This window comes from Vulcaniibacterium thermophilum (assembly GCF_007923255.1).
In the GTDB taxonomy this organism is placed as follows: domain Bacteria; phylum Pseudomonadota; class Gammaproteobacteria; order Xanthomonadales; family Xanthomonadaceae; genus Lysobacter_F; species Lysobacter_F thermophilum.
In genome coordinates this window covers 1-54822 of record NZ_VOHJ01000019.1, presented here as the reverse complement: position 1 = coordinate 54822, position 54822 = coordinate 1, and the positions used below count along the sequence as shown (strand labels likewise).

Annotated in this window: 45 protein-coding genes and 1 tRNA gene; 30 read left to right on the top strand and 16 right to left on the bottom strand. The window is 72.0% G+C overall.

Annotated features, from left to right (window positions below):
* Nucleotides 1–118 precede the first annotated feature (118 nt).
* The 12 genes from nth (at nucleotide 119) to rnt (ending at nucleotide 11498) form a co-directional block, all read left to right on the top strand.
* The gene (nth, locus tag FQY64_RS09280) at nucleotides 119–784 is read left to right on the top strand and encodes an endonuclease III (RefSeq protein ID WP_146473986.1); all 666 of its coding nucleotides are present in this window, start codon (nucleotides 119–121) and stop codon (nucleotides 782–784) included.
* Between the two features lie 104 nt (nucleotides 785–888).
* Nucleotides 889–2115, top strand: a complete 1227-nt coding sequence (locus FQY64_RS09275; protein ID WP_146473985.1) for an OprO/OprP family phosphate-selective porin — start codon at nucleotides 889–891, stop codon at nucleotides 2113–2115.
* Between the two features lie 291 nt (nucleotides 2116–2406).
* Nucleotides 2407–3477 carry a phosphate ABC transporter substrate-binding protein PstS gene (gene pstS, locus FQY64_RS09270; protein WP_146473984.1) on the top strand — a complete coding sequence of 357 codons (1071 nt, stop codon included), beginning with the start codon at nucleotides 2407–2409 and terminating at the stop codon, nucleotides 3475–3477.
* Nucleotides 3478–3705: 228 nt separating this feature from the next.
* A complete protein-coding gene (gene pstS, locus FQY64_RS09265; RefSeq protein WP_146473983.1) occupies nucleotides 3706–4791 on the top strand; it encodes a phosphate ABC transporter substrate-binding protein PstS in 1086 nt (361 codons plus the stop codon).
* A 39-nt stretch (nucleotides 4792–4830) separates the two neighbouring features.
* On the top strand, nucleotides 4831–5790 hold the full coding sequence (gene pstC, locus FQY64_RS09260) for a phosphate ABC transporter permease subunit PstC (protein ID WP_146473982.1): 960 nt from the start codon (nucleotides 4831–4833) through the stop codon (nucleotides 5788–5790).
* A complete protein-coding gene (gene pstA / locus FQY64_RS09255) occupies nucleotides 5787–6683 on the top strand; it encodes a phosphate ABC transporter permease PstA (protein ID WP_146473981.1) in 897 nt (298 codons plus the stop codon). Before pstC ends, pstA begins: the two co-directional genes overlap by 4 nt.
* Before the next feature lie 34 nt (nucleotides 6684–6717).
* Nucleotides 6718–7530 carry a phosphate ABC transporter ATP-binding protein PstB gene (gene pstB / locus FQY64_RS09250; RefSeq protein ID WP_146473980.1) on the top strand — a complete coding sequence of 271 codons (813 nt, stop codon included), beginning with the start codon at nucleotides 6718–6720 and terminating at the stop codon, nucleotides 7528–7530.
* A gap of 134 nt (nucleotides 7531–7664) precedes the next feature.
* Nucleotides 7665–8363 carry a phosphate signaling complex protein PhoU gene (gene phoU / locus FQY64_RS09245; RefSeq protein WP_146473979.1) on the top strand — a complete coding sequence of 233 codons (699 nt, stop codon included), beginning with the start codon at nucleotides 7665–7667 and terminating at the stop codon, nucleotides 8361–8363.
* Nucleotides 8364–8586: 223 nt separating this feature from the next.
* On the top strand, nucleotides 8587–9120 hold the full coding sequence (locus tag FQY64_RS09240; RefSeq protein ID WP_146473978.1) for an EF-hand domain-containing protein: 534 nt from the start codon (nucleotides 8587–8589) through the stop codon (nucleotides 9118–9120).
* Complete coding sequence (locus FQY64_RS09235) at nucleotides 9107–9982, top strand: HvfB family MNIO-type RiPP peptide maturase (protein WP_146473977.1); 876 nt, start codon at nucleotides 9107–9109, stop codon at nucleotides 9980–9982. The genes FQY64_RS09240 and FQY64_RS09235 overlap by 14 nt, the downstream gene beginning before the upstream one ends.
* Complete coding sequence (locus tag FQY64_RS09230; RefSeq protein ID WP_146473976.1) at nucleotides 9975–10745, top strand: HvfC family RiPP maturation protein; 771 nt, start codon at nucleotides 9975–9977, stop codon at nucleotides 10743–10745. The genes FQY64_RS09235 and FQY64_RS09230 overlap by 8 nt, the downstream gene beginning before the upstream one ends.
* Before the next feature lie 90 nt (nucleotides 10746–10835).
* On the top strand, nucleotides 10836–11498 hold the full coding sequence (gene rnt / locus FQY64_RS09225; RefSeq protein ID WP_146473975.1) for a ribonuclease T: 663 nt from the start codon (nucleotides 10836–10838) through the stop codon (nucleotides 11496–11498).
* A gap of 102 nt (nucleotides 11499–11600) precedes the next feature.
* Here the strand turns inward: rnt and FQY64_RS09220 are convergent, their stop codons facing one another.
* From FQY64_RS09220 to rnr, 3 genes are all read right to left on the bottom strand, one after another.
* The gene (locus FQY64_RS09220; RefSeq protein ID WP_146473974.1) at nucleotides 11601–11861 is read right to left on the bottom strand and encodes a CBU_0592 family membrane protein; all 261 of its coding nucleotides are present in this window, start codon (nucleotides 11859–11861) and stop codon (nucleotides 11601–11603) included.
* Nucleotides 11858–12616 carry a 23S rRNA (guanosine(2251)-2'-O)-methyltransferase RlmB gene (gene rlmB / locus FQY64_RS09215; protein ID WP_146473973.1) on the bottom strand — a complete coding sequence of 253 codons (759 nt, stop codon included), beginning with the start codon at nucleotides 12614–12616 and terminating at the stop codon, nucleotides 11858–11860. Before rlmB ends, FQY64_RS09220 begins: the two co-directional genes overlap by 4 nt.
* Nucleotides 12617–13013: 397 nt before the next feature.
* Nucleotides 13014–15434: a ribonuclease R gene (gene rnr, locus FQY64_RS09210; RefSeq protein WP_425476672.1), complete on the bottom strand. Its 2421-nt coding sequence runs from the start codon at nucleotides 15432–15434 to the stop codon at nucleotides 13014–13016.
* Nucleotides 15435–15590: 156 nt separating this feature from the next.
* Here rnr and FQY64_RS09205 point away from each other — a divergent pair, with 156 nt between their 5' ends.
* Nucleotides 15591–19511, top strand: coding sequence for a PAS domain S-box protein (locus tag FQY64_RS09205; RefSeq protein WP_146473972.1), 3921 nt, complete (start codon nucleotides 15591–15593; stop codon nucleotides 19509–19511).
* Between the two features lie 172 nt (nucleotides 19512–19683).
* On the opposite strand, the gene FQY64_RS09200 is transcribed toward FQY64_RS09205, so the two are convergent.
* Nucleotides 19684–19768, bottom strand: a tRNA-Leu gene (locus FQY64_RS09200).
* A gap of 199 nt (nucleotides 19769–19967) precedes the next feature.
* Here FQY64_RS09200 and parC point away from each other — a divergent pair.
* From parC to FQY64_RS09185, 3 genes are all read left to right on the top strand, one after another.
* Nucleotides 19968–22211, top strand: a complete 2244-nt coding sequence (gene parC, locus FQY64_RS09195) for a DNA topoisomerase IV subunit A (RefSeq protein ID WP_146473971.1) — start codon at nucleotides 19968–19970, stop codon at nucleotides 22209–22211.
* 181 nt (nucleotides 22212–22392) lie between these two features.
* A complete protein-coding gene (locus FQY64_RS09190) occupies nucleotides 22393–23046 on the top strand; it encodes a thiopurine S-methyltransferase (RefSeq protein WP_146473970.1) in 654 nt (217 codons plus the stop codon).
* A gap of 96 nt (nucleotides 23047–23142) precedes the next feature.
* Nucleotides 23143–23589, top strand: coding sequence for a hypothetical protein (locus tag FQY64_RS09185; protein ID WP_146473969.1), 447 nt, complete (start codon nucleotides 23143–23145; stop codon nucleotides 23587–23589).
* 37 nt (nucleotides 23590–23626) lie between these two features.
* Here the strand turns inward: FQY64_RS09185 and asnB are convergent, their stop codons facing one another.
* Nucleotides 23627–25300 carry an asparagine synthase B gene (gene asnB, locus FQY64_RS09180; RefSeq protein WP_146473968.1) on the bottom strand — a complete coding sequence of 558 codons (1674 nt, stop codon included), beginning with the start codon at nucleotides 25298–25300 and terminating at the stop codon, nucleotides 23627–23629.
* A gap of 288 nt (nucleotides 25301–25588) precedes the next feature.
* Between asnB and FQY64_RS09175 the strand changes: the two genes are divergently transcribed.
* Nucleotides 25589–27952, top strand: coding sequence for a penicillin acylase family protein (locus tag FQY64_RS09175; RefSeq protein WP_146473967.1), 2364 nt, complete (start codon nucleotides 25589–25591; stop codon nucleotides 27950–27952).
* Nucleotides 27953–28023: 71 nt separating this feature from the next.
* Complete coding sequence (locus FQY64_RS09170; protein ID WP_146473966.1) at nucleotides 28024–28296, top strand: oxidative damage protection protein; 273 nt, start codon at nucleotides 28024–28026, stop codon at nucleotides 28294–28296.
* Here the strand turns inward: FQY64_RS09170 and FQY64_RS09165 are convergent.
* Nucleotides 28275–28718 carry a DUF6491 family protein gene (locus FQY64_RS09165; protein ID WP_146473965.1) on the bottom strand — a complete coding sequence of 148 codons (444 nt, stop codon included), beginning with the start codon at nucleotides 28716–28718 and terminating at the stop codon, nucleotides 28275–28277. The two genes, FQY64_RS09170 and FQY64_RS09165, sit on opposite strands and share 22 nt — an antisense overlap.
* Before the next feature lie 257 nt (nucleotides 28719–28975).
* Between FQY64_RS09165 and FQY64_RS09160 the strand changes: the two genes are divergently transcribed.
* The 5 genes from FQY64_RS09160 to FQY64_RS09140 all read left to right on the top strand — a co-directional run bounded on the left by FQY64_RS09160 (nucleotide 28976) and on the right by FQY64_RS09140 (nucleotide 32954).
* Nucleotides 28976–29233 carry a hypothetical protein gene (locus FQY64_RS09160; protein WP_146473964.1) on the top strand — a complete coding sequence of 86 codons (258 nt, stop codon included), beginning with the start codon at nucleotides 28976–28978 and terminating at the stop codon, nucleotides 29231–29233.
* 172 nt (nucleotides 29234–29405) lie between these two features.
* On the top strand, nucleotides 29406–30365 hold the full coding sequence (locus FQY64_RS09155; protein ID WP_146473963.1) for an acetyl-CoA carboxylase carboxyltransferase subunit alpha: 960 nt from the start codon (nucleotides 29406–29408) through the stop codon (nucleotides 30363–30365).
* Between the two features lie 15 nt (nucleotides 30366–30380).
* Nucleotides 30381–31661, top strand: a complete 1281-nt coding sequence (tilS, locus tag FQY64_RS09150; RefSeq protein ID WP_146473962.1) for a tRNA lysidine(34) synthetase TilS — start codon at nucleotides 30381–30383, stop codon at nucleotides 31659–31661.
* A gap of 170 nt (nucleotides 31662–31831) precedes the next feature.
* The gene (locus tag FQY64_RS09145; protein ID WP_146473961.1) at nucleotides 31832–32080 is read left to right on the top strand and encodes an exodeoxyribonuclease VII small subunit; all 249 of its coding nucleotides are present in this window, start codon (nucleotides 31832–31834) and stop codon (nucleotides 32078–32080) included.
* On the top strand, nucleotides 32073–32954 hold the full coding sequence (locus tag FQY64_RS09140; protein WP_146473960.1) for a polyprenyl synthetase family protein: 882 nt from the start codon (nucleotides 32073–32075) through the stop codon (nucleotides 32952–32954). Before FQY64_RS09145 ends, FQY64_RS09140 begins: the two co-directional genes overlap by 8 nt.
* Nucleotides 32955–33012: 58 nt before the next feature.
* Here FQY64_RS09140 and FQY64_RS09135 read toward each other — a convergent pair whose 3' ends face one another.
* Both FQY64_RS09135 and pmbA read right to left on the bottom strand, forming a co-directional pair.
* A complete protein-coding gene (locus tag FQY64_RS09135) occupies nucleotides 33013–33390 on the bottom strand; it encodes a DUF4870 domain-containing protein (protein ID WP_146473959.1) in 378 nt (125 codons plus the stop codon).
* Nucleotides 33391–33477: 87 nt separating this feature from the next.
* Nucleotides 33478–34839, bottom strand: coding sequence for a metalloprotease PmbA (pmbA, locus tag FQY64_RS09130; RefSeq protein ID WP_146473958.1), 1362 nt, complete (start codon nucleotides 34837–34839; stop codon nucleotides 33478–33480).
* A gap of 98 nt (nucleotides 34840–34937) precedes the next feature.
* Here pmbA and yjgA point away from each other — a divergent pair, with 98 nt between their 5' ends.
* Entirely contained in the window at nucleotides 34938–35516 is a 579-nt protein-coding gene (yjgA, locus tag FQY64_RS09125; RefSeq protein WP_146473957.1) for a ribosome biogenesis factor YjgA, read from the top strand.
* A gap of 106 nt (nucleotides 35517–35622) precedes the next feature.
* Here yjgA and tldD read toward each other — a convergent pair whose 3' ends face one another.
* The 4 genes from tldD to FQY64_RS09105 form a co-directional block, all read right to left on the bottom strand.
* Nucleotides 35623–37059: a metalloprotease TldD gene (gene tldD, locus FQY64_RS09120; protein ID WP_146473956.1), complete on the bottom strand. Its 1437-nt coding sequence runs from the start codon at nucleotides 37057–37059 to the stop codon at nucleotides 35623–35625.
* A 91-nt stretch (nucleotides 37060–37150) separates the two neighbouring features.
* Nucleotides 37151–40960: a YhdP family protein gene (locus tag FQY64_RS09115; protein WP_146473955.1), complete on the bottom strand. Its 3810-nt coding sequence runs from the start codon at nucleotides 40958–40960 to the stop codon at nucleotides 37151–37153.
* Nucleotides 40961–41134: 174 nt separating this feature from the next.
* On the bottom strand, nucleotides 41135–42616 hold the full coding sequence (rng, locus tag FQY64_RS09110) for a ribonuclease G (protein ID WP_146473954.1): 1482 nt from the start codon (nucleotides 42614–42616) through the stop codon (nucleotides 41135–41137).
* A 21-nt stretch (nucleotides 42617–42637) separates the two neighbouring features.
* The gene (locus FQY64_RS09105; RefSeq protein ID WP_146473953.1) at nucleotides 42638–43231 is read right to left on the bottom strand and encodes a Maf family protein; all 594 of its coding nucleotides are present in this window, start codon (nucleotides 43229–43231) and stop codon (nucleotides 42638–42640) included.
* 123 nt (nucleotides 43232–43354) lie between these two features.
* Between FQY64_RS09105 and FQY64_RS09100 the strand changes: the two genes are divergently transcribed.
* The 4 genes from FQY64_RS09100 (at nucleotide 43355) to FQY64_RS09085 (ending at nucleotide 48941) form a co-directional block, all read left to right on the top strand.
* Nucleotides 43355–44089, top strand: coding sequence for an SIMPL domain-containing protein (locus FQY64_RS09100; protein WP_146473952.1), 735 nt, complete (start codon nucleotides 43355–43357; stop codon nucleotides 44087–44089).
* A gap of 1 nt (nucleotide 44090) precedes the next feature.
* Nucleotides 44091–44318, top strand: a complete 228-nt coding sequence (locus tag FQY64_RS09095) for a hypothetical protein (RefSeq protein ID WP_146473951.1) — start codon at nucleotides 44091–44093, stop codon at nucleotides 44316–44318.
* Nucleotides 44319–44701: 383 nt separating this feature from the next.
* The gene (locus FQY64_RS09090; protein ID WP_146473950.1) at nucleotides 44702–45364 is read left to right on the top strand and encodes an energy transducer TonB; all 663 of its coding nucleotides are present in this window, start codon (nucleotides 44702–44704) and stop codon (nucleotides 45362–45364) included.
* Between the two features lie 256 nt (nucleotides 45365–45620).
* Nucleotides 45621–48941 carry an autotransporter family protein gene (locus tag FQY64_RS09085; RefSeq protein WP_186760911.1) on the top strand — a complete coding sequence of 1107 codons (3321 nt, stop codon included), beginning with the start codon at nucleotides 45621–45623 and terminating at the stop codon, nucleotides 48939–48941.
* A gap of 192 nt (nucleotides 48942–49133) precedes the next feature.
* On the opposite strand, the gene folP is transcribed toward FQY64_RS09085, so the two are convergent.
* The 3 genes from folP to rlmE form a co-directional block, all read right to left on the bottom strand.
* Nucleotides 49134–50033 carry a dihydropteroate synthase gene (gene folP / locus FQY64_RS09080; RefSeq protein WP_146473948.1) on the bottom strand — a complete coding sequence of 300 codons (900 nt, stop codon included), beginning with the start codon at nucleotides 50031–50033 and terminating at the stop codon, nucleotides 49134–49136.
* 493 nt (nucleotides 50034–50526) lie between these two features.
* The gene (ftsH, locus tag FQY64_RS09075; RefSeq protein WP_386112931.1) at nucleotides 50527–52377 is read right to left on the bottom strand and encodes an ATP-dependent zinc metalloprotease FtsH; all 1851 of its coding nucleotides are present in this window, start codon (nucleotides 52375–52377) and stop codon (nucleotides 50527–50529) included.
* A gap of 140 nt (nucleotides 52378–52517) precedes the next feature.
* Nucleotides 52518–53150, bottom strand: a complete 633-nt coding sequence (gene rlmE, locus FQY64_RS09070) for a 23S rRNA (uridine(2552)-2'-O)-methyltransferase RlmE (RefSeq protein ID WP_146473987.1) — start codon at nucleotides 53148–53150, stop codon at nucleotides 52518–52520.
* Between the two features lie 85 nt (nucleotides 53151–53235).
* Here rlmE and yhbY point away from each other — a divergent pair, with 85 nt between their 5' ends.
* Both yhbY and FQY64_RS09060 read left to right on the top strand, forming a co-directional pair.
* The gene (gene yhbY, locus FQY64_RS09065; RefSeq protein WP_146473946.1) at nucleotides 53236–53544 is read left to right on the top strand and encodes a ribosome assembly RNA-binding protein YhbY; all 309 of its coding nucleotides are present in this window, start codon (nucleotides 53236–53238) and stop codon (nucleotides 53542–53544) included.
* Between the two features lie 9 nt (nucleotides 53545–53553).
* On the top strand, nucleotides 53554–53934 hold the full coding sequence (locus FQY64_RS09060) for an Mth938-like domain-containing protein (protein ID WP_146473945.1): 381 nt from the start codon (nucleotides 53554–53556) through the stop codon (nucleotides 53932–53934).
* A gap of 404 nt (nucleotides 53935–54338) precedes the next feature.
* On the opposite strand, the gene FQY64_RS09055 is transcribed toward FQY64_RS09060, so the two are convergent.
* Nucleotides 54339–54822: murein hydrolase activator EnvC family protein (locus FQY64_RS09055; RefSeq protein WP_146473944.1), on the bottom strand; the 484-nt coding region annotated here is incomplete at its 5' end.

Below are 54822 nucleotides of genomic sequence, written 5' to 3'. Positions count from 1 at the left end.
GAGCGCTGGCCCGGGCCGGCAGCCGCAAGCCATGACGCCCGCGCGCCCCCGTCGCGGCGCCGCGCAGGCGCCGGCCGCACCGTCGCGTCCGCGCGGGCGGGGCCGCCGTCCGGCGCGGATGCCGGCCGCCGACGTCGAGCGGATGTTCGCGCGGCTGCGCGAGCTGAACCCGCATCCGACCACCGAGCTGGAGTACCGCACACCGTTCGAGCTGCTGGTCGCGGTGGTGCTCTCGGCACAGGCAACCGACGTGGGCGTCAACAAAGCCACGCGCCGCCTGTTTCCGGTCGCCAACACGCCGCAGGCGATCGCCGCGCTCGGCGTCGACGGCCTGAAGCCGTACATCGCCACCATCGGCCTATACAACACCAAGGCGGTCAACGTGATCGCCCTGTGCGAGCAGTTGATCGCCAGGCACGGCGGCGAGGTGCCGCGCACGCGCGAGGAACTCGAGGCGCTGCCGGGCGTGGGACGCAAGACGGCGAACGTGGTGCTCAACACCGCCTTCGGCGAGCCGACGATGGCGGTGGACACGCATATCTTCCGCGTCGCCAACCGCACGGGCCTGGCGCCCGGCCGCAACGTGCGCGAGGTCGAGGACGAACTGCTGCGAGTGGTGCCGCGCGAATACCTGCAGGACGCGCACCACTGGTTGATCCTGCACGGCCGCTACACCTGCAAGGCGCGCGTGCCGGATTGCCCGCATTGCCCGATCCGCGATCTGTGCCGGTATCCGGACAAAACGCCGGGCGAGCCGGCGCCGCCGCCGCTGCGGGATGCCTGAGCCGCCGCGTTGCGCGCGCATGACCGCAATGCGACCGCCTGTCACATTAACGCCATTTTCACCCCCTACCCTGCGCCCGTCTTTCCATGCCTTCAGGGCCCTCCATGAAACCGATGCGTAACCCCCTCTCGCTCGCCCTGCTCGCCCTGCTCGCCGCGCCGGTCGCGCACGCCGAGGTCGCCATCGACGTGATCGCCGGCTCGGAGATTTCGTTCGAGGGCCTGGTGCAGGCCGACTACAACGACTTCGACAGCGACTTCACCAACCTCAACGCCGACGGCCACGACGGCGACGAGGCCGACAACGAGCTGCGCCGCGCCGAGCTGGTGCTGAAGGGCAAGGGCCCGGGCAACGTCGAATGGGTGCTCGGCTACGACGCCAAGGCCGACAAGTGGCTCGACGTCAACGCCAAGTACAAGATCGGCGGCGACAGCAACCATTTCGTGCAGATCGGCCAGTTCAAGCAGCCGAACAGCCTCGAGGAACTGTCCTCGACCAAGAACAACGACTTCATCTCCAAGGCCGCGGTGACCAACACCTTCGGCGTGGCCCGCCGGCTCGGCGTCGCGTACGGCTACGGCAGCGGCGACTGGGGCGTGACCGCCAGCTACTTCGGCCGCGAGCTGACGCGCAACCTCGCGCACGGTTCGGGCTACGGCGTGCGCGGCTACTGGGCGCCGATCAACGAGAGCGGCAGCCTGCTGCACCTGGGCCTGTCCTACGTGGATATGGATACCGACAGCGATACCGCGCGCATCCGCACCCGCCCGCAGGCCGACCTCGCCGGCGCGCGCATCGTCGACAGCGGCAACCTCACCAACGTCGACCGGCAGAAGACGATCGGCGCCGAGGCGATGTGGGTGATGAACGCCTTCAAGGTCCAAGCGGAGTACATGCGCGCGTCGTTCGATCGCTACGACAACGGCAACGTGCGCCAGTCGCGCGATTTCGACGGCGATAGCTGGTACGTCAGCGGCGTGTGGAACGTCACCGGCGAGACCTGGGGCTACAAGGGCGGCGTGCCGACCACGCCGCTGCCCGCCGAGCCGGCCACCGGCATGTGGCAGGTGGGCCTGCGCTACGACAGCATCGACCTCGACGACGGCAGCCTGCTGCCGCCGGCCACGCCGACCGGCGCACCGGTGGTGGACGGCGTGCTCGGCGGCAAGTTCGACGCCTGGACGGTCGGCGTGAACTGGTACTGGCGCTCCAACTTCAAGTTCATGCTGAACTACGTGCGCGTGGACGGCGAGCGCTACCAGAGCAGCGTGCGCCGCGTGCAGTCGGACGATCCGGACATCCTGGAAGCGCGCGTGCAGTTCTACTGGTGAGCATCCCTCTCTGCGGATGACGAACGGGGCGCGGCGCAGGCCGCGCCCTTCTTCGTGGGGTGATTGCCGACGTCCTCGGCCGCGACGGCGCGTAGCGCCGCGACGGTCGTTTGCCCGCGCGTCATCCCGGTGAACTTTCCGCCCGCCATCCCGGCGAATGCCGGGATCCGTTTCGACGGATGCCGGCGTCCATGCCGATCGTGATCGCGGCCGAAGCCGCTTCCACGGGGCGTCGGGCTCGCGTGTCACACGGCTGACACGGCAGCGACGCGCCGCTGTCATCGCACCGTTATGGAATGGCGACGGTCGGGCGTTGTCCCGCCTTCTCTCCAGGAGTCCCTCGTGTTCAAGACGCTCTCCACCCGTCTCGCCGCCGTCGTCGTCGCCGGCGCGTTCGCGTTCACCGCGCACGCGGCGGACGTGACCGGCGCCGGCGCATCGTTCATCTATCCCGTGATGTCGAAGTGGTCCGCCGACTACGCCAAGGCGACCGGCAGGAAGGTCAACTACCAGTCGATCGGCTCCGGCGGCGGCATCGCCCAGATCAAGGCGGGCACGGTCGATTTCGGTTCCTCCGACGCCCCGCTCAAGCCCGAGGAGCTGGCGAAGTTCGGACTCGCCCAGTTCCCGTCCGTGATCGGCGGCGTGGTGCCGGTCATCAACGTTCCCGGCGTGGCGTCCGGCGCGCTGAAGCTGGACGGTCCGCTGCTGGCCGACATCTTCATGGGCAAGGTGACGATGTGGAACGACGCCCGCATCGCCGAACTCAACCGCGGCGTCAGCCTGCCGGCGCTGAAGATCACCGTCGTGCATCGTTCGGATGGCTCGGGCACCACTTTCAACTTCGTCAACTACCTCTCCAAGGTCAGCCCCGAGTGGAAGCAGGGCGTCGGCGAAGGCACCGCGGTGAAGTGGCCGACCGGCATCGGCGGCAAGGGCAACGAAGGCGTCGCCGCCTACGTGAAGCAGATCAAGGGCGGCATCGGCTACGTCGAGCTGTCGTATGCGCTGCAGAACAGGATGGCGTACGCGCGCCTGAAGAACGCCGCCGGCAATTTCGTGCTGCCCTCCGACGAGACGTTCCAGGCCGCGGCCGCCAGCGCCGACTGGGCCAATGCGCGCGACTTCCACCTGGTGATGACCAACGCGCCGGGCGAGAACGCGTGGCCGATCACCGCCACCAACTTCATCCTGATGTACAAGCAGCCGAAGAACGCGCAGCGGGCGAAGGCCGCGAAGGAATTCTTCCGCTGGGTCTACGCCAGCGGCGACGCGCAGGCGAAGGCGCTCGACTACGTGCCGCTGCCGGACTCGCTGGTGAAGCAGATCGAGGCCTACTGGCAGGCGAACATGGCCTACTGAGCCATCGCCCGACGGCTGCGAAGATCGACGGCACGAGGCGGGCCCACGGCCCGCCTCGTGCGTTCGCGCCCTCACCCTGCCCGCTGCCGAACGCGGGCGTCGTTCGTCCGGCCGTGGCGCATCCGGCGCCGGTACTTGCGCATTCCGCGCGCGCCGTAATCCGGCTGTAACAAAACCATCATTTCATAGAGGCATCCGGCCACGCCGGCACTTTCTCGTGGAGCCCCCATGAACATCCGCCTCAGGACCGCCGTCCTCGCCCTCGCCCTTGCCGCCGTCGCCTCCGGCTGCGCCCGGGAGGGCAGCGCGCCATCGACCGCCGGCCAGCCGGCTGCGGGCGATGCCGCCGGCGACCGGGTCGCCGCGACCGTGACCGGCGCGGGCGCGAGCTTCATCTACCCGCTGATCTCGAAGTGGTCGGCCGACTACCACAAGGCCACCGGCCACAAGATCAACTACCAGTCGATCGGCTCCGGTGGCGGCATCGCGCAGATCAAGGCCGGCACCGTGGATTTCGGATCGAGCGACAAGCCGCTGTCGAGCGAGGAGCTCGCGCAGGCGGGTCTGGTGCAGTTCCCCTCGGCGATCGGCGGCGTGGTGCCGGTGGTCAACCTCGACGGGATCGGCGCGGGCCAGTTGCGGCTCACCGGCCCGGTGCTCGCCGACATCTTCCTCGGTCGCATCGCGAGCTGGAACGATCCGGCGATCGCCAAGCTCAATCCGGGCGTGGCGCTGCCCGCCGCCAAGATCACCGTGGTGCGCCGCTCGGACGGCTCCGGCACGACCTTCAACTTCGCGAACTACCTCTCGAAGGTGAGCCCGGAGTGGAAGCAGAAGGTCGGCGAAGGCACCACGATCGACTGGCCCACCGGCGTCGGCGGCAAGGGCAACGAGGGCGTGGCGTCCTACGTGAAGCAGATCAAGGGCGCGATCGGCTACGTCGAACTGGCCTACGCGTTGCAGAACAAGATGTCGTTCACCCGATTGCAGAACGCCGCAGGGGAGTTCGTCACGCCGAGCGCGGAGAGCTTCCAGGCCGCCGCCGCGAGCGCGGACTGGTCGTCGGTGAAGAACTTCGAGCTGGTGATCACCGACGCGCCCGGCGCCAACGCCTGGCCGATCACCGCCACCAATTTCATCCTGATGCATCGCGAGCCGAAGAACCCGGCAGGCCACAAGGCGGCGCTGGACTTCTTCCAGTGGGCGCTGGAGCAGGGGCAGCCGCAGGCGCAGTCGCTCGACTACGTGCCGTTGCCGGCCGGGCTGGTGACGCAGGTGAAGGCCTACTGGGCCGCCGAGCTCGGCCGGAAGTAAGCGCCCGTCCCGCCGATCACGCCTGCCGATCACGACCCGATGAGCGCCGTCGCCCTTCCGGCCAGCCGCCGCGACACCCTCGACGCGCGGCACGATCGCGTCTTCCGCCTGCTGATCGCGGCCACCGCGATCTTCGTGATGTTCGCGCTCGCCGGCGCCGCGCTGTCGATGCTGTGGGGCGGGCGCAGCGTGCTGGCGGCCGAGGGCGTCGGCTTCTTCGTCTCCACCGACTGGAACCCGGTCGAGAACCGTTACGGCGCGCTGGTGCCGATCTACGGCACGATCGTCACCGCGCTGATCGCCATGCTGATCGCGGTGCCGGTGAGTTTCGGCATCGCCTTCTTCCTGACCGAAGTCGCGCCGCGCTGGCTGCGCGGGCCGGTGAGCACCGCGATCGAGCTGCTGGCCGGCATTCCTTCGATCATCTACGGCATGTGGGGCTTCTTCGTGCTCATGCCGGTGATGCGCGAATCGGTCATCCCGTGGCTCAACGAACACGCCGCCGGCTGGCCGCTGGTCGGGCCGCTGTTCCAGGGCCCGCCGATCGGCGCCGGCATGCTCACCTCCGGCATCGTGCTGTCGATCATGGTGATCCCGTTCATCTCGTCGGTGATGCGCGAGGTGTTCCTGACCGTGCCGTCGCGGCTGAAGGAGTCGGCCTACGCGCTCGGCTCGACGCGGTGGGAAGTCACCTGGGACATCGTGCTGCCGTACACCCGCTCGGCGGTGATCGGCGGCATCTTCCTCGGCCTGGGGCGCGCGCTCGGCGAGACCATGGCGGTGGCGTTCGTGATCGGCAACAGCGTGCAGTTCACCCGCTCGCTGCTTGAGCCGAGCACCACCATCGCCGCGCTGATCGCCAACGACTTCGGCGAGGCGACCGAGGAGTACCGCGCGGCGCTGCTCCTGCTGGGCTTCGTGCTGTTCATCGTCACCTTCGTGGTGCTGGCCGCCGCGCGCCTGATGCTGATGAAGCTTTCGAAGAAGGAGGGGCTGTGACGGCCGCCACCGACGCCGCCCACTGGCGCACCGCCGACGCGCTGCATCGCCGGCGCCGGCTGAAGAACGCCGTCGCGGTCGGGCTGGCGTGCCTGGCCGCGCTGTTCGGCCTGGCCTTTCTCGGCTGGATCCTGTGGACGCTGGTGTCCAAGGGCATCGCCGGCATCGACGCCGATCTGTTCGTGCGCGACCAGCCGCCGCCGCTCGAGGAAGGCGGCCTGCGCAACGCCTTCTTCGGCAGCATCGTGATGTGCGCGCTCGGCGTGCTGATCGGCACGCCGCTGGGCATCGCCGCGGGCACCTGGCTCGCCGAGTTCGGCAGTGCGCGCAGGCTCGGCACGGCGATCCGGTTCGTCAACGACATCCTGCTGTCCGCGCCTTCGATCGTGCTCGGGCTGTTCGTGTATGCGATGGTGTCGGCGGTGATCGCCTCGCCGCAGAAGCAGTTCTCGGCGCTGGCCGGCGCGGTGGCGCTTGCCTTCATCGTGCTGCCGGTGGTCGTGCGCACGACCGACGAGATGCTGCGGCTGGTGCCCACGCAGATGCGCGAGGCGGCGCTCTCGCTGGGCGTGCCGCAATGGAAGGTGGTGATGCAGGTGCTGTACCGCTCGGCGCTGCCGGGCATCGTCACCGGCGTGCTGCTCGCGCTGGCGCGCATCTCCGGCGAGACCGCGCCGCTGCTGTTCACCGCGTTCGGCAACGAGTTCTGGACCACCGACGTCACCGGCGCGATGTCGGCGGTGCCGCTGGTCATGTACAAATTCGCCGGCAGCGCGTACGAGAACTGGGAGCGGATCGCCTGGGCCGGGGCGCTCGTGCTGACCCTGTTCGTGCTCGCGGTCAGCCTGCTGGCCCGCGCGATCCTGCTGCGCAACAAGATCACCCATGACTGACCTCGCCCACCCCGCTGCCGTCCGGAATCCGGCCATGAACGACGCCCGCCTCCCTCTCGCCACGCCCGAGCGCGCGCCCGCCGCCGGCGCGGCGCCGGTCAAGATCGCGGCGCGCGGTCTGGACTTCTACTACGACCGGTTCCACGCCCTGAAGTCGATCGACCTCGACATCCCCGAGAAGCGCGTCACCGCGCTGATCGGCCCGTCCGGGTGCGGCAAGTCGACGCTGTTGCGCGTGTTCAACCGCATCTACGCGCTCTATCCGAAGCTGGAAGCGCGCGGTCGGGTGCTGCTGGACGGCGAGAACATCCTCGATCCGAAGTACCCGATGAACCGCCTGCGCAGCAAGGTCGGCATGGTGTTCCAGAAGCCGGTGCCGTTCCCGATGACGATCTACGAGAACATCGCCTACGGCATCCGTCACCACGAGCGCCTGCCGAAGGCGCGCATGGACGAGCGGGTGGAACAGGCGCTGCGCCAGGCCGCGCTGTGGGACGAGGTGAAGGACAAGCTCAGGCAGAGCGCGCTCGGCCTGTCCGGCGGCCAGCAGCAGCGGCTGTGCATCGCCCGCGCGGTGGCGCTGCGGCCCGACGTGCTGCTGCTCGACGAGCCGACCTCGGCGCTCGATCCGATCTCCACCAGCCGCATCGAGCAACTGATCGAGGAGCTGAAGCTCGACTACACGATCGTGATCGTCACCCACAACATGCAGCAGGCCGCGCGCGTGTCCGACTACACCGCGTTCATGTATCTCGGTGATCTGATCGAGCACGGCCCGACCGAGATGATCTTCTCCAGGCCGACCAGGCAGCAGACCGAGGACTACATCACCGGGCGGTTCGGGTGATGAAAGCCGGGAATCGGGAATGGAGAATCGGGAATCGGCACGACGAGCTACAGCGACGTGCCGATCCCGCTCTCACCCCCGCTTCCTACTCGCTGTGAACGACTCCCCATTCCCCATTCCCGATTCCCGCTGCCATGCACGACCACATCGTCAAAAGCTTCGACGAAGAGCAGCGCCGCCTGCTCAACGAAACCCTTCGCATGGGCGAGATGGCGATCGCGCAGCTCGAGGCCGCGCTCGACGTGCTGCAGCGGCGCGACGACAAGGCCGCCGAGCGCATCATCGCCAACGACGAGGCGATCGACGCGCTCGAGCACGAGGTCAGCCACGACGTCATGAAGCTCGCGCTGCGCGGCCCGCTCGCGCGCGACCTGCGCGAGATCCTCGCCGCGATCCGCATCGCATCGGACATCGAGCGCGTCGGCGACTACGCGGCGAACGTCGCCAAGCGCTCGATCGCGCTCAACCTGGCGCCTCCGCTGCCGCAGATCGCCGGGCTGCATGCGCTGGGCATGCTGGCGGCGCAGCAGATGCGCGACGTCATGGCGGCCTACCGCGACAGCGACGTCGAACTGGCGAAACGGGTGCGCGCGCGCGATGCGGAGGTCGATGCGGCCTACACCGGACTGTTCCGCGAGCTGCTGACGTACATGATGGAAGATCCGCGCTCGATCACCGGCTGCACGCACGTCATGTTCATGGCCAAGAACATCGAGCGCATCGGCGACCATGCCACCAACATCGCCGAGAACGTCTGGTTCCTGGTGAAGGGCGACGAGGCGCTGCCGCCGCGCGAGAAGCGCGACGCCACCAGCAGCACCGTCGCGCCCTGAGGCCGCCGGCCGGGTCCGGGCGTCGTTCCGCGACGCACACCGGCAATGTCCGCCGTCCCCGCCCGAAACAGGGACGAACGGCCCATGCGCGCGTGGCCCGCGGGGCGGAAGCTGGACGGGAACCGTCCGGCCGCCGCGGCGTCGAGCGGCCGGCACGCCCACCGGCGCTACACTCGCCGCGTTCACCGTGCCGGGTGCCCCGGCGTCCACCAGGAGAGATCGCATGTCCAAGCAGCATCCCACCCTCGCCCTCGCCGTCGGCGCCGTGCTGGCCGGCGGTCTGAGCCTGTCCGGTTCCGCGTTCGCCATCCACGACCTGGCGCAGGGCTACATGGTCGGCGCCCATGCCGTGGCCGAAGGCAAGTGCGGCGAAGGCAAGTGCGGCGGCAAGGGCGGCCACCACACGCTGGCGCAGGTCGACACCGACAAGGATGGGCGCATCTCGCCGGCCGAGTTCGCGGCGGCGCACGGCGGCGACGGCAGCCGCTTCGCGAAGTACGACACCGACAAGGACGGCTTCATCAGCGCCGCCGAGATGAAGGCCGCGCACGAAGGCAAATGCGGCGAGGGCAAGTGCGGCGAGGGCAAGTGCGGCGAGGGCAAATGCGGCGCCGCCAAGGCCGGCCAGGAGGGCAAGTGCGGTGAAGGCAAGTGCGGCGAAGGCAAATGCGGCGCCGGCAAGGCCGACGGCCAGGCGAAGGACAAGGCCGCGCACGAGGGCAAGTGCGGCGAAGGCAAGTGCGGTGGCGCCGTCTGACAGCGGCACCGTCGAGCCGCGTCCGCTGCGTGCGGACGCGGTCGGGCTCGGGCTGCGGCGCGCCCTGCTGGGCGCGCTGCGGTCGGCGCCGCCGGGCGACTTCGACTTCCTCGAATGCGCGCCCGAGAACTGGATCGGCGTGGGCGGCCGCTACGGCGAGGCGCTCGCCGAACTGAGCGCACGCCATCCGCTGGTCTGCCACGGCCTGTCGCTTTCGCTCGGCGGCACCGCGCCGCTCGACGAGACCTTCCTGATCCGCGTGCGCCGCTTCCTCGATGCGCACCGCGCGCTGCTCTACAGCGAACACCTGAGCTACTGCAGCGACGACGGCCAGCTCTACGACCTGCTGCCGATCCCGTTCACCGAAGAGGCGGTCCATCACGTCGCCGCCCGCATCCGCCGCACGCAGGACATCCTCGGCCGTCGCATCGCGGTGGAGAACGCCTCGTACTACGCCGCGCCGCACCAGCAGATGACCGAGATCGAGTTCATCAACGCGGTCCTTGCGGAAGCCGACTGCGACCTGCTGCTGGACGTCAACAACGTGTACGTCAACGCGATCAACCATCGCTACGACGCGCGCGGGTTCCTTGCCGCCCTGCCCGCCGAGCGCATCGCCTACCTGCACGTCGCCGGCCATTACGACGAGGCCGACGACCTCAAGATCGACACCCACGGCGCGCCGGTGAAGGACGCGGTGTGGGACCTGCTCGGCGAGGTCTACCGCCGCTTCGGCCCGCGCCCGACCCTGCTGGAGCGCGACTTCAACATCCCGCCCTACGCCGCGCTGGCGGACGAGCTGTCCACCGTGCGCCGGGTGATGGGCGCGGCGGTGCCGGAGCTGCGCCGTGCCCATGGCTGACGCGCCCGCGCGCCTGCGGGCGCAGCAGTTCGAGCTGACCCGCCATCTGCGCGATCCCGACGGCGTGCCCGCGCCAGCCGCGCTCGAAGAGCGCCGCGTCGCGGTCTATCGCGATCTGGTGTTCCGCAACGTCGAGGGCCTGCTCGCCGGCAACTTCCCGGTGATCCGTGCGCTGCACGACGACGCGGCCTGGCACGCGCTGGTGCGCGCCTTCCTGCGCGATCACCGCGCGCAGACGCCGTTGTTCACCGAGATCGCGCGCGAGTTCCAGCGGTTCCTCGCACAGCGCGACGACGTCGCCCCGTTCCTCGTCGAGCTTGCGCATTACGAGTGGGTGGAATTGGCGCTGCAGATCGCCGAGGTGGACGAGGCCGACCTGCGCTGCGCGATGCACGACGAGGCGGCGCTGCTGGAGCACGCGCCGGTGCTGTCGCCGCTGGCCTGGCCGCTGGCCTACCGTTGGCCGGTTCACCGCATCGGTCCCGGCTGGCAGCCTGCGACGCCGCCCGCGCAACCGACGCTGCTGATGGCGCGGCGCGAGGCCGACGGCGAGGTGCGCTTCTCCGAACTCACGCCGCTCACCTTCCGGCTGCTGCAGCGCCTTGCGGAAGCGCCCGCACTCGGCGGCCGCGAACACCTGCTGGCGCTGGCCGCGGAAGCCGGCGCGGCGGACGCGGACGCCTTCCTGGCCGAAGGCGCCGCGCTGCTGGGCCAGCTCCTGCGCGCGGGCGTGCTGCTCGGCGCCAATCCGGTCGCCCGCTGAGGACGTGCGCCGCCTCCCGCATCGGGAACAACGGCGCGTGCGTGCGGCGCCGGGCCGGACACCCGCTCTGCTAGGCTTGCGGCGATGGAAATGCCCGCACCGAGCACGCACGCCGCCGCTTCCGTTCCCGCTCCCTCGCCGCTGGCCACGCGCTTCCGCGGCTACCTGCCGGTGGTGGTGGACGTGGAAACCGGCGGCTTCGACTGGAACCGGCATGCGCTGCTGGAGATCGCGGCGGTGCCGATCGACGTCGACGCCGACGGCCGGCTGGTGCCCGGCCCGACCACCAGCACCCATGTGGTGCCCGCGCCGGGCACCGAGATCGATCCGAAGTCGCTGGAAGTCACCGGCATCATCCTCGACCATCCGTTCCGCGACGCCGTGCCCGAGCGCGCCGCGCTGGACCGTGTGTTCGGGCCGGTGCGCGAGGCGATGAAGCGGCATGGATGCCAGCGCGCGATCCTGGTCGGACACAACGCGCACTTCGACCTCAACTTCCTCAACGCCGCGGTCGCGCGCTGCGGCCACAAGCGCAATCCGTTCCATCCGTTCAGCGTGTTCGACACGGTGACGCTGGCGGGCGTGGCCTACGGGCAGACGGTGCTGGGCCGCGCGATGCACGCCGCCGGCCTCGAATGGCGCGGCGAAGAGGCGCATTCGGCGGTCTACGACGCCGAGAAGACGGCGGCGCTGTTCTGCAAGATCGTCAATGCGTGGCCGCGACCGCATGCGGCGGACGGCGGTTCGACGTGAGCCCTCATCCCGCGGAAACGCCTTCGTCATACCGGCGAAGCCGGTATCCATGTCCGGCGACCGAGAAGCAGAATGGGCCCCCGCTTTCGCCGGGGCGACGAGTCACGAGCGCGGCGTGCGGCGCTCGCGGCGCGCCTTGACGATGCCGTAGAGGCTGATCAGCACCCAGGCGCTCTCGATCACGAACGCCGACAGGTTGAACTCGAACATCAGCGACAGCAGCACCAGCGCCGCGCCGATCAGGTTGGCGAGCTGGTAGCCGAGGCCGTGGGCCTGCGCGCGACCGGCCTGCAGGGCGAAGTAGGCCGCAAGGATCAGGCCGACACCGAACAGCCCCAGTGCGTCGTACCAGGTGACGTTCATGCGCCGCGCTGTCGCACCGCTTCGAACAGGGTCACGCCCGCGGCCACCGAGACGTTGAGGCTCTCCACCCCATGCGCGGCGTCCGCGCCGGGCATCGGGATGCGCACCAGCGCGTCGCAGGTCTCCCGCGTGAGCCGGCGCAGCCCTTCGGCCTCGCCGCCCAGCACCAGGGCGACGTTGCCGCGCAGGTCGAGGCCGTAGAACGATTCGGCGGCTTCGCCCGCCAGCCCGTACAGCCAGACGCCGAGCTGCTTGAGGTCGCGCAGCGCGCGCGCGAGGTTGGTGACGGCGATCACCGGCACGCGGTCGGCGGCGCCGGCCGAGGTCTTGCGCACCGTGGCGTTGATCTGCACCGCCTTGTCCTTGGGAATGACGACCGCGGTCGCCCCCGCCGCCGCGGCGCTGCGCAGGCAGGCGCCGAGGTTGTGCGGGTCCTGCACGCCGTCGAGCACCAGGATCAGCGCGCGGCCCTCGGCCGCTTCCACCAGCGCGGGCAGTTCGTGCTCGCCCCAGGTGCGCGCGGCCGCGTAACGCGCGGCAGCGCCCTGGTGACGCAGACCGCCGGCCACGCCGTCGAGCGCCTGCTGCGGCACGCGGCGCACTTCGATGCCGGCACGCCGCGCGGCGCTTTCGATTTCGGCCAGCCGCGGATTCTTCGCGCCCGCCTCGAGCAGCACCTCGCGCACGTGCTCGGCGTCGTTGGCGATCGCGGCGGCGACGGCGTTGATGCCGGCGATCCATTGTTTCTGGGTCATGGGAGAGAGCGTATCGAGGGGGAAGCGATTATCGCCGGGTTGTGGGGTGGAGCTGGGGACGGGGCGGCGGGAACGGGGAACGCCGTACCGAGCGTTGTGGAGTGTGCTGCGCGAGATCCCTGCGCAGCTTCAGCGTCGCCACTTCGCCGGCCCTCACCCCAACCCCTCTCCCGGAGGGAGAGGGGCTTTCAGCTCCTGCCCCTGGTCGCCTGCGCGAGCAAGCGGGCGTGACGGGGTGCGACGCGGAGCGCCGCGGGCGCCAAGGCGCCGCTGCCCCACGCTCGTCGTCCCGGCGAAAGCCGGGACCCAGGTTGAAGGGCGAGAAGCGGACCATGGGCCCCGGCTTTCGCCGGGGCGACGGAGGAGCGCCCTCTCCGCTGGAGGAGGGCTGCCGCGCTCAGCGATACGGCTGCTTGGTCTTGCGCTTGGGCTGCCCGCGCGCGGGCGGTGGCGGCGCGGCGCGCTCTTCGACCAGCCGGAAATCGATCCGGCGGTCCTCCACGCTGGCCTTCAGCACCAGCACGCGCACGCGGTCGCCGAGGCGGAACTCGCGGCCGCGGCGTTCGCCGGTCAGCGTCTTGCGGATCGGATCGAAGTGATAGTAGTCGTTCGGCAACTGGGTGACGTGCACCAGGCCGTTGACCTTCGACTCGGCGAGCTCGACGAACAGCCCGAAGCTGGTGACGCCCGAGATCACGCCTTCGAACTCGCCGCCGACGTGCTGTTCCATCCACGCGGCGCGGTAGCGCTCGTCGACCTCGCGCTCGGCCTCGTCGGCGCGGCGTTCGCGGTCGGAGCACTGCAGCGCGAGCGCGGCCATGTCGTGCGGCGAATAGCGGAAGCGCTCGGGCCGCTCACCGCCAAGCGCATGCTTGATGGCGCGATGCACCAGCAGGTCGGGATAGCGGCGGATCGGCGAAGTGAAGTGCGCGTAGGCTTCCAGCGCCAGGCCGAAGTGGCCGACGTTCTCGGTCGAATACACCGCCAGCGACTGGCTGCGCAGCAGCACCGATTCCAGCAGGGCCGAGTCGGCGCGCTCGCGCACCTTCTGCAGCAACTGGGTGAAATCGCGCGGCTCGACCTGCGGCCACGGCGGCATGCGCAGTTTGAACTCCTTGAGGAACTCGAGCAGATCGGCGTACTTGTCCTCCGGCGGACGTTCGTGGATGCGGTAAGGCGCCGGCACTTCGTGCGCGAGCAGGAACTTCGCCGCCTCCACGTTGGCGGCGATCATGCATTCCTCGATCAGCTTGTGCGCGTCGTTGCGCACCAGCATGCCGGCCTGCACCACCTCGCCCTTCGGGCCGAGCACGAAGCGCACCTCGCTGGTCTCGAACTCGATCGCGCCGCGGCGCTGGCGCGCCTTCGCCAGCACCTCGTAGAGCCGGTGCAGGTTGCGGATCTGCGGCAGCAGCGGGCCGATCGCCGCGCGCGCCTGCGCCCGCGCCTCGTCGGTGACGTCCTCGCCGATCGCGTTCCAGACCTGGGTGTAGGTCAGACGCGCGTGCGAGTGCATCACCGCCTCGTAGAACTTCGAGCCGCGCACGTTGCCGCTGCGGTCGATCTGCATGTCGCAGACGAAGCACAGGCGGTCGACCTTGGGCTTGAGCGAGCAGATGCCGTTGGAGAGCGTCTCCGGCAGCATCGGCACGACGAAGCCGGGGAAGTACACCGAGGTCGCGCGCCGCTGCGCCTCGTCGTCGAGCGCGCTGCCCGGCCGCACGTAATGCGAGACGTCGGCGATCGCCACCACCAGACGGAACCCGTTGCGGTTCGGCTCGCAATAGACGGCGTCGTCGAAATCCTTGGCGTCCTCGCCGTCGATCGTGACCAGCGGCAGCTCGCGCAGGTCCACGCGGCTGGCGGCGACGTCGGGCTCGACCTCGACCGGGATCGCCGCCGCCTCGCGCAGCACCGCGTCGGGGAATTCGTGCGGCAGCTCGTGGCCGTGGATCGCCGCCTGCACCACCAGCGAGGGCGTGAGGCGGTCGCCCAGCACCGTCAGCACGCGCCCGATCGGCGGACGGCGGGTGTCCGGCGCCTGGGTGATCTCGCACACCACGAGCTGGCCGTGCTCGGCCTCGCCGCGCGCGTTCGGCGGAATCAGCACGTTGCGCTGGATGCGGCGGTCGTCGGGGCAAACGTAGCCGATGCCGGCCTCGATGACGTAGCGGCCGATCAGCCGGTTGAGGCGGCGCTCCAGCACCTCGACGATCGCGCCCTCGCGGCGGCCGCGCCGGTCCAGGCCGGTGACGCTGGCCAGCACGCGGTCGCCGTGCATCGCCTTGCGCATCTCGTACGGCGGCAGGAACAGGTCCTCGCCGCCCCCGTCCGGCTTGAGAAAACCGAACCCTTCCGGATTGGCGACCACGACGCCCGGAATCAGATCCAGCCGCCGCGCCGGCGCGAACGCGCCCTTGCGGTTCTGCAGCAACTGGCCGTCGCGCAGCATCGCCGCCAGCCGCTTGCCGAGCGCCTCGAAGCGGTCGGGCGCGCCGAGATCGAGCGCGCTGGCGATCGCCTCGGCCGGCATCGGGCCGTCGGCGTCCTCGAGCAGTTGCAGGATCGCTTCGCGGCTGGGGATCGGGTTCTCGTACCGCAGCGCCTCGCGCTCGGCGAACGGATCCTGGACGCCGGCACGTGCGCGCGCGCCGGACGCGCTGCGGCGCGGTTCGCGCGCCGGCGGCTCGGGCATCCACGGGGGACGACGGGCGGCGCCGGAAGCGCGGCCGCGCCGGGCGCCGCTTTCGGCGCCGGTGTTCTTCGGGGTGCGGGGGGAGCGGCCGTCGCCGCGCTTGTCTGTGGTCTTCTTCCTCATGGCCGCCATCCTCGCACAGCGGCATCGACCCGGCGTCGTGGCCGGCTTGATGGCCTCTTCACGGGGCTACCATGAAAGCTTCAACGTCTCGCCACCGCGCCGCGCGCAAGCGGGCAGGGCGACGGAAGGTTTCCGTATCGGCAAGGGGGCATCGCGGTGGGCGACTACGAGGCGCAGCGGGCGGCGGGCGGCGGGGCCGACCTCCACGTCCTGCTGGACAGCGTCTCCGACGGCTTCTACGCGCTCGACGCCGACTGGCGCTTCACCGTCTTCAACGCCAGCGCCGAGCGCTTCTTCGGTCGCCGCCGCGAGGACGTGATCGGCCAGCGATTGCTGGACGCGTTCCCGGAAGCGCGCGGCAGCATGTTCGAATGCGCCTACCGCCGCGTCCTCCGCGACCGCGTGCCGATCTCCTTCGAGACCCGCTCGATGGCGCGGCCCGAACGCTTCGTGGAGATGCGCGCCGCGCCGCTGCCCGACGGCGGCATCGCGGTCGCGTTCTCCGACATCACCGAGCGCCGCAGCGCGGCGGAGCGGCTGCGCGCCAGCGAGGAGCAGCTTCGCCTGATGGCGGACAACACGCTCGCGCTGATGTGGATCTCCGATGCCGAGGGCCGGGTGGAATTCGCCAACTGGCGCTATCAGCGGCTGTTCGGCGGCGTCGGCACGCTGTTCGAGGCGCGCTGGCGCGAGGTGGGGCGCCCGGAGGATCTGCAGTGCCTCACCCAGTGCAGCGAGCGCGCGCGGCGCGACCGGCAGCCGTTGCGGATCGAGTTCCGCGTACGCACCGACGGGGGCGAGCGCTGGCTCCGCTGCGAGGCGCTTCCCCGCCACGACGCGCAGGGGATGTTCGCCGGCTTCGTCGGCATCGGGCTGGACCTCACCGAATCGAAGCGGCACGAACAGGCGCTCGCGGACGCCACGCGCCGGCTGGACGCCATCCTCAACAACACGACGATGGCGATCTTCCAGATGGACGAACGCCAGCAGTGCGTCTACATGAACCAGGCCGCGGAGACGCTCACCGGCTACAGCCTGGAGGAGACGCGCGGACGCCCGCTGCACGACGTCGTGCACCACACCCGCCCCGACGGCCGCCCCTACCCGCTGGCGGAATGCCCGATCGACCGCGCCTTCCCCGAGCGCGCGCAGATGCAGGGCGAGGAAGTGTTCGTGCATCGCGACGGCAGCTTCTACCCGGTCGCGTTCACCGCATCGCCGATCCTGGTGGATGGCCAGCCGCAAGGCACCATCATCGAGGTCCGCAACATCGCCGGAGAGAAGGCGCGCGAGCGCCAACTGCACGAAACCCTCGAGCGCCTGAGCCTGGTGCTGCGCGCCACCCAGGACACGGTGTGGGACTGGGACCTCGTGCACGACCACATCCTCTGGAACGAATCGCTGCTGACCGCGTTCGGGCACGATCCGGCGCACGTGCCGCCGGGCGTGGAATGGTGGTCCGAGCAGTTGCATCCGGAGGACCGCGACGCCGTGAACCAGTCGCTGTTCGCGGTGATCGAGGGCGGCGGTTCGCACTGGTCGGCCGAGTACCGCTTCCGCCGCGGCGACGGCACCTGGGCGGACGTGCTCGACCGCGGCTACGTGCTGCGCGACGAGAGCGGCCGCGGCGTGCGCATGATCGGCGCCATGCTCGACCTGAGCCAGCGCAAGGCCGCCGAGCAGGCGCTGGCCGAAAGCCGCGCCTGGCTGCGCAAGCTGATCGACGCCGCCGACGAAGGCTTCTACGCGATCGACGAGGACGGTCGCACCACGCTGTGCAACGCCGCCTTCCTGCGCATGCTCGGTTTCGACGACGAACAGCAGGTGATCGGCCGCCACCTGCATTACCTCATCCACCACACGCACGCCGACGGCACGCCATACCACCATCGCGACTGTCCGATCTCGCGCTGCGCGGTGGATGGCACGCCGGCGCACGTGATCGGGGAACTCTTCCACACCCGCGACGGCCGCGCCTTTCCGGTCGAATATCGCGCCAGCCCGATCGTGATCGACGGCCATGTGCGCGGCGCCATCTGCACCTTCGTCGACATCACCGACCGCCTGCGCGCCGAAAGCGCGCTGCGCGAGAGCGAGGCGCGCTTCCGCAACATGGCCGACCACGCGCCGGTGATGATGTGGCTCACCGATGCGGACGGACGCTGCACCTACCTCAACCGGCAGTGGTACCGCTTCACCGGCCAGTCCGGCGGCGAGGGCCACGGGCTCGGCTGGCTGGATGCGGTGCATCCGGACGACCGCGGCGAGGCCGAACGCCACTTCCTCGACGCCAACCGGCAGCAGCGCGGCTTCCGCGTCGAGTACCGCCTGCGCCGCGCCGACGGCCGCTACCGCTGGGTGATCGACAGCGCCGCGCCGCGCTTCGGCGACGACGGCCGCTTCCTCGGCTTCATCGGCTCGGTGATCGACATCGACGAGCGGCGCGAGATCGAAATGCGGCTGCGCGATTCGGAAGCGCGGCTGCGCCTGGCCACCGAAGCGGCCGCGATCGGCACCTGGGACTACAACCCGCTGACCGGCGAACTGGTCTGGGACGCCCGCGCCAAGACGCTGTACGGCCTGCCGCCCGAGGCCGCGGTCGATTACGACCTGTTCCTGCGCAGCCTGCATCCGGACGACCGCGAGCGCGTCGACGCATTGGTGAAGCGCACGCTCGGCGCGGGCGACGACGAGGGTTTCGACGTCGAGTATCGCGTCGTCGGTTTGCAGGACGGCCGGCAGCGGTGGGTCGCGGCCAAGGGCCGGGCGATCGCCGAGGGCGATGGCGAGCGGCGGCGCGCGGTGCGCTTCGTCGGCGTGGTCGCCGACATCACCGAGCGCAAACGCTACGAGCAGGAGCTGCGCGAGCTCAACGAGACGCTGGAGCAGCGGGTGCAGCAGGAAGTGGCGGTGCGCGCGCGGACCGAGGAGGCGCTGCGCCAGAGCCAGAAACTGGAGGCGATCGGCCAGCTCACCGGCGGCGTCGCGCACGACTTCAACAACCTGCTGACCGTGATCCGCTCATCGCTGTACCTGCTGCGCCAGCACGATCTGGCGCCGGAGCGGCGCGCGCGCTACCTCGACGCGATCCGCGAGACCGTCGACCGCGCGGCCAAGCTCACCAGCCAACTGCTCGCCTTCGCCCGCCGCCAGCCGCTGCAGCCGGAGGTGTTCGACGCCGGCGAGCGGGTACGCAGCTCGCTCGATCTGCTCCAGGCGACGGTCGGCTCGCGCGTGGTGCTCGACGTCCAGGTGGCCGAGGACACCTGCTGCGTCGAAGCCGATCCCAACCAGTTCGACACCGCGCTGCTGAACCTTGCGGTCAACGCGCGCGATGCGATGGACGGCAAGGGCACCCTGCGCATCCAGGTGGAGCCGGTCGACCTGCTGCCGGGTGCGGATGGGCCGCGCCGCGGGCCGTTCGTCGCCGTGCGCGTCGCCGACACCGGCTGCGGCATCCCCGAGGCCGTGCTGCCGCGCATCTTCGAACCGTTCTACACCACCAAGGAGGTCGGCCGCGGCACCGGGCTGGGCCTCAGCCAGGTCTACGGCTTCGTCAAACAGTCCGGCGGCGAGGTCGTGGTGGAAAGCCGCCTCGGCGATGGGAGCGCGTTCACCCTGTACCTGCCGAAGTCGGAACGCGACGCGCGCGAGCCGACGCCCGAGGCCGGCACCGCGCGCATCGCCGGAAGCGCGCAGCCGGGCCGCGTCCTGCTGGTGGAGGACAACCGCCAGGTCGGCGAGTCGATCAGCCACGTGCTGGAAGACCTCGGCTGCGAGGTCGAATGGCTCGAGTGCCCGCTGGCCGCGCTCGAGCGCCTGGCCGCCGACGCGGCGTTCGACGTGGTGCTGTCCGACATCGTCATGCCCGGCCGCATGGACGGACTGGAGTTCGCGCGCGAGGTCGAGCGGCGCCACCCCGAGCTGGCGGTGGTGCTGGCCACGGGCTACAGCCACACCCTCGCCGCCGGCGGCGAGCTGCGCTGGCCGCTGCTGCGCAAGCCGTTCACCGTCGAGGAGCTGTCGCAGGTGCTGGGCCGCGTGATGCGGCAGCGGCGCGCCGGGCATGCGCCCTGAGGCCCGATCCCGCCCGATCAGACGGTAGCCCGGGCCGCCAGGACGGCGCCCGCCTTTACCGACCTGAAGAACCCTGCCGCGGGTTGAAAGGACGCAGGGGGCTCCGGAAACAAGAAACCCGCGCCATGCGCGGGTTTCCGGGAGCGCTCCGTCACGGAGCGCGTCTGAATCGTGGTGCCCAGGAGAGGACTCGAACCTCCACGGTTTTACCCGCTAGTACCTGAAACTAGTGCGTCTACCAATTCCGCCACCTGGGCCTGGTTGCGGCCGCACCGCGAGCGGTGCGAGGGCGCGCATGATGCGGTGCGGCGGCGGCGTTGTCAACGCCGTCGCGGCGGTGCCGGTCAGGTTCCCGTGCGGGCGGCCCGGCCGTGCGCAGGGCCGCCGATCCGGCACGGCACCTGGCGCGAAGCGGCCGATAGAATCGCCGGCTCCGCCGTCTTCCGGGCCTTTGGCATGACCGAATCCGTTCGCCCCGCCTTCCACGGCTTCGAGCAGATCCCGCTGCGCGAGTACGCCGAGCGCGCGTATCTGGACTACTCGATGTACGTGGTGCTCGACCGCGCGCTGCCGTTCCTCGGCGACGGCCTCAAGCCGGTGCAGCGGCGGATCATCTACTCGATGAGCGAGCTGGGGCTGAATGCGGCGGCCAAGCCGAAGAAGGCCGCGCGCACGGTCGGCGACGTGATCGGCAAATACCACCCGCACGGCGACTCGGCCTGCTACGAGGCGCTGGTGCTGATGGCGCAGCCGTTCTCCTACCGCTATCCGCTGATCGAGGGCCAGGGCAATTTCGGCTCGCCGGACGATCCGAAGTCGTTCGCGGCGATGCGCTACACCGAGGCCAAGCTGACGCCGATCGCCGAGGTGCTGCTCGGCGAGCTCGGCCAGGGCACGGTCGACTGGACGCCCAACTTCGACGGCACACTCGAGGAGCCGAGCTGGCTGCCCGCGCGCCTGCCGCACCTGCTGCTCAACGGCACCACCGGCATCGCGGTCGGCATGGCGACCGACATCCCGCCGCACAACCTCAACGAGGTCGTGAGCGCCTGCGTGCGCCTGCTCGACGACCCCGACGCCACCGTGCGCGACCTGTGCGAGCACATCCGCGGCCCGGACTTCCCGACCACCGCCGAGATCATCACCCCCGCGCACGAGCTGGTGGAGATGTACGAGACCGGCACCGGCAGCGTGCGCTGCCGCGCCACCTGGACGAAGGAGCACGGCAACCTGGTGGTGACCGCGCTGCCCTACCAGGTCTCGCCGAGCAAGGTGATCGAGCAGATCGCGCAGCAGATGCGCGCCAAGAAGCTGCCGTGGCTGGAGGACATCCGCGACGAATCCGACCACGCCAATCCGATCCGCATCGTGCTGGTGCCGCGCAGCAGCCGCGTCGATGCCGAGCAACTGATGGGCCACCTGTTCGCCACCACCGATCTGGAACGCAGCTACCGCATCAACTTCAACGTGATCGGCCTGGACGGCCGGCCGCAGGTGAAGCCGCTCAAGGCGCTGCTGTCGGAGTGGCTGACGTTCCGGCTGGACACCGTCACGCGCCGGCTCAAGCACCGGCAGGAAAAGGTCGAGCGCCGTCTGCATCTGCTGGAAGGCCTGCTGATCGCGTATCTGAACCTCGATGAGGTGATTCGCATCATCCGCGCCGAGGACGAGCCCAGGCCGGTGCTGATGGCGCGCTTCGCCCTCAGCGAGGACCAGGCCGACTACATCCTCGAGACCAAGCTGCGCCAGCTCGCGCGCCTGGAGGAGATGAAGATCCGCGGCGAGGAGGCCGAGCTCAAGGCCGAGCACGAGAAGATCACCGCCATCCTCGCCAGCCGCGCCAAGCTGAAGAAGCTGGTGAAGGACGAACTGCTGGCGGATGCGAAGAAGTTCGGCGATGCGCGCCGCTCGCCGCTGGTGGCGCGCGAGGCGGCGCAGGCGCTGTCGGAGACCGAACTGGTCGCCAGCGAACCGATGACCGTCGTGCTGAGCGAGAAGGGCTGGGTACGCGCGGCCAAGGGCCACGACGTCGATGCCGCCGCGCTCAACTATCGCGAGGGCGATGCGCTGCTGGCGGCGGTGCGCACGCGCAGCACGCACCAGGTGGCCTTCCTCGATTCCACCGGGCGCGCGTACTCGACGTTCGTGCACACCCTGCCGTCCGCGCGCGGCAACGGCGAACCGCTCACCGGCCGCTTCACCCCGGCCGCGGGCGCGTCGTTCCAGGCCCTGGCCAGCGGCGAGGGCGAGCAGCGTTTCGTGCTGGCGAGCTCGCACGGCTACGGCTTCGTCACCCGCTTCGAGAACCTGCTCGGCCGCCAGAAGGCCGGCAAGGCGATGCTCTCGCTCACGCCCGGCGCGCGCGTGCTGCAGCCGGCGCCGGTGGGCGACCTCGAACAGGACCGCCTCGCGGTGGTGACGAACGTCGGCCACCTGCTGGTGTTCCCGGTGAGCGAACTGCCGGAGCTCGACAAGGGCAAGGGCAACAAGCTGATCGAGATCCCGAAGGCCAAGCTCGGCACCGAGCGCGTGGTCGCGGTCGCCGCGGTCGCGCCCGGCGGCGCGCTGGTGGTGAAGTCCGGCAGCCGCACGATGACGCTGGCGTGGAAGGACCTGGACGCCTACCTCGGCACCCGCGCCACCCGCGGCGGGCTGCTGCCGCGCGGGTGGCAGAAGGTCGAGGGGCTCGGCACCGAATGATGGCGGCCGCACCGGCAGCGCGAAGCGAGGGCCGGTCGTAGCCCGGATAAGGCCACAGGCCGCGTCCGGGGTGCGCAGTCCCCCGGGTGCGCTTCGCTTACCCGGGCTACGTGTTGGGTGTCGGACCTCGTCGCCATCGTCCCTCCGTCCACCGCCTCATCCGCCACGAGGAAAGCGCCGCATGCAACCCGACTACTGGCTGCAACGCTGGCAGCAGAAGCAGATCGGCTTCCACCAGGACAGGCCGACGCCGCTGATGCTCAAGCACTGGCCCGCGCTCGGCCTCGCCCCGGGCGCGCGCGTGTTCGTGCCGCTGGCGGGCAAGTCGCTGGACATGCTGTGGCTGGCGAGCCAGGGCTACCGGGTGCTCGGCGTGGAGCTGTCGCGGGCCGCGGTCGAGGAGTTCTTCGACGAGAACGGGCTGCGCTGCAGCGTCGCCGCCTCGCGCTATGGCCACCACTACCGGAGCGATCGCGTCGAGCTGATCTGCGGCGACGCGTTCGCGCTCGACGAGGCCGCCCTGCACGATTGCGCCGCCGTGTTCGACCGCGCCGCGCTGATCGCGCTGCCGCCGGACATGCGCCGGCGCTACGTGCACGAGCTGTACGCGCGCCTGCCCGCCGGCTGCGCCGGCCTGCTGATCACGCTCGAATACCCGCCGCACGAGAAGCAGGGTCCGCCGTTCACCGTGCCGGAAGCGGAAGTGCGCGCCCTGTACGGCCGCGACTGGGCGGTCGAGGTGCTCGAGCGTCGCGCGATCCTCGACCAGCAGCCGAAGTTCGTCGAGGAAGGGGTGACCGCGCTCGACACCGTGGTGTATCGCCTGCGCCGCTGACCGCGCGCGGCGCGGCGGCCCGCACCCGCAGCGCTGCCCCCGCCGTCACGCGCCAGCCGGCACGATGGCGTGCCGACGTGCGGACCCCGAACGATCGTGCGCATCCTCGTGCTGACCGCGCTGCTGTTGCCCGCTGCCGTCTGGGCGCAAGACGCGCCGATTCCGGGCGGCGAGCTGTCCCTCGCCGGCGTCGCCGTCGGCGACCCGCCCGGGCGGGTGCGCGCGCTGCTGGGCGAGCCTCATCGCGTCATCGACGATCCCGCCCGCCTCGCGCTGCGTTACGAGTACCCGGAGCTCACGGTGAGCTTCAGCGAAAACGAGGTCTCCGCCCTGCACGCGACCGGCCCGCGCGCCTGCACGCCGCGACGGCTCTGCCCCGGCGACCCGCTCGACCGCATGCGAACGCTCTACGGCGAGCCGCGGATCGCCGATCGCGCCGGCGGCCGCGTTTATGAGTACTACGGTTCCGAGGTGTACTGCTGGCTGCGGATCGCGGCAGCCGGCGACACCGTCGCCTCGATCGCGGTGGACTGCCAGCCGTAGCGCGGCGCGTGCGTGCCTGCATACGCACGGCGACCGCTCACGCCGCGGCGTGGTGCACATCCTTCACCGCGCGTCCGGACGGATCCGCCTGCTGCGCGAACGCGGCATCCCACGCGATCGCGGCCGGCGACGAGCAGGCGATCGATTTGCCGCCCGGCACCGTGCGCGCGCAGGCGTCGCCGGGATAGAAGCGCTCGAAGATCGCGCGATACAGATACGCCTCCTTGGTCTGCGGCGGGTTGATCGGGAAGCGCTCGGCGGCCTGCGCGAACTCCGCATCGCTGACGACGCGCTCGGCGTGCGCCTTCAGGCCGTCGATCCAGCCGTAGCCGACGCCATCGCTGAACTGCTCCTTCTGGCGCCACAGGATGGCGTCGGGCAGCGCGCCGGCGAACGCCTCGCGCAGCACCGCCTTCTCGATGCGGCCCGGGCGCACCATCTTGTGGGCCGCGTCCATGCGCATGGCGACATCGAGGAATTCGAGATCGAGGAACGGCACGCGCGCTTCCACGCCCCAGGCCATCATCGCCTTGTTGGCGCGCAGGCAGTCGTACTGATGCAGGGCGTCGAGCTTGCGCACGGTCTCGGCGTGGAACTCTTCCGCGCTCGGTGCCTTGTGGAAGTAGAGGTAGCCGCCGAAGATCTCGTCGCTGCCCTCGCCCGACAGCACCATCTTCACGCCCATCGCGCGGATTCGCCGCGCCAGCAGGAACATCGGCGTGGATGCGCGCACGGTGGTGACGTCGTAGCTCTCGATGTGGCGGATGACCTCCGGCAGCGCGTCGATGCCCTCCTCCAGCGTGAAGCGGAAGCCGTGGTGCACGGTGCCGAGCGCGTCGGCGACGGTCTGCGCGGCGGCGAGGTCAGGCGAGCCTTCCAGACCGATGGCGAAGGAATGCAAGCGCGGCCACCAGGCCTCGCTGCGGTCGTCGTCCTCGATCCGCTGGCGGGCGAAGCGCGCGGCGCAGGCGGCGACCAGCGAGGAATCGAGCCCGCCGGAGAGCAGCACGCCGTACGGAACGTCGCTCATGAGCTGCCGATGCACCGCGGCCTCGAACGCCGCGCGCAGCTCGTCCGCGGGAACCTCCACGCCGCGCGTGGCCGCATAGTCGCGCCACGCCCGGTGGTAGTAGCGCACCGGCTCGCCGCGTTCGCTGTCGTACACATGGCCGGGCGGGAACGGCGCCACGTCGTCGCAGACGCGCGCGATCGCCTTCATCTCCGAAGCCACCCACAGCCGGCCGTCGGCGTCGTGACCCCAGTACAGCGGGCACACGCCGAGCGGATCGCGCGCGATCAGCACGTGCCCGCGCCCGGCATCCCACAGCGCGAACGCGAAGATGCCGTTGAGGCGGGGCAGCCAATCGACCGGATCGCCACCGCCGCGGTACGCGGCGTTGATCACTTCGCAATCGGACCCGGACTGGAAGGCGTAGTCGTGCCATTCCGTGCGCAGTGCGCGGTGGTTGTAGATCTCGCCGTTGACCGCCAGCACCAGGGCGCCGTCGGCCGACTTCAGCGGTTGCGCGCCGCCTTCCGGATCGACGATGGCCAGCCGCTCGTGCACCAGCAGCGCGCGCGGTTCGGCATGCACGCCGGACCAGTCGGGACCGCGATGGCGCTGACGCGCGGACAGCGCCAGCGCGAGCGGGCGCAAACCGCGCAGGTCGGCGCCGGAACGAAGGTCGAACACTCCGAGGATCGAACACATGGGCTTTTCTCCGGGCGGAAACGAAGAAGCCCGCGCTTGCGGCGCGGGCTTCGGGGTCGATGAGCGTGTGCGGTGGAACTACGCGCGCTGATCGCCGGCCCGCGGGAGGCTGGCGTTCGCGTTTCGATTGTTCAGCGCAACGGCGCGCGCGCCGCGGGAGGCGGGGTGGTTCGAGCGGGCGCGGGCCGGAAGGAGACGCATGCGCCGAGACTGCACGACCCGGCGCCGGCGCGCAAGCCGCAGGCACGCTCGGCTAAGCTCGCTGCGGGCGACGGGGAGACGGACGCGATGAGGACATGGCTTCGGCGCGGCGCGCTGGCGCTGCTGGCCGCGGTGGCGCTGGCCACGCTCGCGGCGTGGTGGGCGATGCGCGGCAGCCTTCCGCGTCTGGACGGCGAGGCGGCGCTCGCCGGTCTGTCCGCGCCGGTGCGGATCGAACGCGATGCGCTCGGCGTGGTGACGATCGACGCCGCCAACGCGGCCGATGCCCTGCGCGCGCTCGGTTACGTGCACGCGCAGGAACGCTTCTTCGAGATGGACCTGCTGCGGCGCGCGCCGGCCGGCGAGCTGGCCGCGCTGTTCGGCGCGCGCGCGCTCGACCACGACCGCGCCCAGCGCGTTCACCGCATGCGCGCACGCGTGCAGCGCCATCTGCGCGCGATCGGCGCGGAGAACGCCGCGCTGCTGCGCGCCTACGGCGAAGGCGTCAACGCGGGCCTCGCCGGCCTCGACCGCACGCCGTGGCCGTACCTGGTGCTGCGGCAGACGCCGGCACGTTGGCAGGACGCCGACAGCGCCCTGGTCGCCTACGCCATGTACTTCGACCTGCAGGACGCGCGCAACCGGCGCGAGCATGCGCTGTGGCGGATCGAGCCGCATCTTCCGCCGCCGCTGTTCGCGCTGCTGACGCACGGCGCATCGAGCTGGGACGCGCCGCTGCAGGGCGCGCCGCACGGCGATGCGGTGCTGCCGCCGCCGCAGCGCCTCGACCTGCGCACCCTGCCCGCCCCGGAGCAGGCGCGGCCGGCGCGCCTGAAGGAGCCTCGCGCGCCGGGCAGCAACAGCTTCGCGGTATCCGGCGCGCTCACCGGCGACGGCCGCGCGATCCTCGCCGACGACATGCACCTGGGGCTGCGCGCCCCCAACCTGTGGTTCCGCGCGCGCCTGCGCTACGCCGATCCGGCCGCGCCCGGCGGCCGCGTCGATGTCGCCGGCTTCACCTTACCGGGCGTGATCGTCGGCAGCAACGGCCACGTCGCCTGGGGCTTCACCAACAGCTATGTCGACACCGCGGATTTCGCGCTGCTGCGTCCGTGCGGCCATCGTGTCGAAGCCGGTTGCGCGCCGGTCGCCGTCCATCGCGAACGCATCGAGGTGGCCGGCGCGGCGCCGGTCGCGTTCGACGTGCGCGAGACCGCATGGGGCCCCGTGCTGCACGATGCGCCCGACGGCCGCGTGCTGGCGCTGCGCTGGACCGCGCATCTGCCGGATTCGCTGAACTTCGGCCTGCTCGGGATGGCGCGCGCGGCCGACGTCGACGACGCCCTCGCCGTGGCCGCGCGCACGCGCATTCCCACCCAGAACCTGCTGGTGGCCGACCGCTACGGCCGCACCGCCTGGCGCTGGATCGGCGGCGTGCCGCAGCGCGATGCCGCGTGCATGCGTCTGTCCACCCACACGGCGGCCGCATGCGCGCCATGGGGCTATGCGCCGGAGGCGACGTTGCCGGTGATCGCCGCGGACCGGCTGTGGACCGCGAACCACCGCCTGGTGGACGGCGAGGCGCTCGCCCGCGCCGGCGACGGCGGTTACGCGCTCGGCGCGCGCGCGCGGCAGATCCGCGATGCGCTGCAGGCGCGGGCGCGCTTCGACGAGCGCGCGCTGCTCGCGATCCAGCTCGACGACCGCGCGGTCTTCCTCGAGCGCTGGTGGCGCCTGCTGCACGACAGCGCCGCGCGCCCCGACGCGCCCGCGCTGCGCGCGCTGGCCGCGGCCGCGGCGCGCTGGGACGGCCGCGCCGCGCCGTCGTCGGTGAGCTACCGCATCGTGCGCGCGTGGCGCCTGGCGGTGCACGAGCGCATCGCCGACGGCCTCACCGCGCCGGCGCAGGCCGCGCTGGGCGAGGCGTTCGAGATGCCGGAGCTGCCGCAGTTCGAGGGCGTGGTGTGGCCGCTGCTGACGCAGCGTCCCGGGCACCTGCTGCCACGCCGGTTCGCCTGTACCTCGCCCGCGCGCCCCTGCGGCTGGGATGCGCTGCTGGAGGACGCCGCGCGGCAGGTGCGCGACGAGCTGGCCGCGCAGGGCCCGCTGGGCGAGCGCGACTGGGGAGAACGCAACACCGCGCGCATCTGCCATCCGCTGGCGGGCGCGATCCCGCTGCTCGGCGAGCGCCTGCTGTGCATGCCGCGCGAACCGCTGCCGGGCGATTCGGCGATGCCGCGCGTGCAGGGACCGGCGTTCGGCGCGTCCGAGCGGATGGTGGTCGCGCCGGGCCGCGAGGCCGAAGGCATCGTGCACATGCCCGGCGGCCAGAGCGGCCATCCGCTTTCGCCGTTCTGGGGCGCCGGCCACGACGACTGGGTGCGCGGACGGCCAACCCCGTTCCTGCCGGGGCCCGCACGCCATCGCCTGCTGCTGCGGCCCGCGCGCTGAGGCGCCGGCGCACGTTGCGGGTTAACCTGCGCGCCCCCAGTTTCGGGCCTCGGCCCGACCGCGAGACGACCATGCCACGCACCGTCTTCTGCCAGTACGAACAGCGCGAAACCGAGGGTCTGGACTTCGTGCCCTGGCCGGGCGAGCTCGGCCGGCGCGTGTTCGCCCACATCGGCAAGGGCGCGTGGCAGGCGTGGCTCGCGCACCAGACGATGCTGATCAACGAGAACCGGCTCTCGCCGATGAACCCCCAGCACCGGGCGTTCCTCGAAGGCGAGATGGCGAAGTTCCTGTTCGGCGGCGGCGCCGAGAAACCGGCCGGTTACGTTCCGCCCGAGGCCTGAGCGCGTTCGGCCGCCTCGGCCTTGCGCCGCTCGCGCTCGGCCGCGCGCAGCGCCTTCACGTCCAGCGGGCGGATCTCGCGGATGAAGCACGGGATGCGCATCGTCGGCGAAGGCGCGACGACGTGGATCCGGTCGAAGCGCGCGTGGATGCGGCTGAGCTGCTGGCTGACGGTGATGCCGTAGGCGTACGGCAGATCCGGGCAGCCGCCCTGCAGCTCCACCAGCCAGGCCTCGTTCGGCCGGGTCCACAGCGCCAGCGCGTCGTCGCCGAGCGGCGTCCAGCCGTCCAGGCGGCCGAAGTAGCGGATGCTGTCCACCGGCGCGCCGGCATGCGCGCGGTACAGCGCCAGGCGTTCGGCGTCGCGCTGCGCGGCGCCGGTCGCGGCGAGCGCGAGCAGCAGGAGCGGGAGCAGGCGCTTCATGGGGGCGTCTCCAGGCATTCGGTCCGTGTCGATGTTGCACCGCGCAGGCCGGGGCCGACTGAACCGCGGCGAACGGCGCTCGGACTTTTCCGAGGCGACGCCGCGGCATCGGCCGATGGCGGCCCCGCCGCCGCGTTTGCAAGCTGTGCGGGCCCCGGACGCACGGCCCTGCACGGCACGGACGCCGCCGCAAGGGACATGGCCGCCGCAGGACGCGGATGCGGGTCCGGGGCATTCCCCCTGCACCGGAGCGTCGCGTGTACACCGTCCAGCTCCTCGAACGCGATTTCGTCGGCCGCCCGATCGACTCGGCCATCAGCGCCGAAGTCTTCCCCTCGCTCGCCCAGGCGTCGGCGGCAGCCAGGAGCGAGGCGTTCTACCTGTCCCACCGGCTGGGCATTCCGGTGGCGGTCGCCATCGCCGATGCCGAGCGCACCCTGATCCGGCACATCGTGCCCGCGCTGCACGACGAGCACGCCCGCCCGCTGTACGGCGGCGCGGTACGCGCGGGCTGACGCGTCGCAGCGGGCATCCGGCCGGCGGGCGCGGCTCGCGGCGCCCCGCCACGGGCCCGAGCATGCGGGCATCTGCCCGCGATCGGCGCGATACCGGCGTCCATCCGCACGCCTCGGTACGGCCCCCGGCTGTGGGCTAGACTGTCGCCCTTTCCGCCCGACGAACCTGCGGATGAATCCGAATTACCTCGACTTCGAGCAGCCCATCGCCGACCTGGAGGCCAAGATCCAGGAGCTGCGGCATGCCAGCAGCGGCCCGGCGGTCGACATCGACGCCGAGATCCACGCCCTGCAGGACAAGCTGCGCCAGCGCACGGCGCAGATCTTCCGCGACCTCAGCCCGTGGCAGGTCTCGCAACTGGCCCGCCACCCGGCGCGGCCGTACACGCTGGACTACCTGCGGGTGATGTGCGACGAGTTCCAGGAACTGGCCGGCGACCGCATGTTCGCCGACGACCCGGCGATCGTCGGCGGCCTCGCCCGCATCGACGGCCGCAGCGTGATGGTGATCGGCCACCAGAAGGGCCGCGACACCCGCGAGAAGGTCCGCCGCAACTTCGGCATGCCGCGCCCGGAGGGCTACCGCAAGGCGCTGCGGCTGATGAAACTGGCCGAGCGCTTCGGCCTGCCGGTGCTGACCTTCATCGACACCCCCGGCGCCTACCCCGGCATCGACAGCGAGGAGCGCAACCAGAGCGAGGCGATCGCCCGCAACCTGCTGGAGATGGCCGAGCTGCGCACGCCGGTGGTGTGCACCGTGATCGGCGAAGGCGGCTCCGGCGGCGCGCTGGCGATCGGCGTCGGCGACCGCACGCTGATGCTCGAATACAGCACCTATTCGGTGATCTCGCCGGAAGGCTGCGCCTCGATCCTGTGGAAGACCGCCGACCGCAAGCAGGACGCCGCCGAGGCGATGGCGATCACCGCCAAGCGCCTGCACGAGCTGGGGCTGATCGACAAGATCGTGCGCGAGCCGATCGGCGGCGCCCACCGCAACCCGCGGCAGATGGCGATCCGGCTGAAGGCGGTGCTGCTGAAGGAACTCGACGCGCTGCAGCAGGCGCCGCTGGACGAGCTGGTGGACCGCCGCTACCGGCGCTTCCGCGGCTACGGCGCCTACGAGGCCGCGTAAGCCGCGCCGGGCGCGATGCCCCCGACCCTGCCGCTGCCGCCCCCGCCGCAGCCCGTGGAGCGGGTGGTGGTCGGCTTCAGCGGCGGGCTGGATTCCACCGTCCTGCTGCACGCGCTGAAGGCGGCCGGCCACGCCGTGCGCGCGCTGCACGTGCACCACGGCCTGCACCCGGACGCCGCGCGCTGGGAGGCGCACTGCGAGGCGCTGTGCGCGGAATGGCAGGTGCCGTTCGCCAGCGTGCGCGTGCAGGTGCGGCGCGACGGCGGCGAAGGCCCCGAGGCCGCCGCCCGGCGCGCGCGTTACGCGGCGTTCGCCGAGCACCTGGGCGAAGGCGAGGTGCTGGCGCTCGCCCACCACCGCGACGACCAGGCCGAAACCTTCCTGCTGCGCGCGTTGCGCGGCTCCGGCGTGGACGGGCTGGCGGCGATGCGGCCGTGGCGCCCGCTGGCGCGCGGCGCGGTGTGGCGGCCGCTGCTGGAGCTCTCGCGCGCCGAGCTGCTGACCTACGCGCAGGCGCACGGGCTGCGCTGGATCGACGACCCGTCCAACGCCGACGTCACCCTCGACCGCAACTTCCTGCGCCAGCGCGTGCTGCCGCTGTTGCGCGAACGCTGGCCGCAGGCGGACGTCCCGCTGGCGCGCGCCGCCGCGCTGGCGGCCGAGGCCGCCGACCTGCTCGACGAGGAAGACGCGCGCGCGCTGGCCGCGGTGCGCACCGCCGATCCGCAGGCGCTCTCGCGCGACGCCCTGCGCCGGCTGCCGGCGCCGCGCCGCGCGCGCGTGCTGCGGCGCTGGCTCGCGGCGTTGCACCTGCCGCCGCTGCCGGCCGAGGGGCTGGCGCGGATCGAGGCCGAGCTGCTGCCGGCGCGCCAGGATGCCGAAGCCGCGTTCGCCTGGTCCGGCGCGGTGGTGCGCGCCTGGCGCGACCTGCTGCACGCCGAAGCGGAGCACGCGCCGTTGCCCGCACGCTGGGAAGCGCCGTGGGACGGCCGCCTGCCGCTGGTGCTGCCCGACGGCGGCGCGCTGACGCTCGAAGGCGCGCCTGCGCTTCCGGTACCGCTCACGGCCCGCGCCCGCCGCGGCGGCGAACGCATCGCGCTGCCGGGGCGCACGCATTCGCACGCGCTCAAGCACGTGTTGCAGTCCCTCGGCGTGCCGCCGTGGGAGCGCGCGCGCCTGCCGCTGCTGTGCGACGGCGAGGACCGCGTGCTGGCGGTGGCGGACCTGCTCTACGCCGCGCCGTTCGACGCCTGGCTGCGCGACCACGGCGCGCGCCTGCGCTGGACGCCGCCGTAGGCGCCGCCGGAGGCGGGCTCGCCGCTGTTCCGGTCCCGGCTCAAGCGCTCTTACAGTCGCCAAGCCGCAGGAGCGGTTTCAGCCGCGACGGGCTCGGCTGCAGAGGCAACGCCCGCTGCCACGCGCGAGGCGATTGACCCCCGGCCCCGCGCACCCGCACACTTCGCGCCATGCCCGCCGAAACCTCCTCCACCTCCGCCGTCGCCGATTTCGAGCGCTCGCTGGACGAGCTGGAACGGCTGGTGGAGAAGATGGAGCACGGCGACCTCACGCTCGAGGAGTCGCTGGCGGCCTACGAGCGCGGCGTCGGGCTCTACCGCAAGTGCCAGACCGCGCTGGAGCAGGCCGAACTGCGCGTGCGCCTGCTGACCGATCCGCAGGACCCCGGCAGCGCCGAGCCCTTCGCCGCCGATGCGTGACCCCCGCTTCGCGGCCTGGCGCGCGCGCGCCGATGCCGCGCTCGCGCGTGCCCTGCCCGACCCCGCCGACTCCCCGCACGGCCTGCACGGCGCGATGCGGCACGCCGTGCTGCTGGGCGGCAAGCGCATGCGCCCGTTGCTGGTCTACGCCGCCGGCGCCGCGTTCGGCGCCGAGGAGCCGTTGCTCGACGCGCCCGCCGCGGCGGTCGAACTGGTCCACGCCTACTCGCTGGTGCACGACGACCTGCCGGCGATGGACGACGACGCGCTGCGCCGCGGCCAGCCGACCGTGCATGTGGCCTTCGACGAGGCCACCGCGATCCTCGCCGGCGACGCGCTGCAGGCGCTGGCGTTCGCGACGCTGGCGCGCGCGCCCGGCGATGCCGCGCTGCGCGTGGCGCTGATCGACACGCTGGCCGGCGCCGCGGGCGTGGCCGGGATGTGCGGCGGGCAGGCGCTCGATCTCGACGCCACCGGCGCGGCCGCGTCGGTCACGCTCGCCGAGCTCGAGCGGCTGCACGCGATGAAGACCGGCGCGCTGATCCGCGCCGCGGTGCGGATGGGCGCGCTGTGCGGCGGTGCCGATGCGGACGCGCTGGCCCGGCTCGACCGTTTCGCCGCGGCGCTCGGCCTCGCGTTCCAGGTGCGCGACGACATCCTCGACGTCGAAGGCGACAGCGCCACGCTCGGCAAGACCGCCGGCAAGGACGAGGCGCAGGCGAAGGCGACCTTCCCCGCGCTGCTCGGCATGCAGGCCTCGCGCGCGCGGCTGGACGAGCTGCGCGCCGCGATGGACGCCGAACTGGGCGCGCTCGGCGCGCGCGCCGACGCCCTGCGCGCGCTGGCGGAATTCACCCTCACGCGCAGCCATTGAGCGCCCAGAACAACGAAGGCCCGGACGACCGGGCCTTCGGGTGTCGCATCGCGCGCGCTTACTTGATCAGGCGGAACGCGAACGGATAGCGGTAGCGCTCGCCGTTGTTCGCCTTGATGCCGGCGATGATGTAGAAGACCACCGACACGATCCACAGCAGGAACATCAGCGGCACCGTGAGCAGGCCGAGCAGGCCGAGCGTGATGGCGGTCAGCACCTGCAGCACGATGTAGATCGCGAGCAGCGTCAGGTTGAAGTTGAGCGCTTCCTTCGCCTGATCGTTGAGGAACGCCTTCTCCGCCTTGTCCTTGTTGATCAGCCAGACGATCAACGGGACCACGAAGTTGAAGAGGATGCCCGACAGATGGGTCAGCAGCGCGACGGTGCGGTCGTCGGAGCTGGCGTCGGTCGAGGCGCCAGGGTTGATGTCGTTCATGGGTGTCCCCGTAGTGGCTGATCGGTGCGGCCGGCCCCCTGCCGGCCTGACGGCCACTCTCGACCCGGTGCCCCGAAGTGTCAAGCATCACGCTTCGCCGGCCACGGTCATCCTGCCGACGAGGATTGACCCGGTGCGCACGTGCGAGCGCGTGTCCACATCCGAACCGACCGCTTCGATGCTCTCGAACATGCGCCTGAGATTGCCGGCGATGGTGATGCCGTCGACCGCATGGCGGATCTCGCCGCCCTCGACCCAGAACCCCGCCGCGCCGCGCGAGTAGTCGCCGGTCACCGCATTGACGCCCTGCCCCATCAGCTCGGTGACCAGCAGGCCGCGGCCCATGCCCTGCAGCAGCGCGCGCAGGTCGCCGGCATTGGGCGCGACGTCGAGGTTGTGCACGCCGCCCGCGTTGCCGGTGGTGCGCAGGCCGAGCTTGCGGGCCGAGTAGCTGCTGAGCACGTAGCGCTGCAGCACGCCCGCCTCGACGATCGCCGATTCGCGCGTGGCCACGCCCTCGGCATCGAACGCGCTCGAACGCAGCCCGCGACGCAGGTGCGGGCGCTCGTGGATCGCGAACCAGTCGGGGAACAGGCGCTGCCCCTGGCTGTCGAGCAGGAAGCTGGCGCGGCGGTACAGCGCGCTGCCGGAGATCGCGCCGAGCAAATGGCCGATCAGCGAGCGCGCGACTTCGGCGGCGAACAGCACCGGGTATTCGCCGGTGGGAATGCGACGCGGATCCAGCCGCGCGACCGTGCGCTCGGCGGCGCGCCGGCCGATCGCCTCCGGCCGCTCCAGATCGTCCGCGGCCAGCCCGAGGCTGTACCAGCCGTCGCGCTGCATCGCATCGCCTTCGCCGGCGATCAGTGCGCAGCCGAGGCTGTGCTGCGTGCTGCGCTCGCGGCCGACGAAGCCGTGCGTGTTGGCGTACACGCCGAGGCTGCTGCCGGTGCCGAGCGAGGCGCCGTCGGAATTGGCGATGCGCCGGTCGAGCTCGCGCCCGGCGGCCTCGCAGGCGAGCGCGAGGTCGATCGCGCGGTCGGCATCCAGGGTCCACGGATGCCAGGTGTCGAACTCCGGCGTCTCGCGCGCCATCAGTTCGGGCTCGGCGAGACCGGCGGCGGGGTCGTCCTCGGTGTGGCGCGCGATCGCGCATGCCTGCTCGACCGTCGCCCGCAGGCTCTCCTCGCGCAGGTCCGCGGTGCTCGCGCTGCCCTTGCGCCGACCGAAGTACACGGTGACGGCGACGCCGCGATCGCGCGTGGATTCGACCGTCTCGACCTCGCCCATGCGCACGCTGACGTTGAGGCCGGTGTCCTCGGTGCAGGTCACCTCGGCCTGATCGGCGCCGCGGCCGCGGCATTCGGACAGCACGCGGTCGGCCAGCACGGCCAGCGCGTCGAGCCGCTCGCGGCTGTGATCGGCGAAAGCAAGGTCGGTCGCGTTCAATGGCTTATCCTTTGGCGTTCCGGCAACGCACGCGCGGATGCGGATTGTTGCAGAAACCTCCGCCGCGCTCCGTGCAGGCCTTATCCAGTCCACACACCATGCGCGGCAAAGACCCCGACACCGGCGAGTATTTCGGCCCCAGCCGCAGCCAGCAGCGGCGCGAGGCGCTGGAGGTGCTGGAGCTGGGCGAGCGCCTGGCTTCGCTCAGCGATGCCCAGCTCGCACGGCTGCCGATCCCGGACACCCTGCTGCCGCATATCGTCGAGACCCGCCGCATCACCTCGCACATCGCGCGCAAACGCCAGCTCGCGTACCTCGCCAAGCAGATGCGGCGCGAGGACGAGGAGACCCTGCACGCCATCCGCGATGCGCTCGACGCGCAGGGCGAGACCGCCAGGCGCGAGGTGGCGGCGATCCATCGCGTCGAGCAATGGCGCGAGCGCCTGCTCGACGGCGGCGACGAGGCGCTGGCGCAACTGCTCGACCAGCACCCGCGCGCCGACCGCCAGCATCTGCGCCAGCTCGTGCGCAACGCGCTGCAGGAACGCCGGCTCAACAAGCCGCCGCACGCCTACCGCGAGCTGTTCCGCGAGCTGAGGGCGCTGCTGGTGGTCGGGACGGAGAGCGCGACGGACGCGGACACGGACACGGACACGGACGACGATAGCGGTGGCTGACCGCGGGAGCGGCTTCGGCCGCGATGGATGCTCCAGGCGTCCCGGTCGCAGCTAAGGCCACTCCTGCGACTTGGCGCAGGCGCGCCTGCGCCGTGCTGCCGGCGAACTACGCCTGCGTCCCGCCCACGGTCAGCCCGTCGATCAGCAGCGAGGGCTGGCCGACGCCCACCGGCACGCTCTGGCCGTCCTTGCCGCACACGCCCACGCCCTCGTCGAGCGTCAGGTCGTGCCCGATCATGCGCACCCGCTGCATCGTCTCCGGGCCGTTGCCGATCAGCGTCGCGCCCTTGACCGGCGCGGTGATCCGGCCGTCCTCGATCAGGTAGGCCTCGGTCGCCGAGAACACGTATTTGCCGCTGGTGATGTCGACCTGGCCGCCGCCGAAGTTGACCGCGTACAGGCCGCGCTTGACCGAGCGGATCATCTCCTGCGGATCGTGGGTGCCGGCCAGCATGTAGGTGTTGGTCATGCGCGGCATGGTCAGGTGCGCGAACGATTCGCGCCGGCCGTTGCCGGTGGGCGCCATCCCCATCAGCCGCGCGTTGAGCGTGTCCTGCATGTAGCCGACCAGCACGCCGTCCTCGATCAGCGTGGTGCATTGCGTCGGCGTGCCCTCGTCGTCGACGTTGAGCGAACCGCGGCGGCCGGCGAGCGTGCCGTCGTCGACGATGGTCACGCCCGGCGCGGCGACGCGCTGGCCGATGCGGCCGGCGTAGGTGCTGGTGCCCTTGCGGTTGAAGTCGCCCTCCAGGCCGTGGCCCACCGCCTCGTGCAGCAGCACGCCCGGCCAGCCGCTGCCGAGCACCACCGGCATCACGCCGGCCGGCGCGTCGACCGCCTCCAGATTCACCAGCGCCTGCCGCAGCGCCTCGCGCGCCCATTGTTCGGGCTTGTCGCCGCGCAGCAGCACGTCGTAGCCGTAACGTCCGCCGCCGCCGGTGTAGCCGCTCTCGCGACGGCCGTTCTGCTCGACGATCACCTGCACGTTGAGCCGCACCAGCGGGCGCACGTCGGTGGCGAGCACGCCGTCGCTGCGCGCGATCAGCACGGTGTCCACGCCGCCGGCCAGGCTCACCACCACCTGCTTCACGCGCGGATCGGCGGCGCGCAGCAGGCGGTCGATGCGACGGAGGGTCTCGACCTTTTCCTCGTTGGGGATGCGGTCGACCGGATCGAGCGCCGGATACAGCGTGCGCTCGCCCACGCGCACGAGCTGCCGCGGCGATTCGCTGCGGCCGTCGCGGGCGATCGCGCGCGCGGTGCGCGCGGCGGTCAGCAGCGCCTCGCCGTTGATCTCGTCGGAGTAGGCGAAGCCGGTCTTCTCGCCGCTGATGGCGCGCACGCCCACACCCTGCTCGATCGAGTGCGCGCCTTCCTTGACGATGCCGTCCTCCATCGTCCAGCTCTCGCGGCGCGAATGCTGGAAGTAGAGGTCGCCGAAGTCGACGCCGGGGCCGAGCAGCGTGCCGAACGCACGCTCGAGCCCTCCGCTGTCCAGTCCGGCGGGGGCGAGCAGGCGGCGTTCGACGAGATCGGGCGTCATGGGCGATGGCGAATGGCGGGAGAGGGGGGATTGTCGCCCCGGAGGGGGGCGGGCGCGAGCGCGATCGAGATGGCGACGTGAAGACGGACTCTCAACCGGCCGTGTCGCGCTCGCGCGCGGCGGCGCGGCCCTGCTCGCGGCCGAGCACCTCGACCTTGGGCTCCTTCCAGGGTCCGGTCACCCGGTAGGTCTTGGCGCCGATGCCGCCGAGCGGCTTCTGCAGCACCGCGTTGGCGGCGGCGCCGATGGCCGCGCCCATCGGGCCGCCGGCCAGCGCGCCGGCGACGGTGAGCAGGTTGCCGGTCTTCGGACGCACTTCGATGGTCTGGTCGAAGGTCTGCGAGCGCAGGTCGGCCGCGCCGCGGATGCCGATCGCCGCGGCCGGCCCGTCGATCGCCAGATCCTCGCTGCGCGCCAGTCCGTCGCCGAAGCGCACGGTGCCGCCCATGCGGTTGAAGGCGAAGCCCTTGGAGAAGAAGTCGCGGAAGTCGAGCATCAGCCGGCGCGGCAGTTGCGCCAGGCTCAGCAGCCCCAGCACGCGGCCGGCGCCGGGCTCCACTTCCAGCAGGCGGCCGTCGCGCACCTCGAGCGTCAGCCGGCCTTCCAGCCCCGCCAGCGCGAACGCCGCCGGGCTGCCCGGCCACTGCGCGTCGAATTCGAGCCGGCCGCGGCCGCCGTCGATCCGTCCGCCGTAGCCGAACGCCGCCAGCAGCCGGCCGAAATCGTCGCTTTCGACCTCCGCATCGAGACGGGTGCGCGCGCCGGCGCCGCGCCCGGTCCATTCGCCGGTCAGCAGCAGGCTCTGCCGACCGCGGCCGGCATGCAGGCGTTCGAGCCGCAACCCCGCGGGCATCGGCCGCGTGCGCAACTGGGCGACGCCGAGCGGCTGCTCGTTCAGGCGCAGCTCGTCGATGTCGAACGCCAGCGGCGGGATGCGCGCCGGATCGACCGCGCCGGCGTCGCCCGCCGCGCTGCGCGTGCCGGACGCGACGGCGCCGCCGGCGGCCTTCCAGTGCACGCGCTCGAAGCGGCCCGAGATCGCGCCGTCGCCAGCGGGCACCAGCACGTTGCCGGCGAGCGCCGGGCCGCTGGCGCGCACCGCCGTCGCGCCGCCCGCCGCCGGCGTGGCCAGCAGGCGGGTGTCGGGGAACACGCCGCCGAGCAGATGCAGCCGGTCGGCCACCACGTCGATCCGCTGCAGCGCGAGCCCTTCGCCTGTGCCCTCGCCGCCGCGCGTGAGCGTCAGCCATTCGACCGCGTCCAATCGCGGCGTGCGCCCGGCGACCGCCAGCCCCGCCGCCGGCGGGGCTTCGTCGACGCGCGCGGCGCCGAGCTGCACGCGCACGCCGGTGCGTCCTGCCGCATTGCGCGCGCGCAGCGCGAGCAGGTTGCCGAAGGCGACGCGCACTTCGCCGTTGCCGAGCGGCCACGGCGTCTCCACCGTGGTCGGCAGCGCGGCGGCGGCCGGCTTGCGCAGCGGCGCCGGCAGATCGAGCGCGGTACCCACCAGGTTCGAACGCAGGTGCAGCAGCGTGGGCGCGGCGCGGCCGGACGCGGTGCGCGGCACGGCGATGCCGACCGTCCACGGCGAGCGCCCGTCCACGTGCGGTTTCAGCCACGCCAGCTCGGGCGCGCGGTCGAGCAGGTCGCGCGCCGACAGCGTGGCGTCGAGCTCGACTTCCACGGCGTTGCGCGGCTCGCGCACGTAATCGCCGATCCGCAGCGCCAGCCGCCCGGGCTGGCCCTCGCGCCGCACCTGCAGGGCGTCCGCGAGCACGCCGTCGGCGCGGTAGACGATGCGGCCGCGCACCTGGTCGAAGGCGAGCTTCCAGCGCGTGTCCGCCAGCCGAGCGCCGTCGAGCCGGACCTCGCCGCCGATGCGGGCGCGCGCCTGTGGCCGCATCGGCAGCCGCAGGTCGAAGGTGGCGCGCGCCGGGCCGCTCGCGGCCAGCGAGCGCAAGGTCTCGCCGTAGGTCTTCTGCAGCGGACTGCGGCGCAGCAGCGCCAGCAGCCGGGCGGCGTCGTCGCCGCCTTCGGCGCTGACGGCGAGCGTGCCGCCGCCGTAGCGGTCGATGCCGGCATGGACGGTGGGAATGGCGATGCCGGCGAGCCGGGCGCTGCCGTGGAAGTCGAAACCGCGCCCGAAGAAGCGCACGCGCCCGTCAAGCGAGTCGGTCGCCGGCCAGTCGGCCTGGAAGCGCACGCGGCCGCCGTCGATCCGCCCGGTCGCCTCGAACAGCCCGTCGCGGTCGGCGAACGGCCAGTCGTCGAGGTCGCCTGAGATCACCGCGCGACCGTCGCGCACGTGGCCGCCGAGGAAGGCGGCGTCCAGCCAGTGCAGCGCGCCCGGCGACATCCGGTGGCGCACCCAGAACCCCTTGGCGACCGGCAACGCGGCATCGTCGACGCGCACGGCCAGGTCGATCCGCGGGCGGCTGCCGTCGCCCTGCCAGCGCAGGCCGCCGCGCGCGTGCGCGCCGAACCCGCGGCCACGCACGCGCAGGCCGTGGGTCGCGACCTGCCAGCCGGCGCTCTCGCGCCAGGCGGCCAGCGCGCCGTCGAGCGTCACCTCGTGCGCCACGCCGAAACCGCTCGGCCAGTCGAACCGCACCCGCGCGCGCGGATCGGGCTCGAACACCAGGCCCTCGCGGTCGCCCTGCACGCGCCCGGCGATGCCGTCGAGGCCCGGCGCATCGTTCACGGCGCGGAAGCCGAGCCGCTCCACCGTCGCCTGCGCGCGCAGCGGCCCGCCGCGCCGTCCGACGACGGCGACGTCCGCCAGCGTGGCCTGCGGCCGGGTGCTGCGGATCCACTCGCGGACAGCGGGCGGCAGGCGGTCGCTGAGCGCGGCGACGGCGAGCAGCGGGCCGGCGTCGATGCGCCGGGCGCGGATGCCGAAGCGCTCCCCGCCCGCCAGCAGCAGCCCGTCCAGGCGCTGGGCCTGGTCCTCGCGGCCGACGCGCAGTCGCGGCGCGTCGAGCCGCCAGCCGTCGCGCACCGCGCGCCAGCGCACCCGCGCCTCGACCGTGCCGAACGGCGTCGGCGCCGCCGGGCCCTGCACTCCGCGCAGCGCCACGTCCTCCAGCCGCGCGTCGACCGTCACCTCGACCACCCGGTGCGCGGCCAGCGTCGCCCAGGCTTCGGCGCGGCCCCGCCCCTGCGTGGCGGCGACGCCGCCCAGCCGCAGCAGCGACGACCAGGCCGCCAGATCGGCCTGGCGCGCGCCGGCGTAGAGACGGCCGTCGCCGGCGCGGCGGTCGAAATCGAGCACCGCATCCAGCGGCCGCGCCCCGGCCGCCTGCGGCCAGGCGCGCAGCCCGGCGCGCACGCGGTCGCCGTTGACCCGCAGCCGCAGATGGATGCGCGGCACCCGCGCCTCGATGCCGAGCGCGGGCGCCAGCACCGCCAGCTTGCCGTCGATCACCTGCAGCTCGCCCAGCGGCTCCAGCGCCGCGAGCGGGTCGCCCGCGGCGGCGTCCTCGGTCTGCCCCGGCAGACCGCGCACGCGCCAGCGGCCGTCGGCGGCGCGTTCGAGCGTCAGGTCGAGTTCGCGCAGGCGCAGCTCGGAAAACGGACGCCCGGGCAGCACGCCGGCGTACAGCGAGACCAGCATCTCGGTATCGCCGATCACGAACGCCGAACGTCCCTCCCCCACGCGCAGGTTGTCCAGCCGCAGCAGCGGGCCGCGCCGCGTCCACTCGGTGCGCACGCGGTCGAACGCCACCGGCCGGCCGGCGCGGTCGCTCAGCCACGCGGCGATGCGGTCGGGGTGGCGCTCGGCCAGCGGCAACGCCTGGCTCGCCACCCCCAGCGCCATCGCCACCAGCACCAAGAGGCCGGCCACGGCGTAGCCGGCGCCGCGGCGCAGCAGGCGCAGACGGCGACGCAGGGGGGTGGTCATGCGCGCGCTCCGCGCTGCGCCGGGAATCGCGAATCGGGAATGGGGAATCGGAAACGCAGCGCCGCGCGGCGCGGGCCCGCCCTCCCCGGGGCGGCCGCCGCCGTGTCGGGTGTCGAGGCCAGGAAGTACGACGCGGCCCGGCGATTCCCGGTTCCCGATTCCCGATTCCCCACCCTACAGGAGCACCACATCGAACTGCTCCTGCGCGTACTGGTCGTCGGCCTGGAACCGGATGGTCTTGCCGAGGAATTCCTCCAGCTCCGCGACCGCGGCGGATTCCTCGTCGGTGATGCGCGCGACCACCTTCGGCGAGGCGATCACCAGCAGCCGCTGCGCATCGAACTGGCGCACCTGCCGCACGATGTCGCGGAAGATCTCGTAGGTGACCGTTTCGGGCGTCTTCACCGAACCGCGGCCGCCGCACTGGCTGCACGGCTCGCACAACTGGCGCTCCAGGCTCTCGGTGGTGCGCTTGCGCGTCATCTCCACCAGGCCCAGCGGCGAGAACTCGTACACGGTGGTCTTGGCGTGATCGCGCGCGAGCGACTTCTCGAGCTGGCGCAGCACCTGGCGGCGGTGCTCGGGATCGACCATGTCGATGAAGTCGATGATGATGATCCCGCCGAGATTGCGCAGCCGCAGTTGGCGCGCCACCGCCTGCGCGGCTTCGAGATTGGTGCGGAACACCGTCTCCTCGAGGTTGCGCTGGCCGAGGAACGAGCCGGTGTTGACGTCGATGGTGGTCATCGCCTCGGTCTGGTCGATGACCAGGTAGCCGCCGGACTTCAGCGGCACCTCCTTGTCGAGCGCGCGCTGGATCTCGTCCTCGACGCCGTACAGATCGAAGATCGGCCGCGCGCCGGGGTAATGCTCGATCTTCTCCGCCAGGCCGGGCATGTACTGCGCGGCGAACGTGCGCAGCTTCTCGGAGGTCTCGCGCGAATCCACGCGCACCTTCTCGACGCCGCGGCGCATCAGGTCGCGCACCGCACGCATCGGCAGGCTGAGGTCCTCGTACACGCGCTCGCCGACCCGCGCCTGCTGCGCGCGCGATTCGATCAGCGCCCAGGCGCGGCTGAGGTAGGCGATGTCCTCGGCGAGCGCCTCGGCCGGCTGGCCTTCGGCATTGGTGCGCACGATGTAGCCGTGCTCGCCGCCGGGCGTGAGTTCGTGGACGATGGCCTTCAGCCGCGTGCGCTCGGCTTCGTCCTCGATCCGCGCCGACACGCCGATCACCCGCGTGCGCGGCAGCAGCACCAGGTAGCGCGAGGGCACGCTGAGCTGGGTGGTCAGGCGCGCGCCCTTGCTGCCGATCGGATCCTTCACCACCTGCACGACGATCTCCTGGCCCTCGCGCAGCAGCTCGGTGATCGGCCGCGTCGGCGCCGGCGGCAGGCTCTCGCCGTCGCCGGGCTCGGCCATCGCCATCGGCTTGACGATGTCGCTGGCGTGCAGGAACGCCGCGCGCTCCAGGCCGATCTCGACGAACGCGGCCTGCATGCCGGGCATCACCCGCTGCACCTTGCCCTTGTAGATGTTGCCGACCACGCCGCGCCGCCAGCCGCGCTCGATGTGCAGCTCCTGCAGCATGCCGTTCTCGACCACGGCCACGCGCGTCTCGCGCGGGGTGACGTTGATCAGGATCTCCTCGGTCACGCGTCCACCCCGGCTGCGGCCTCAGCCGCCATCGCGCGCCGCCGCCAGCGGCCCCAGTCCGAATTCGGCCAGCAACGCCGCGGTCTCGTGCAGCGGCAGCCCCATCACGCCGGAAAAGCTGCCGTCCAGGCGGGTGACGAACACCTCCGCGCGGCCCTGGATGCCGTAGGCGCCGGCCTTGCCGTCGGCCTCGCCGGTGGCGACGTAGGCGGCGATCTGCGCCTCGCTCAGCGCGGCGAAGCTCACCTCCGACACGCTCACCGCCTGCACTTCGCGCTGGTTGGACATCAGCGTGACCGCCGACACCACGCGATGCGTGCGGCCGGACAGCCGGCGCAGCATGCGCGCCGCGTCCTCCGCGTCGGCCGGCTTGCCGAACACCTCGTCGTCGAGGATCACCTCCGTGTCCGCGCCCAGCACCAGCGCGCCCGGCGTCGCCACCACCTTCAGCAGGCCGGCGCCGGCCTTCTCGCGGGCGACGCGGCGCACGTAGTCCTCGGCGGGCTCGCCGGGCGCGCGCTGCTCGGGAATGTCCAGATCGAGCACCCCGAACGGCAGGCCCAGACGGCCCAGCAGCTCGCGGCGGCGGGGGGATTTCGAGGCGAGATAGAGCATCGCCGGAAGCATAACCCGCAGCGAGCGGCGCCCGCGTCCGGCGCGGCGCGGCGACCCCATTCCGGCTCACCGCTCGTTCACCGGAGCGGCAACACCCTTGCCGCATTCACACAGGAGTGAGAAATGACCCCGACTCTGCGCTCGCTGGCCCTCGCCGCCGCGCTCGTCCTTGGAGTGCCCGCCATGTCCGCCCAGGCCCAGACCGTCCCCGCCGTCGCCTTCGACGGCACCCTGCTCTCGGTGTCGGCCCAGGGCGAGGTGCGCCGCGTGCCCGACATCGCCATCGTTTCCGCCGGCGTGACCACCGAAGCCGCCGACGCCAACGCGGCGATGCGCGCCAACGCCGAGCGGATGGACAAGGTCGTCGCCTCGATCCGCGCCGCCGGCATCGCCGAGCGCGACATCCAGACCAGCGGCATCAACCTGTCCCCGCAGTACCAGTACGGCGAGAACGTGCCGCCGCGCATCAGCGGCTACCAGGCCACCAACACGGTCTCGATCAAGGTCCGCGACATCGCCAGGACCGGGCGGATCCTCGATGCGCTGGTCGCGGTGGGGGCCAACCAGATCAGCGGCCCCAGCTTCGACATCGACAAGAAGGACGAAGCGCTGGACGAGGCCCGCAAGGACGCGATCGCCAAGGCGCGCGCGCGCGCGGAGCTGTACGCCGGCACGCTCGGCATGCGCGTGCGGCGCATCGTCAGCATCAGCGAAGGCGGCGGCATGCTGCCGCCCCCGCGTCCGGTGCCGATGATGGCGATGGCGCGCGCGGAGAAGATGGCCGCGGACACGGTGGTCGCTCCCGGCGAGAACGAGCTTGCGCTCACGCTCGAAGTCGTCTTCGAACTGGGGAAATGACATGAGCACGCACGATCCGCACGAGCGCGACCGCCAGGCCGGCGGTCCGCTGCCCTCGCCCGACCCGCGTCCCGGCCGCAATCCCGGCTACGACGAAAGCCAGCCGCGCCATCCGGGCGAACGCGACATCCCCGGACGCGGCGAGTACGCCGGCAAGCAGCCCAACCCCGAGGCCGGCGGCCTCGAACGCCCGCCCGGCGCCGACCCGGACCTCACCGGCAGCGCCTGAACCGCCCCCGGCCCGCGACGCGGGCCGGAGGGTTCGCATCCTGCCGCTGCCGGCGCTTGCGCGGCGTCCGCACATCCGCGTTGCCCGCGATCGACGCGCCTGGCGCCTGTGCGCGCAGCGCCATCCGGATCGCCCGCCTGCACTCGGCGTTCCCGCGCTCTGCCGACAGACTCGGTCGAGCGACGCGATGTCGTTGCCGCTTGCAGCGGGCGAAGGCGCTGCCGCGTCGCCCGTGCGCGCAGGCGCGAACCCGCGGACGCCGGTCCCGCCTGCATCACGTCGCGCGCGATTCGTCGCCCGCCCGTCGATCGCGCACAACCCCACCCCGCGTTCTCGCCCGTTCGCCACCTGCGAGCGCATCGCGCGCGCAACCGGAGGTGGCCATGTCGCACGCTGCATTCCCCCCGCATACCGAACTCGACCGCGGCCGGATCGCCGCGATCAGCGGCGCGGTGCTGGTCAACGCACTGCTGTTCCTGCTGCTGCTCGCGCCGATGACGCCGCCGGCGCCGTCGCCGCACGCGGACGACACGCTCGTCATTCCCATCGTCGAGCGGGCGCGCCCCGTGCCACCGCCGCCGCGTCCGGTGCCGGTCGAACGCCCGCAACCCGTCCGGCCGATGCCCGAGCGCGTGCATCGCCCGCAGCCGGTCCCGCCGCCGGCCGCCGAGCCCGCGACCGATCCGCAGCCCGGCGATCTGCCGGCCCAGCCGACGGACGCCGCGAGCGGAGCCGTCGCGACCACGCTGGAACCCGAGCCGCCCGGCTCCGGCACCCATCTGGCCTACCGCCACGCGCCGCCGCCGCCGTATCCGCCGCAGGCCGTACGCCAGGGACTCACTGGATCGGTGCTGCTGCGGGTGACGGTCGACATCGACGGCACGCCGATCGAAGCGGCGATCGAACGCAGCAGCGGCCATCGCCTGCTCGATCAGGCCGCGCGCCGCCATGTGCTCGCGCGCTGGCGCTTCGAACCGGCGATGCGCGACGGCATGCCGATCCGCGCGGTGGGCCTGGTGCCGGTCGACTTCGTGCTCGAACGCTGAGCGAAGACGGCACGCACCGCGAAGGATGGATCGAGGCGAGCCGCGAAGCGCGCTTCGCGGCTTCACCTCGTCACGACGCGCGACTAGAATGCCGCCCGCGCCCACGGAAGGGCTGCGTCAGGCGATGCGCGACACGCACGGAACCGCGTGTCCCGCTCGCGTTCCGCGTTCCTTCCTGGACGCCCGCGCCGCACCGGCGCGCGATCGACCTGCGGCCACGCCGCAGCACATGGATCCCAGGAAGGAACGAAAAGGAATGCAACGCTCGATTCTGCGCCACCCTCTGGCGCTCGCCATCGCGGGCGCACTGGTCTCACTTGCCTCCCCTCCCGCCCCCGCGCAGTCGCTGATCGTCGAGGACGGCAGCACGCAGACGGCTTCCGGCCGCTACGACACCCGCAGCGCTCCGGCGCTGCGCGCCGCCAACCCCGGCAGCACCATCGTCGGCGACGGCGTCACCGTCGACAGTTTCGGCGCGGTGCTGCCCGCTCCGCACGGCGCGGTGCAGGCCGAGAAGGAAGGTCGCATCGCGCTGACCCGCGCGACCATCAGCACCCGCGGCCACAAGGTGCGCGCCGCGTCGGCGACCGACCGCGGCCGCGTCGAACTTGCGGACGCCACCATCAACGTCGACGCCCGCGACGGCTACGGCGTGTACGCCGGCAGCGGCGGCACCGCGCGCGTGGAGCGCGGCACGATGACGGTGACCGAAGCGGCCTACGCGTTCGGCGCGACCGGCGCCGGCAGTCGCGTGGAGGTGTCCGGTACGCAGGTGAACATGCTCAACGGGACGGCCTCGTTCGGCGCGCGCGCGCTCGACGGCGGCACGGTCACGCTCGACGACGTGCAGTACGACATCGCCGTCGGCGTGGCCCTGCAGGCGCTGGGCGCGGGCAGCCGCATCGAGACGCGCAACGTCCGCGTACGCATGGACTCCACCGGAACGCACTTGCAGGAGTTCGACTTCCCCTACCACGCCGTGGGCGCGCGCGGCGGTGCGACCATCCGGCTCGGCGAAGGCACCGACATCGAACTGGCGGGGGAGGGAGCGTCCGGCGGCAGCGCCCTGGTGATTTCGGACGGCGCGGGCACCAAAGTCGAGCTCGAAGGCGCGCGCGTCGCGGTGGCCGGCAAGATCGACTGGCAGACCCAACGGATATCCGGCCTGTACGCCCGCGATGGCGGCACGATCGCCGTCCACCGCAGCCGGGTCGAGCTGCCATCGGACCACATCGCCTCGCACTCGGTGCTGCACGCGGAAGGCCGGGGCAGCACCATCTCCGTCACCGACTCGGTGCTGACGGGCCACACCGCCGCGACCGCCGCCAACGGCGGCCACCTGGAGCTGGGCAACGGCACGCGCATCGAAACCACCTACGACGGCATCAACCTGCTCAACGGCGGCCGGCTGACCGCCACCGGCGTCACGCTCGACGTGCGGGCCGGAATCGCGGCGGGCGGCATCGTCCTCACCCATGGCTCGGAGGCCGTGCTCACGGACACGACCATTCGCACCACCGGCACCGGCCTGTCCGCAGGGAACAACGATCCGGACGGCGTCACGACCGCCAGCAACCGGGTCAGCGCGCGCAATTCGCGCATCGAGGCCGGCGCCCAGGGGCTGTGGCTGCGGGGGCCCAGCGAGGTCGAACTGACCAACACGGTCGTCAGCGGGCGCGAGGTCGGCGCCTTGATCGAGGCACGCGGATTCGGCCCGTTCACCAACTCGCTCACCATGACCGGCGGGCGCCTCGAATCGGTCGAAGGTCCGGCGATCTGGGCCGTCGGCGGCGAAACCCGCCTCGTGCTGCGCGACGGCGCCCAGTTGGCAGGCAAGGATGGCGTGCTGGTCCGGGCCAACGGCGCCACCGACCTCACGCTCGACAACGTCGCCCTGCAGGGCCACCTGCGCGGCAACGGCGAAGGCCTGCGCGTGCTGTTCCGCAACGGCGCCTCGCTGACCGGCGAGATCGGCGAGGGCATGCCGGAATGGAAGGGCTGGGCGACGACGCTGGAGGCCGGTACGCAATGGACGATCACCGGCACCTCGATGGTGGGGCCGCTGACTTCGGCCGGCACGCTCGCGTTCGCCGCGCCCGCGGGCGACAGCTTCCGCACGCTGACGGTGAACGGCGACTACACCGGCAACGGCGGCACGCTGGCGTTCAATACCCGCCTCGGCGGCGACGACTCGCCGACCGACCGCATGATCGTGATGGGCAACACCGCCGGTCACACCCGGCTGCGCGTGGTCAACGCCGGCGGCGCGGGGGCGGCCACGAGCGCCGACGGCATCCTGCTGGTGCGCGTGGACGGGCGCTCGGACGGCACCTTCGCGCTCGACGGCCGTGCGGTGGCGGGCGCCTACGAATACTTCCTGCACAAGGGCGGCCTGCGCGATCCGGGCGACGGCGACTGGTACCTGCGCTCGCAGGCCGCCGATCCGGGGAACCCCGGCAATCCGGGCAACCCCGGCAACCCCGGCAACCCCGGCAACCCCGGCAACCCCGGCAACCCCGGCAACCCCGGCAACCCCGGCAACCCCGGCAACCCCGGCAATCCCGGCAATCCCGGCAATCCCGGCAATCCCGGCAATCCCGGCAATCCCGGCAATCCGGGCAACAGCGGCAACCCCGGTGGCGGCACGGTCGGTGCCGGCGGGCCGGTGCTGCGGCCGGAAACCGGCGTCTACCTCGCCAACCAGGCGATGGCCGCCGGCCTGTTCCATCACAGCCGGCAGGACCGTGCGGCCGCCGGCATGACGCAGGAGGAAGCGGCGGGGCGCGGCGGTTGGCTGCGGGTCACCCGCCACCAGCAGGACGGCGTGGTGCAGCCGGGCCAGCTTGCGTGGGACAGCGATGCCTCGCGGATAGAACTGGGCGTGCAGGTGGGCGAGTGGGGCGAGGGCGACCGCCGCGTCCAGGTCGGCGCGATGGCGTCGGCCGGGCGCGCCAGCACCCACGCGCATTCGCTGGTCAGCGGCTATCGCGCCAAGGGCACGATCGAGGGTGCCGCGGCCGGCGCCTACGCGACCTGGATCTTCGGCGCGGACGGTGCCTACCTGGACGGCTGGGTGCAGTACGGCCGCTACCGTCTGGGCGTGACCGGCGACTACCTTCCGAGCGAGCGCTACGACGCGCACGCGTGGTCCGCCTCGATCGAAGCGGGCTATCCGTTCGCGCTGGCGGATGGGCGGCTGGTCCTCGAACCGCAGGTCCAACTGATCCACACCGCGTATCGCACCGACGAGCACGTCGAAGCCAACGGCACCCGGGTGCGCGACGTGGAGACCGACGGCATCACCGGTCGTGTCGGCGTGCGCCTGTACGGCGTGGGCGACGCGCCCGTGCGGCCGTACGCCGCGCTCGACTGGTGGCGCAACGGCCGCCATACCGAGGTCGCATTCGACGGCGAAGGCTTCCGCCTCGACCTACCGCGCGACCGTTACGCGCTGCAGGTGGGCGCTTCCGTCGATCTGGCCGAGGGCTGGAGCGGCTGGGGCCAGATCGGCATGCAACGCAGCGCCGACGAGTTCCGCGACGTGACCGGCGAACTCGGCATCAGCTACCGCTGGTGAGCGCACGCGCAGGCCGCCTTCACGGCGGCCTGCGTTTTCCCCGACGGGATGCGGCGCGAACGGCGCCGTCGCCCGATGGACTCCTCCGTGAGCGGATGTGCCGCGCGGCGCCCGTCCTGCGCGTTGCTCGTGCGCCGGGTTATCGGACAGGGCAGTCGCGGCCGCATGCCGCGCGCTTGCCGTTGTGCGGCTTCAGTCCTCGTCGGGCCACCGGATCGCGGGCGCCGGCGCCTTCGGCGCGCCGGTCGGCAGTGCGGCGACCGCGTCCCACACCTTCAGCGCATCCACCGTGGCGGCCACGTCGTGCACGCGCAGCAGCCGCGCGCCGCGCTGGGCGGCGATCAGCGCGGCGGCGACCGAACCGTGCACGCGCTCGGCGGGCGTCGTGCGTCCGGTCAGCTCGCCGATCGTGCGCTTGCGCGACAGCCCGGCCAGCACCGGCACGCCCAGTTCGCCGAAACGCGCCAATTGCGCGAGCAGCGCCAGGTTGTGTTCGCGCGTCTTGCCGAAGCCGAAGCCGGGATCGATCACGATCCGCTTTTTCGGAATACCGGCCATCTCCGCGGCGAAGATGCGCTCGGCGAGAAAGCGGTGCACCTCGGCGACCACGTCCTCGTACTGCGGCGCCTCCTGCATGGTGCGCGGCTCGCCCTGCATGTGCATCAGCACCACCGGCACGCCGCACGCGGCCGCAATGTCGAGCGCGCCTTCGCGGCGCAGCGCGTAAACGTCGTTGATCATGCCGGCGCCGGCGTCGACCGCCGCGCGCATCACCTCCGGCTTGGAGGTATCGACGCTGATCGGCAGCGCGGTCTCGCGCGCCAGCCGCTCGATCACCGGAACCACCCGCCGCAGTTCCTCCTCGAGCGGGACGTCCTCCGCACCGGGCCGGGTCGACTCGCCGCCGACGTCCAGCACGTCCGCGCCCTCCTCCGCCAGCCGCAGCGCATGCGCGACGGCGGCATCCACCGTCGCATGCCGCCCGCCATCGGAGAACGAATCGGGCGTGACGTTGACGATGCCCATCACCCGCGGGCGGTCGAGGCGCAGTTCGCGGCCGTTGCAGTCGAGCGTGGGAGTCGTGTCGAACATTGCCGGGACGGGATTCGGGATCGGGGACTCAGGATGGAATTCGCGGACTGCGGCGCGCCTCGCGCGTGCGGTTCGTGAGTGTGTTTGCTCGCCGGGAGGAGCGCAATGCCGTCGCGATCACGAGCCTCGGCCTTGGCTGCAGGTGCCAACGGCACGCGTGCGGCGCGAGGCACGGAGACGACGCCCCCGTTCCGTCACCCGGCGCAGGCCGGGGTCCATGTCGCCGTCATGCAGGAATGACGAGCGCCCGGCCGCCCAGCCGCACTCGTCCCGGCGTCCCACCGTGAGCCGCAGAGGCCGCGCAGCTCCCGCCGTCGCCCCGGCGCAGGCCGGGGCCCATGTGGCTTTGGTCGACACGGACAGCAATCCGCCGGCCCGACGAGCCCTCCGTTTCCGCCATGCAATGCATGCAGGCCCCCAACGCGAAACGGCGCCCGAGGGCGCCGTCCGCTGTTGCTCTTACCGATCGAATTCCGATTCCGCATCCCGACCGTCAGGTCTGCGGCGCGGGACCCACCACCGCGCCCGTGCGGCCGGGCTCGTCGTCCTTCGGCGTGCGGCCGGACTTGGACCAGTCGGCCGGCGGGCCCGGACGGCGGCCGGCCATGATGTCGTCGATCTGGGTGGCGTCGATCGTCTCGTACTGCAGCAGCGCCTCGGCCATCACGTGCAGCTTGTCGAGGTTCTCCTGCAGGATCGCCTTGGTGCGCTGGTACGCCTTGTCGAGGATGCGGCGCACGACCTCGTCGATCCTGCGCGCGGTCTCGTCGGAGACGTTCTTGTGCTGCGTCACCGAGCGGCCGAGGAACACCTCGTCCTCCTCCTCGCCGTAGGCGATCGGCCCCATCTCGTCGGAGAGGCCCCACTTGGTGACCATGTTGCGCGCGAGCTTGGTGGCGCGCTCGATGTCGTTGGATGCGCCGGTGGTGACCTTATCGGGCCCGAAGATCAGCTCCTCGGCGACGCGGCCGCCGTACAGCGAGCACAGCTGCGATTCGATCGCGGTCTTGTTGTAGCTGTACTTGTCGCCTTCCGGCAGGTACATGGTGACACCCAGCGCGCGGCCGCGCGGGATGATCGTGACCTTGTAGACCGGGTCGTGCTCGGGCACCAGCCGGCCGACGATGGCATGGCCGGCTTCGTGATACGCGGTGAGCTTCTTCTCGTCCTCGCTCATCGCCATCGAGCGGCGCTCGGCGCCCATCAGGATCTTGTCGCGGGCGCGGTCGAAGTGCTCCATACGCACTTCCTTGGCGTTCTCGCGCGCGGCGAACAGCGCCGCCTCGTTGCAGAGGTTGGCCAGGTCGGCGCCGGAGAAGCCCGGCGTACCGCGGGCGATGGTCATCGGTTCGACGTCGTCGGCCAGCGGCAGCTTGCGCATGTGCACGCGCAGGATCTGCTCGCGACCCTTGACGTCGGGCAGCCCGACGACCACCTGACGGTCGAAGCGGCCCGGGCGCAGCAGCGCCGGGTCGAGCACGTCCGGTCGGTTGGTGGCGGCGATGACGATGATGCCCTCGGTGCCCTCGAAGCCGTCCATCTCCACCAGCAACTGGTTGAGGGTCTGCTCGCGCTCGTCGTGGCCGCCGCCGAGGCCGGCGCCGCGATGGCGGCCGACCGCGTCGATCTCGTCGATGAAGATGATGCACGGCGCGTGGCGCTTGGCCTGCTCGAACATGTCGCGCACGCGGCTGGCGCCGACGCCGACGAACATCTCGACGAAATCGGAACCGGAAATCGAGAAGAACGGCACCTTCGCTTCGCCCGCGATCGCGCGGGCGAGCAGCGTCTTGCCGGTGCCCGGCGGGCCGACCATCAGCACGCCGCGCGGGATCTTGCCGCCGAGGCGCTGGAACTTGGACGGATCGCGCAGGAACTCGACCAGCTCGCCGACCTCCTCCTTGGCCTCGTCGCAGCCGGCGACGTCGGCGAGCGTGACCTTCACCTGGTCCTCGCTCTGCAGCTTGGCGCGCGACTTGCCGAAACTCATCGCACCCTTGCCGCCGCCCTGCTGCATCTGCCGCATGAAGTAGATCCACACGCCGATCAGCAGCAGCACCGGCAGGAAGTTGATCAGCAGGCCGAACAGCATCGACTGCCGCTGCGGCGGCTCCTGCTCGATGGCGACGTCGTGACGCAGCAGGTCGGTGACCAGATCCTTGTCCTCCGGCGCGTAGGTCAGGAACTGCGTGCCGTCCTTGCGCACGCCGCTGATGCTGGTGCCATCGGCGGCGATGGTCACCTCCTTCACCCGGTCGGCCTGCACCTGGGTGATGAACTGGTCGTAGCTGAGCTTCTCCGGCGCGCCGCCCATGCGCGGGCTGAAGGCCTGGAAGACCACCATCAGCACGACGGCGACCACCACCCACAGCACCAGATTCTTGGCCAGATCGTTCATCACCCTTCACCGCGCCGGAGGGCGCACCAGGCCGCTCGCGCGGCTCGACAGTTGATTCGGAAAGTCCTACGGTCCAAGCATGCACCTTACTTCATGACCGCCCGCTTGCCCTGTGCCAGGGCATACACCTCCGGCGAGCGCTTGCGCGAGGCCTCGGGTTTCCGGATCGCCACCCTTTCATAGCGGCGGCGCAGCGCCCGGATGTAGTCGTCGAAGCCGACGCCCTGGAACAGCTTGATGAGGAAGGTGCCGCCCGGGCGCAGGTGGCGGTCGGCGAAGTCCATCGCCAGCTCGGCCAGGTGCAGCGCGCGCGGAAGGTCCACCGCATCGACTCCGCTCATATTGGGGGCCATGTCGGAGAGCACAAGATCGACGGCTTGACCGTTCAGCGTGGCCTCCAGCCGCGCCAGCACGTCGTCGTCGCGGAAATCGCCGTGGATGAACTCCACGCCGGCCAGCGAGGGCATCTCAAGGATGTCCAGCGCGATCACGCGGCCGCCGTCGCCCAAGGCCTGCCGCACCCACTGCGACCAGCCGCCCGGCGCGGCACCCAGGTCCACCACCACCATGCCGGGCTTGAGCAGGCGGTCGCGCTCGACCAGCTCCTCGAGCTTGTACGCGGCCCGCGAACGCATGCCCTCCGCCTTCGCCTTCTTCACGAAGGGGTCGGAAAAATGTTCCTTCAGCCAGCGGTGGCTGCTCTTGCTGCGACTCGGCATGCGGGCGGACTCGATGGGCGGGCATGATACCCTGACCGCCTCGCGCCCACGGCGGCGCGGCCTCGTTCCCTCCTCCCCGGTGTCCATGTCCCTGAACCTCACTTCGGCCCAGACCCGTTTCCTGCGCGGCCAGGCGCACGACCTCAAGGCGATGCTGCAGGTGGGCGGCAAGGGGGTGACCGACGCGCTGGTGGCCGAGGTCGACAACGCCCTGGAGCACCACGAGCTCATCAAGGTGAAGGTCGCCGCCGAGGACCGCGAAGCGCGCGACAGCATGATCCGGACCCTCGCCGAGCGCACCGGCGCGGCGCTGGTGCAGCGCATCGGTCACACCGCGGTGCTGTATCGCCCCAGCCGCGAGCGCCCACGCCAGATCGTGCTGCCGCGGCCCTGAGGTGCGGCCATGCCGTTGAACTGGGAACGGCCGGATTACGAATTCCAACTGCGCGGCGCCGACGGCGCCTGCGCGCGCGTGAACGACCGGCGCCTGGAGACGAGCTTCGCGATCGCGCCCGACCGCCTGATCGAGCACTGGCCGGTCGCCGACGTGCGCGCCATGTCCACGGCGGATCTGGAACCGCTGCTGGCGTTGCAGCCGGAGGTGGTGCTGCTCGGCAGCGGGGCGCGCCAGGCGTTTCCCCCGGCCGAGGTGATGGCCGCCTGCCTGCGCCGCGGCGTGGGCCTGGAGGCGATGGACAACGCCGCCGCCGCGCGCACGTTCAACGTGCTGGCCGGCGAAGGACGGCGCGTTGTGGCGGGGTTCGTGCTCGGCCCGGCGGTCTGACCCGGATCCCCGCGAACATCACCCCGCCCCGCCTGCAGCGAGCGGTGGCTGTCGAAGCGCGCGCGCCCGCCACTCTCCACTCACGCGCGCCCCGGGCCTGTCGAGAGGCGCAATGCCAGCTGGCCGGGCCGTCCGTGGTTCGGCTGATCCACCCCGAGCAGGATCGGAGCTCGGGCGTTCACGACCCACGCCCGCCCGCCGCGCTGCGGCGGGCGGGGGATCCACCGCACATCCACCGGCGCTGCCGCCTAGGGCTTCGCAGGCAGGTACTGCAGCGGATCCACCGGCTTGCCGTTGTGGCGGGCGAGCCGGCGCTGCTTGCGGCCCACCGGGCCGCGCGCCGGCGAGCGCCCGCCGCGCTGCGGCGGGCGGGGGATCCGCCGCACATCCACCGGCGCTGCCGCCTAGGGCTTCGCAGGCAGGTACTGCAGCGGATCCACCGGCTTGCCGTTGTGGCGGATCTCGAAGTGCAGCATGTCGCGCGCCGCGCCGCTGCGGCCCATCTCGGCGATCTGCTGGCCGGCCTTCACCAGTTGGCCCTCGTTCACCAGGCGCCGGCGGTTGTGGCCGTAGGCGGAGAGCCAGTTGTCGTCGTGCTTGACGATGATCAGCTCGCCGTAGCCGACCAGCCCCGCGCCCGAATACACCACGGTGCCGTCCGCCGCGGCCCGGACCGGGTCGCCGCCACGGCCGGCGATGTCGATGCCCTGGCGTGTCGGGTCGCCGGCGGCGAAGCGGCCGATCAGGGTTCCGTCCGCAGGCCAGCGCCAGGCGATGCCGCTCTGCGCGGGCGGCGCGGCCGGACGCGCCGGCGCCGCGGGGGTGCCGGCGGACGGCGTGGCCGGTGGAGCGGCCGGGCGCGTGGAAGGCGCGGCGGGCCGCGACGCG

Coding starts and splice junctions, on each gene's coding strand:
- nth (WP_146473986.1), top strand. CDS start 119: ATGCCGGCCGCCGACGTCGAGCGGATGTTCGCGCGGCTGCGCGAGCTG.
- FQY64_RS09275 (WP_146473985.1), top strand. CDS start 889: ATGAAACCGATGCGTAACCCCCTCTCGCTCGCCCTGCTCGCCCTGCTC.
- pstS (WP_146473984.1), top strand. CDS start 2,407: ATGGAATGGCGACGGTCGGGCGTTGTCCCGCCTTCTCTCCAGGAGTCC.
- pstS (WP_146473983.1), top strand. CDS start 3,706: ATGAACATCCGCCTCAGGACCGCCGTCCTCGCCCTCGCCCTTGCCGCC.
- pstC (WP_146473982.1), top strand. CDS start 4,831: ATGAGCGCCGTCGCCCTTCCGGCCAGCCGCCGCGACACCCTCGACGCG.
- pstB (WP_146473980.1), top strand. CDS start 6,718: ATGAACGACGCCCGCCTCCCTCTCGCCACGCCCGAGCGCGCGCCCGCC.
- phoU (WP_146473979.1), top strand. CDS start 7,665: ATGCACGACCACATCGTCAAAAGCTTCGACGAAGAGCAGCGCCGCCTG.
- FQY64_RS09240 (WP_146473978.1), top strand. CDS start 8,587: ATGTCCAAGCAGCATCCCACCCTCGCCCTCGCCGTCGGCGCCGTGCTG.
- FQY64_RS09230 (WP_146473976.1), top strand. CDS start 9,975: ATGGCTGACGCGCCCGCGCGCCTGCGGGCGCAGCAGTTCGAGCTGACC.
- rnt (WP_146473975.1), top strand. CDS start 10,836: ATGCCCGCACCGAGCACGCACGCCGCCGCTTCCGTTCCCGCTCCCTCG.
- FQY64_RS09220 (WP_146473974.1), bottom strand. CDS start 11,861: ATGAACGTCACCTGGTACGACGCACTGGGGCTGTTCGGTGTCGGCCTG.
- rlmB (WP_146473973.1), bottom strand. CDS start 12,616: ATGACCCAGAAACAATGGATCGCCGGCATCAACGCCGTCGCCGCCGCG.
- rnr (WP_425476672.1), bottom strand. CDS start 15,434: ATGAGGAAGAAGACCACAGACAAGCGCGGCGACGGCCGCTCCCCCCGC.
- parC (WP_146473971.1), top strand. CDS start 19,968: ATGACCGAATCCGTTCGCCCCGCCTTCCACGGCTTCGAGCAGATCCCG.
- FQY64_RS09190 (WP_146473970.1), top strand. CDS start 22,393: ATGCAACCCGACTACTGGCTGCAACGCTGGCAGCAGAAGCAGATCGGC.
- asnB (WP_146473968.1), bottom strand. CDS start 25,300: ATGTGTTCGATCCTCGGAGTGTTCGACCTTCGTTCCGGCGCCGACCTG.
- FQY64_RS09175 (WP_146473967.1), top strand. CDS start 25,589: ATGAGGACATGGCTTCGGCGCGGCGCGCTGGCGCTGCTGGCCGCGGTG.
- FQY64_RS09170 (WP_146473966.1), top strand. CDS start 28,024: ATGCCACGCACCGTCTTCTGCCAGTACGAACAGCGCGAAACCGAGGGT.
- FQY64_RS09165 (WP_146473965.1), bottom strand. CDS start 28,718: ATGAAGCGCCTGCTCCCGCTCCTGCTGCTCGCGCTCGCCGCGACCGGC.
- FQY64_RS09155 (WP_146473963.1), top strand. CDS start 29,406: ATGAATCCGAATTACCTCGACTTCGAGCAGCCCATCGCCGACCTGGAG.
- tilS (WP_146473962.1), top strand. CDS start 30,381: ATGCCCCCGACCCTGCCGCTGCCGCCCCCGCCGCAGCCCGTGGAGCGG.
- FQY64_RS09145 (WP_146473961.1), top strand. CDS start 31,832: ATGCCCGCCGAAACCTCCTCCACCTCCGCCGTCGCCGATTTCGAGCGC.
- FQY64_RS09140 (WP_146473960.1), top strand. CDS start 32,073: ATGCGTGACCCCCGCTTCGCGGCCTGGCGCGCGCGCGCCGATGCCGCG.
- FQY64_RS09135 (WP_146473959.1), bottom strand. CDS start 33,390: ATGAACGACATCAACCCTGGCGCCTCGACCGACGCCAGCTCCGACGAC.
- yjgA (WP_146473957.1), top strand. CDS start 34,938: ATGCGCGGCAAAGACCCCGACACCGGCGAGTATTTCGGCCCCAGCCGC.
- tldD (WP_146473956.1), bottom strand. CDS start 37,059: ATGACGCCCGATCTCGTCGAACGCCGCCTGCTCGCCCCCGCCGGACTG.
- FQY64_RS09115 (WP_146473955.1), bottom strand. CDS start 40,960: ATGACCACCCCCCTGCGTCGCCGTCTGCGCCTGCTGCGCCGCGGCGCC.
- FQY64_RS09105 (WP_146473953.1), bottom strand. CDS start 43,231: ATGCTCTATCTCGCCTCGAAATCCCCCCGCCGCCGCGAGCTGCTGGGC.
- FQY64_RS09100 (WP_146473952.1), top strand. CDS start 43,355: ATGACCCCGACTCTGCGCTCGCTGGCCCTCGCCGCCGCGCTCGTCCTT.
- FQY64_RS09095 (WP_146473951.1), top strand. CDS start 44,091: ATGAGCACGCACGATCCGCACGAGCGCGACCGCCAGGCCGGCGGTCCG.
- FQY64_RS09090 (WP_146473950.1), top strand. CDS start 44,702: ATGTCGCACGCTGCATTCCCCCCGCATACCGAACTCGACCGCGGCCGG.
- FQY64_RS09085 (WP_186760911.1), top strand. CDS start 45,621: ATGCAACGCTCGATTCTGCGCCACCCTCTGGCGCTCGCCATCGCGGGC.
- folP (WP_146473948.1), bottom strand. CDS start 50,033: ATGTTCGACACGACTCCCACGCTCGACTGCAACGGCCGCGAACTGCGC.
- ftsH (WP_386112931.1), bottom strand. CDS start 52,377: ATGGTGGTCTTCCAGGCCTTCAGCCCGCGCATGGGCGGCGCGCCGGAG.
- rlmE (WP_146473987.1), bottom strand. CDS start 53,150: ATGCCGAGTCGCAGCAAGAGCAGCCACCGCTGGCTGAAGGAACATTTT.
- yhbY (WP_146473946.1), top strand. CDS start 53,236: ATGTCCCTGAACCTCACTTCGGCCCAGACCCGTTTCCTGCGCGGCCAG.
- FQY64_RS09060 (WP_146473945.1), top strand. CDS start 53,554: ATGCCGTTGAACTGGGAACGGCCGGATTACGAATTCCAACTGCGCGGC.